Here is a 56027-nt window from a genome sequence, read left to right as displayed (position 1 = left end):
GGTTTCCGAGGGATTCCGGTGCCGTTCGCGCCGGTATCTCCGACGCATTCGGCGTAGATGATTCGGTCGGCTGTTCCGGGTTCCGGGCAAGGTCGCCGCGCAGTACTCTGACTCACCCCGCGGAGCACGCGGGCGGGTAGGGGGGAAGATGAGAGCCGGGAAGGTTTCGGTGGACGAACGCTATGCGCTGGCCCTGGGGTGCCGCGTGAGCGTCGAGGCCGGACTCAGCGCGACCAGGGTCAACTGGAGTGTCGGCCACATCTCGGGAGAGGAAAGGACCCGGCCGGAGCAGGGTGCAAAGGTCGTCCCGTTCACCTGTCACCGGTGCCGCCGCAATTTCTGTGTCACGGTCGAGAGCCGTGCCAAGGCGCGCTCGAAGCGGCTGGTCTATCAGGCGGTGGGGTGGGCGTTGTTGATTTCGCTGCTCGTCACCGTGCCCATGGTCGTCCACCTGGGTGGGCAGACCGTCGACGAGAACGATCCCGGGGCCACGGGCCAGTTGGGCATTCTCCTTCTGTTGGCGGCCGTGGGGTTCATCGGCGGGCTGACATTCGTCCAGGTCGGCCGGGCGCACGCCGGTGTCAGGAAGTTCCGCCTCGTCCGCGCGAGTGGCAAGCGGACCGTCTGGGTCGAGGGGCACCGGCTGTTCTGATCACCGAGCTCGGCCGGGCGCGGCCCGGTGCGGCCTGCCCGTGCGTGCTCAGCGCGCGTAGCGGGCCAGCAGGAGGTCGACACCGGACGTGATCTGGTGGGCGAGTTCGGCCTCGCCGAGGTCGGCGTCGGGGGTGAAGGTGGCCATCAGCTGGGGGACGCCGAGGGTGGCGGCCACGAGCTGTTGGACGGCGAGCTCGGGTTCGGGGGCGTCCAGTCTGCCGAGCTGGTCCAGTTCGGCGAAGGCCTCGGCGAGCGGGCCGTTGATCATGTCGTAGCTGAGCCGGTACCAGAGCTGGCCCAGCTGCGGGAACCGCTCCGTCTCGCCGATGACCAGCCGGCGCAGCGACATGATGTCGGGGCGCAGCAGGATGCGGGCCCAGGCGGTGGTGAGGTCGATCAGCGCGGCCCGCAGGTCGGGGGCCTCGACGATGGTGGAGGTGCAGGACTCGAGCCCGGCGTAGGTGCGGGGCAGGATGCCGCCGATGACGGCCAGGAACAGGCGTTCCTTGCTGCCGAAGTGCTTGTAGATGGTCGCCTTGGAGACGCCGGACCGGCTGGTGATCGCGTCCATGGAGGCGGCCGAGTATCCCGCGGCCAGGAATTCGGTGACCGCCGAGTCGATGATGGCCTGGCGCTTGCGCTGGGCGGCGTCGGTGGGATCCGGGATGATCGGGATGCCGTATTCGTCCGTCGCGTCAGCCGTGCCTGCCGTGTCGACGCCCATGGCGGTGTCCTCTTGCGTTCTCGTCCGGAGCGGGGGTTTCTCAGTATATGAACTGAACGGTTTGGTTCGCAAAGGCGGCGAAACGGACGCGCCGGCCGGCCGGGCTCACCAGGGGAGCCGCCCCATCAGGCCGAGGCCGAAGTCCTGCTGGGCCTGGCGCAGTTCGGCGGCGGTGTTCATCACGAAGGGGCCGCTGCGGGCGACCGGCTCGCCGATCGGCTCGCCGGCCAGGACCAGGACCTCGGCCGCCCCGCCCCGGGCCTCCACCGTGAACCGCTCGCCGTCCTGCGCGAGCACCGCGAGGTGGCCGTCCGGGAGCTCCGCATCGGGGGTGGCGGCCTCGCCGGACATCACGTACAGCATGGCGTTGTGCCCGGCGGGCGCCGTGAAGTCGGCCCGGGCGCCGGCCGCGAGGCGGGCGTGCACGACCAGGACCGGCGTGTGGGTCGCGAACGGGCCGGTGGCGCCGTGGGTGCTGCCGGCGATGACCGTCAGCTCGGCGCCGTCGTCCGTGGTGACCACGGGGAGGTCGCCGGCCTCGGCGTTCTGGCTGCGCGGCGGGACGGACTTGAGCCGGGCCGGCAGGTTCACCCAGATCTGCAGCATGTGCTGGAGGCCGCCCTCGGCGAGGAACTCCTCGGTGGGCAGGGCCTCGTGGACGATCCCGGAGCCGGCGGTGAGCCACTGCACGCCGCCGCCCCGGACGACGGCCCGGTGGCCGCGGGAGTCGGCGTTCGCGATGTCACCGGCGATGACGTACTGGATCGTCTCGAAGCCGCGGTGCGGGTGCGGGGGAGCGCCCTTGGCCTCGCCCGGCGCGAGCTCGACCGGGCCGACCTGGTCGACCATCAGGAACGGGTCGAGGAACGGCAGGTCGGCGGTGGGGAAGGGGCGGCGGACCGGGAAGCCCGCGCCCTCGTAGGTGTGGACGGGGCGGACGACGCGGACGGTGGACCGCGGGGTGGCGGTGGCGGGGGCGGTGGTCGCGGTGGGGGTGGCGGTGGCGCTCGATGGGGTCATGGCTCGAATGAACTATACGATTCAGTTCACTGTCAAGACTGAACTGTTTGGTTGACATAATGAACTGATCGGTTTAGTTTTCTCGGTGTCGAAGCCGCCCGGGTCACCGGACGGTCCGACAACTTCCTCCTGCCGTAGCCCTTCTGAAGGAGTCCCACCATGGCCACCGCCAAGATCTTCGCCATCTCCGGCTCGCTGCGCGCCGACTCGCACAACACCCAGCTGCTGCGCGCCGCCCAGAAGTTCAACCCCGGTGGCCAGGAGATCGAGATCTACGACGGCCTGCGCGACATCCCCGCGTACGACCAGGACCTCGACACCCCTGAGAAGCGGCCGGCCGTCGTCAACGACCTGCGCCGCCGCGTCCAGGCCGCCGACGGCCTGCTGATCGCCACGCCGGAGTTCAACTACTCCATCCCCGGCGTCCTCAAGAACGCCCTCGACTGGCTGAGCACCGACTGGACCAAGACCGAGGGGCTGCCGCTGCACCGCAAGCCCACCGCGATCCTCGGCGCCGCCCCGACCAACTTCGGCAGCGTCCGCGCCCAGCTGGCGCTGCGCCAGGTCTTCGTCTGGACCGACAGCGACGTCGTGGTCAAGCCCGAGGTCATCGCCTTCCGCTCGCACGAGCGCTTCGACAGCGAGGGCAACCTCACCGACGAGACCACCATCGGGCTGCTCCAGGACCTCCTGCGGGCGCTGCAGGCCAAGATCGACGCCGCCGCCGCGCGCTGACCCCCACCGTCGCGGTCGACGTCGGACCGTGGGGGTACGCCACCGGTCACCATCCACCGCGTGACCCGGTCACCACCAAGCGCATGACCGTTCCTAATCAGTGATCAGGAGTGAGTCTTGGACCCAGTCCTGTTCGCTGCGCGCATCCCGAACGGTTTTGGGTGCGCTGGTCGCCCGCGTTCTCGTTGTCCCCGTTCGGGCGCGCTGCTCTTGGCTACGGTCCGTTGCGGGGCGGCGGGTTTCCTCAGGCCCCCGTTCGCCTGGTCCGGCCTGGGCGGTCCGATGCCCGTGCACATCACTCTGGTGTGCACGGGGCGGTGCCGTCCGTCGCCGGATCGGGTGTCCGAGGGCGCGTCGTCCGATGGCCACCGCTGCCGCCTGGTGGCGGCTGGTGGCACGGGTCTTGGTGGTGAGGGGCTTCTTCCGGTGCTGGTCGCCCCACTGGCTGGTGTAGGCCGGATCCACGGCGATCACCGACAGGTCGTGTTCCGCGCACATGGCCAGGAGGCGGGCGCGGAGCCGGCCGGTGGGGATGCCGGAGATCAGCTGCCGGAACTTCTTCTTCGGGCCGTGCTTCTCCCGGGTCTTGGAGTCGGTGAAGTCGAGGTCTTCGACCGCGATCGCGCGCACGCCCGTGCTGACGGCCCAGTGCAACAACCGGGTGAGGGCGTGGCGGAGCTGCGCGTCCCGGTGGCTGGCGCTGCCGGACAGGTCGTAGTCGAAACGGCGGGGTTCGCCGACCGGGTTGCCGTGTGTGTCCAACTGCCAGGCTGCGAGGTGGTCGGCGTTGGTATCGACGCCGACAATGCCACCGGCCCGCAGAGAATCCAGGGGACCGACGGGCAGGTCTTTGCGGGTCCACGACGCGTCCAGGTACCAGCGGCCACGTTCCACATCGAGGTGGATGCGGTACGCGACGGCCCGGTTCACTTCGACGCGGTCCCGCCACTCGTCGCCCCGATGCGGGAAGGAAACGCGGGCGGCCAGCGCGTAGCGGCCGTGTCGGCCGTTGGCGAGGTCGGCGAGCGGGGCCGGGAGCTTGATCGACACTTCCCCGTCGGGGGTGACGCGGATCGTCTCGTTTCCGAACCTCTTGCCCGACTCCCCGTCAGCCGTCAGGAACCAGCGCGATACCTCCCAACGCTGCCGCCATTCGGTCTCGGTCAGGTTCGCGGCGGCGAGGTTGTGCCGCGTGTTGGCCGGCTTCCGGCCACCCCGCACCACATGCACCCGTCCGGCGTCCCGATCGGCCCGGACCAGCTCCAGCCGGTTCTCCAGCGCCGTGAGGCGGCGGGACTTGACGAACCACTCATGCCGGGAGCGGTAACCGCCCGGCGTGCGCTTGCTGCCCTTCTCGCCGATCGGCAGGGACAACCGGTGCCGGATGGTCTTGATCCCGGCGTCCAGGCCCCGCATGTGGGCGAACTGCGCCCGGCGGGACAGGCCCCACTGGGCGTGCGTCGCCCCGGTTGCCGAACCGGCCCAGCGCGACGACGACACGGCCGTCAGCTCCCGCTTACGAGCCGCCCACGTGTCGGTGGAATGCTCCAGCCCATCAGCACAACGGGTCTTGAGGTCAAGGGACGCGAGCGAGCCCATGTGCCCGCCGACCAGCCGCAGGACGTTCTCATCCTCGGGCGTGAGGCCCTTTGGTCGGTCCCGTATGCACACGCCGGATGCCGGGTCCGCGACAAACGGCCGGGCGATATCCCGCAGTACCTTCTTGGGCTCAGTCACTTCTTGGGCTCAGTCACCAGCCGCCGCCGCTTCAAGGGCCTTGCGGGCGCGGGTGTTCGCGGAACGACGACCGTACAGGCGGGCGCAGAACGAGGTCAGTATCTCGACCATGTCCCGCACCAGATCGTCCTCAACCTCGCCGTCGTCCAGAACGACCAACCGGCGGCCCGAAGCTGACAGGGCGGCCTCGACCAGCTCCACATTCATCCGGCCGAGCCGGTCCTTGTGCTCCACGACGACCGTGGTCACATCCGGATCGGCCAGCAGACGACGGGCCTTGGACCGGCCGCCGTTCATGCCCGAGCCGATCTCCGACTCGATCCGCACCACCCGGTGCCCGGCCTGAGCAGCCCACGTGGCGAGACGAGCGGACTGCCGCTCAAGATCAGCCTTCTGATCGTGCGACGAAACGCGGGCATACAGACCCACACCACCCCTCACCGACGGTGACGCATTCGCCTCGATATTCACCAGGATCGTGCGCAGGCCGACCCGTTCCGCCGGGACCGGCAGAGTTCCCTCACGGAACCGCTCAAGACATCTCATGGACACTCATGAACACTCAATCCCAGCAGTTCGACACCCCCGGGCGCCGGCGCCGTGCGACGGGCCGGGGTTCGGAAAACCGAACCTCCGATCCGGGGGCGAGCACGATCGATCGCCGCGACCGGCCCGGCCAGCATGGAGCCATGGCTGAGACGAGAATGACAGCGGTCGCGGAACCGGCCGCCCGCGCGGACGACCTGCACCGGGAGTACGGCCGGGGCGGCGCCGCCGTGCGGGCGCTGCGCGGGGTGTCGGTGGCGTTCGCCCCCGGGACCTTCACCGCCGTGATGGGGCCCTCCGGCTCCGGCAAGACCACTCTGCTCCACTGCCTCGCCGGCATGGACCGGCCCACCCGCGGCACCGTCCGGTGGGGCTCCACCGAGGTGTCCCGGCTGCCCGAACGCAAGCTGGCCGAACTGCGGCGCACCCGGATCGGGTTCGTCTTCCAGGCGTTCAACCTGATGCCCGCGATGACGGTCGCCCAGAACGTCGAACTCCCCGGCCGGCTGGCCGGCGCCCGCCCCGACCGCGCCGCCGTGCGGGACGCGCTCGCCCGGGTCGGCCTGGCCGGCCGCGAACGCCACCGGCCGGGCCTGCTCTCCGGCGGCCAGCAGCAGCGCGTCGCGATCGCCCGCGCCCTGGTCACCCGCCCCGACGTGCTCTTCGCCGACGAACCCACCGGGGCACTCGACCGCGCCACCGGTCACGAGATCCTCGCCCTGCTGCGCACCGGCGTGGACCGGGACGGGCAGACCTGCGTGATGGTCACCCACGACCCGGTGGCGGCCGGTTACGCCGACCGCGTCCTGCTGCTCGCCGACGGGCTGCTCGTGGACGAGCTGGCCCACCCGACGGCGGCGTCGGTCGCCGAGCGGCTGAGCCGGCTGGGCGGGTGAGCGCGATGACGCCCCCGCCCCCGGGCACCGCGCCTGACCTTGGCGCCGTCCCGCCCCCGGGCGCCGCCCCGGACCTTTGTACCGCTCCGGACCGGCAGGCCGCCCCGGACCGGCGGCCCACGCCGGGCAGGACGCCGCCGTCCCCCGCCTCCCGCGCCGGTCGCGCGGCCCCCCGCACCGGGCGCCCCGTACCGGCCCTCGTGCTCGGCCAGCTCCGCCGCCGACCCGCCGCCTTCGCCGGGCTGGCCGTGGCGCTCTTCCTCGCCGTCGCCACGGTGACGCTCTTCGGCTCGCTCTTCGCCGCCGAGGTCACCGCCCCGGCCGCCGCCCGCCGGGCTCCCGCCGGGCCGGGCCTGATGGTGATCGCGGGCGCGTTCGGCGAGATCGCGGTGCTGGTGGCCTTCTTCGTGGTGGTCAACGCGCTCGGCTTCGCGCTGCGCCAGCAGCACCGGGAGCTGGCGCTCCTGCGCACCGTCGCCGCCACACCCCGGCAGGTCCGCCGGCTGGTGCGCGGCCAGGTGGCCGCGACCACCCTGCTGGCGGCCGGGCCCGGCTGGGCGGCCGGGGCCTTCGCCGCCCGCAGGTTCCTCGCCGCCTTGCAGGAGCGCGGGATGGCCGCGCCCGCCGTCCGGGTACCGGGCACACCGCTGCCGATGCTGGTCGCGCTCGCCGCCGCCCTGCTCGTCGGCCTGGCGGCGGCTGCCGTCGCGGCCCGACGGATCACCCGGATCCCGCCGGCCGCCGCACTCACCGCCGGTTCGACCGAGCACGGCCGGACGGGCGCCCTGCGGCTGCTGGCCGGCGCCGGCACCCTGACCGGAGGAGCGCTGCTGCTCCGGCTGGCGGCGACCCGCCCCGCCGACCAGCTCGACAAGGCCGGGCAGGCGGCCCTGCTCGCCTCGCTGGTGCTGCTGGTCGCCGTCGCCCTGCTGGGACCGCTCGCGGCCCGCGTCCTGGCCGCCGTGCTGGGCGCGCCGGTGCGGTGGGCGGCGCCCCGTTCGGGCTGGCTGGCCGACGCCAACCTGCACGGCTACGCGCACCGGCTCTCGGCCGCGGTGGTGCCGGTCGCGCTCCTGGTCGGTCTCTCGGGCACCATGTCGATCATGACAAGCACCGCCGAGCACGCGGCGATCCTCGCCCTCCCCGGGGCCGCCGCCTCGGCCGCCTCCGTGACCTCCGCGAGCGACGTCTGGCTGCGCCAGGCGGAGCTGGCCATGCTGGTCTGCTTCGCGGCCGTCTCCACCGTCAACACCCTGGTCGCCCTGACCGCCGACCGCCGCCGCGAGTTCGCGCTGCTCCGGCTGCTCGGCGCCACCCGGCGCCAGCTGCTGCGGATGCTCGGCGTCGAGGCGGCGCTCACCACGGCGGTGGGCGTCCTGCTGGGTGCGGCGGTCGCCGGCGTCGCCTCGGCCGCCTTCAGCACGGCCGTCACCGGCTCCGCCGCGCCGACCGTCCCGGCGGCCGCCTGCGGTTGGATCGTGGCCGGCGCGGCCGCGCTGACCGTCCCCGGCATCCTGGGCACCGGCCTGCGTGCCGTCACCGGCCCGGCCGCGCAACTGGCCGGCGGCGAGCGTGGCTGACCGGCGCCCGTCCGGAGTGCGGCGGTACCTCACGGTCCGCGGCGGCGAACTGCTCTTCGCCGTCGCGGGCCTGCCGCCCGCCGTCCTCGGCGGCGCCTACGCCCTCGCCGTCCTCTACGCCGGGACGCTGCTCTCGCTCACCGTCCTCGGCCTGCCGTTCGTGGTCCTGGCGCTGGCCGGCGCGCGCGGCCTCGGCGGGCTCCACCGCCGGCCGGTCGGCCGGCTGTTGGGCGAGTACGTGGAACCACCGCCCCCGCTGCCGAGGCCGGCCGGCGCCTTCGCCCGCGGCCGCGCCGTCCTGACCGACCCGGTCGCCTGGCGGGCGCTGCTCTACCTGCTGCTGCGCCTGCCGCTCGGACTGCTCGGCTTCGCCGCCGCCGTCGCGCTGCCGCTCGCCTGCGGCTGGCTGCTCGGGTTCCCGCTCTGGGTACGGCTGTTGGAGCCGGGGGAGCGGCCCGCCGGCTGGCCGGACGCGGCCGCCGTCCTGCTCGGCCTGGCCGTCCTGGCGGCCCTCGCGCCCGCCAACCACGCGCTCGCCGCGGCCAATCGGAGCATCGCCCGGCTGCTGCTCGGCCCGGCCCGCGCCCAACAGCGGGTCCGCACCCTCGAATCCGCCCGCGCCACGCTCCTCGCCGCCAACACCGACCGGCTGCGCCGCCTGGAACGCGACCTGCACGACGGCACCCAGGCCCAGCTGGTCGCCCTCGCCATCACCCTCTCGCTGGCCGACGACGCGCTCGCCCCCGGCGCCGGCCCCGGGAGCCCCGACCTCGCCCGCCTGCGCACCCTCGTCGACCGCGCCCGCGGCCAGACCGACGACACCATCACCGGACTGCGCCGGCTCACCCGGGGCATCCACCCGGTCGCGCTGGACGGCGGCCTCGGCGAGGCCCTGCCCGGACTGGCCGCCACCTCGCCGGTCCCCGTCACCGTCCGCCTCGACCTTCGGGAACGGCCCGACCCGGCGATCGAGCAGGCCGTCTACTTCTGTGCGGCCGAACTGCTCACCAACCTCGCCAAGCACAGCGGCGCCCGGACGGCCGAGCTGTCGGCCACCGCCGCCGACGGCCGGGTCCGGCTGGTGGTGCGCGACGACGGCCGCGGCGGCGCCGTGCCCGGCGGCCCGGCCGGCGGGACCGGGCTGGCCGGTCTGGGCGAGCGGCTCGCCGCGGTGGACGGCGCGCTCCGGGTGGAGAGCCCGGCCGGCGGGCCCACCGTCGTCACCGCGGCTCTCCCGAGCCGCATGTGACGTCGCGTCAGCCACCCGTCTCGGAGAGGTAGGTGAGCACCGCCTTCACCCGGCGGTTGTCGGCATCCGTGGCCGGCAGGTCGAACTTGGTGAACACGGCGGCGACATGCTTCTCCACCGCCCGCTCCGACACCACCAGCCGCCCGGCGATCGAACGGTTGGAATGCCCCTGCGCCATCAGCTCCAGCACCTGCCGCTCGCGCGGGGTCAACGCGTCCACCCGGCCGCGCCGCTCGCCGTGCATCAGCCGGGTCACCACGTCCGGGTCCAGCGCCGTCCCGCCGTCCGCGACCCGGCGCAGCGCGTCCACGAACTCCGACGTCCGGGCGACCCGTTCCTTCAGCAGATACCCGACCCCGGCCGCGCCACCCGCCAGAAGGCGGGACGCCCAGGCGGTCTCGACGTGCTGCGAGAAGACCAGGATGCCGACCTCCGGCAGGGTCGCCCGCAGCTCGACAGCGGCGCGGATGCCCTCGTCGGTGTGGGTCGGCGGCATCCGGATGTCCACCACCGCGACGTCGGGCCGGTGCTCGGCCACGGCGGCGAGCAACTCCGGTGCCGTGCCGGCCGCAGCGACCACCTCGCACCCACGGGCGCCGAGCAACTCGACCATCCCCTCCCGCAGGATCACGGAGTCCTCGGCCAGTACCACGCGCAGCTGTCTGTCGATCACGACGCCATTATCGCGGCCGCCGGGGGAGTGCCGGCCCGCGCGGGCCGGAAGCACGACCGTGACGGCTCGACGGCCGGGCGACCCGGCGGTGCGGGAAACCGTTCGCGACCAGGCGTTCGGCTGTAACAGAATCACCCCCATGTCTCGCTCGACCGACGGACCCGCCTCCGCCCCGCACGTCGCCCCGCACCCCGCCGCCGAGCGCCTCCTCGCCGAGCTCGCCCCGCTGCCGCACCCCGCCCGGCTGCGGCACCTGGCCCGCGCCGCCCATGCGCTCGCGGGGCGAGGAGAGCTCGCCGCCGTCCTGGCCGTCCTGGCCGGCCGGGGGCGGTACGAGCGGCGGTTGGGGGCCCTTGCCGCGCTGACGGGCGGGCAGACGCCCTACCTGGCCGCGCGGCTGGCCGATCCCGATGACGTGGTGCGCCGCTACGCCCTGCGTGCCGTCCGGTGCCTGCCGGTGCCGGACGGGGCGGTCGAGGCCGCGTACGAGGGTGCCTCCGGGGTGGTGCGCCGCGAGCTGAGCAGGGCCGTGGTTGCCGCGGGGCGGCGGGAGTTGGCGGAGCGGCTGGTCGGGACGGTGCGGGAGCGGTGGGGTGACGGCGAGGCGGTGCGGCTGCTGCCGGCCTGTCCGCCGGAGTTCGCCGCCCGGGTGCTACCCGAGCTCGCGCATGCCGTCCGGCACTGGGGGCCGCTGGGGCGGTACCAGCCGCAGGCCGTGGTCGGCTACGCCGAGCGGGTGCTGGCCGGGCTGCCCCGGAACCTGCGCCGGGACTGGTGGACGCAGCACGCCCACGGCCTCGCCGCCGCCGCCCCGGCCGAGCCGCTTCGCGTGCTCGGGCTGCTGGAGCGGTACGGGCCCGCGCTGCTGCCCGGCGCGCTGCGGGACGGGCTCGCCACCCTCGCGGCGGCCGACGCCGAGCGCGTCGTGCGCCGGCTGACGTCCCCCGAGTGGCACCGGTCGCGGTACGGGCCGCGCCCGTCGCCGGCGCTGGTGCGTGCACTGGTGCAGGCGGATCCGCCGTCGCTGCCCGTGCTCGGGCGTGAGTGGCTGGCGCACCCGGAGCACTTGGCGGCGCTGCTGCGGGCGATGCCGCCGCACCGGCGGGAGGCGTTCTTCGACACCGTCACGGCGGGTGCGCCGCTGGAGTGGACGGCCGCCGCGGCGCCGCTGCTGGCCGCTCTGCCGCGGGACCGCCGCGCGGCCGTCGCACGGGAGCTGGTGGCCAGGGGGCGAGCCGAGGAGTGGTGGATCGGCGACGTCCTGGGAGCGCTCGCGCACCTGCCGGTGGCCGAGGCCCGGCCCGGACTGCTCACGGCCGTCCGGTCCTCCGACCCGGAGGACCGGGCGACGGCGTGGCCGTACCTGGTCGCCAACGCCGGCCACGCCCGGGACCACGCCGCCCTGTCCGAGGTGCTCGTCCTGATGGACGCCCGGCTGGGCAACGAGCGGGACCCGATCCGGGCGCAGGCCCTGAAGGCCCTGGCCGCCGTGCCGGGTGCGCCGTTCACCGCGGGCGACGTCGGGCTGCTGGACCGGATCGCCCTCGCGGCCGTCCAGGCCCGCGACTGCTCCTGGGCCACCCGCAACGCGCTGCGCGACCTTGCCCTGGGTGTCCTGCGCCACCACACCGCCGCCGGGGAGCCGGAGCTCCTCGACTGGGCGGCCCGCACCCTCGGCCGCCTCGCAGGCCGCACCGGCGGCGTCGACCTGGGCGGGCTCGTCCACACCCTGCGGCGCGGGCAGGAGGGGCTGGTCGTCGCCGCGCTGGAGCCGTGGCTCCGCGCCGGTGCCGACCACGGCGAGTACGGGCTGCTGTTCGCGCTCCACGGCGCGCTCGGCCGGCGTGCGTACCGCCTGCCCGAGCTCCAGGAGCTGCTGGGCGAGGCGCTGCGCAAGGGCGATGACGACGCCTTCCGCGCTGCGGCCCGGAGGTGGCTCGCCGATCCGGCGACCCGCGCTGAACGGGTGGCGGAGCTGCTGGCGTCGGAGCCCTCGGCCGCCGTCCTGCCGGCCGTCGGGGAGGCACTGGCCGCCCGCCGTACCGATCTCCTGGACGCCCTGCTCGCCGAGGAGCCGCCGTACGGCCGGTTCCTGCCGGGCCGGGCCCGCCGGCCGCTGCCCGACTTCCGGTACGCCGACCGCTGGCTGCCCCGGCAGCAGGAGGCGGCGGCCCGGCTCGCGCGCGACGCGGCCGGGGACGACAGCCGGCCGCTGGCGGAGCGGGCGGCCGCCGTCACCTCGGCGGCCGCCGTGCCCGAGCAGGGGCGCGCCCTCGCACTGGACTTCGCGGCCTCGGGCGAGGTGCTCCTCGCCGAGGCGGCCCTCGCCGCCCTCGCGCGGACGGACGAGCCCGCCGAGGACCTCGCCGTCCTGCTCGCGCACGCGGGCGGCGACCGGGCCCGGGTGGCCGTCTACGCGGCCGACCGCGTCGCCGCCCGCACCCCGGCGGCCGCGCTCTCCCGCCCGCTCGGCGCGCTGCTGACGGCCACCACCGGCGCGAAGGTGACCAGCCGCAAGGAGGCCGCCCGGCTCACCGCGCGCCACCTGCCGCCCGCGGAGGCGGTCGGCCTGCTCGCCACCGCGTACCGCACCCCGCGGCAGCACCCGGACGTACGGGCCGCGGTCGTCCGGTGCGTGCCCGGCCTGCTCGCCGCCGGCCCGCGGGCCGCTGCCGGCGTCTGGGAGCTGCTGGACGAGGCCGTGGGGAGCGACGCGCCGGCGGTGCGGCAGGCCCTGCAGGCGGCCCGTCCGCTGGACCTCCCGGCGGCCCACCGTCCGCGCTACGCAGGGCTGTTGGCCGGCCTGGCCGAGGACGCGGACCACGACGTGGCGGACAACGCGCTGTCCGCTCTGGAGGTCTGGGCCGCGTACGCGCCGCAGGCCGCCGACGCCGTCCGGCGGATCGCCACCGACCTGACCCGCAGCCGCTCCGGCTGGCACCGCGCCGCCGGGGTGATCGGCACACTGGCCGGCTCGGGCCTGCCGCACCCGGTCGGCGGCGGCGCTCCGGGCAGCCTGCTGCACCGCACTGTCACCGAGCTGCTGGGCGTCGTCCGGGGCGGGGAGCCGGAGGACGAGGCCGATCGGGATCTGCCGGCCTTCCGGCGGCTGCACCACCTCGTCACGATGGCGGTGAGCGGGCCGGAGGCCCTCGCGGCCGTGGCCGGCCTGCTCGCGGACGAGCCGGATCTCCTCCCGGCCCGGCTCTCGGCGATGACGCGGGCGCTGGACGTGCGGGCCGACCTGCCGGAGCTGGTGGCCGCCCTCCGCGCCCTGGCCGCCGCCCTGGACGGCCACCCCGCGCTGGCCGCCGCCACCGCCACCCACCTGTGCAACCTCCATGCGTACAACCGGAGTCGAGGGGTCGACGAGGCCACGATGCTGGAGGCGGTCCGGCGGCTGTCGGCCGGCGACGGCCTCGCGGAGGGCCTGCTGGCCACCGGGCTGGCCGAGGCCTTCGGTCCGGCGTTCCACTGGCCGCAGGGGTGGCGGTCCGCCCTGCGCACGCTGCGCGCGCACCCGGTGTCCGACGTCCGGCACGTCGCCCGGCGGGTGGCCATCGTCGCGGAGTGATGCCCCGGCCCGGTCCGCCCCCGGGGGAAGCGGGCCGGGCCGGGGAGCCGGCCCGCGCGGGGGACCGGGCGGACTTGTCCCGCGGCCGTCACGGTGTTGTTGTGTCTCCTTCATGTGAGGGATGCTCAGGTCCGGCATCGTCCGAAGACGACCGCCGTACGAGTTCTGACAAGGGGACAAGTCATCGTGACCGCACGCCGCGCCCTCGCCGGCACCATCGCCACCGGTCTGCTCGCCGCGGCCGCCACCGCCCTCCTGCCGGCCACGTCGGCCGACGCGAGCGGCCCCGCCGAGCTGCCCTTCGGCTCGGCCACCACCGTCGGGATCCACAACACCTACGACCCGGCCGCGTTCGGCTACCTCGCCCAGGGCCTGGACACCGGCACCGGCATGATCGAACTCGACGCGTGGACGGACACCGTCACCAAGGAGTGGAAGGTCAGCCACTCCAACCCGCTGGGAAACGCCAACAACTGCGCCGCCGCCGGCACGCCCGCGCAGCTCTACAGCGGCGGCACCAACAAGAACCTGGAGACCTGCCTCGACGACGTCCGGATCTGGCTCGGGGCCCACCCCGCCGCCGGCCCGCTGGTCGTCAAGCTGGAGCTGAAGGCGGGCTTCGCCGGCAACCGCGGCATGGGCCCCGCCCAGCTCGACTCGCTGATATCCGCCCACCTCGGCCCCGCCGTCTTCCGCCCCGCCGACCTGCTCGCCAAGCCCGGCGGCGGCAGCTACCCGAACGCCGACGAGGCCGCCCGCGCCGGCAACTGGCCGAGCCGTGCGGCGCTCGCCGGCCGGGTGCTGGTGTACGTCATCCCCGGGTCGTTCGAGGAGGGCAACCCCTTCGACACCCTGCCCACCGACGTCGAGTACGGGCGGCACCTGCGCGACCTCGCCGCGGCCGGCCGGATCGGTGACGCCCAGGTGTTCCCCGCCGTCCACGGCGCCGCAGCCGGCGACCCCCGCACCAAGTACGCGGAGACGGCGATCCGCCCGTGGTTCGTCGTCTTCGACGGCGACGCCGCCGCGTACACCGGCGGGACGGACACCTCCTGGTACGACAGCCGGCACTACCTGCTGACGATGACCGATGCCCAGAACGTCGCCCCCGCGATCAGCGCGACCGACCCGACGGCCGACCAGGCCCGCGCCCGCACCGAGCAGCTCGCCCGGGCCCACGCGAGCATCGTCTCCAGCGACTGGCGCAAGCTCCCCGCCGTCCAGTCCCTCGTACTCCCCCGGGGCTGACCCTCCCGAGGCTGACGGTCCCGGGGCTGACCGTCCCGGGGCCGATCACCCCCGCCCGGCGGCACGGCCGGAGGCCGTTGCCCGGCAGCCTCCAGGGGGATGACAACGCGACAGTTGGTGTGCGACGCTGCACCTCGCGCGTGATCATCCGCGCTGCGGAGGACTGGGGGGCCGCGTGAGCGACGAAGTGCCGTCGGGCGCGCCGGAGCGTGCCCGAAGATGGTCCGGCCGGTGGCCGGCGGGCGTGCTGGTGGTGGCCGGGCTCCTGGTGTCCGCGGCGGCGCTGCGGCCGGACGGAGGGCTGCTCGGGACGGCGGCCACCGGGCCGGCGGGGGCCGCGGGGCTGGTGGTGCTGCTCGGGGCCGGGTGGGCGGTGGTCGTCGGCCGGTTCGCGATGCGCTTCCGGGAGGAGGTCCGCCACCTGGACGGGCCGACGCCGTGGGCCGAGCGGCTGCGGCAGGGCGCCTCCGTGCTGCTGCCCGGGGCCGCGGTCGCGGTGCCGGTGCTGATGTACCTCTTCCGCCTCCGGGCCTCCGGGGCGGACGACCCACCGGCGGTGCCCCTGGAGCCGCTGCCGACGCTCTCGACCCGGCCGACCCCGCCACCGTCGATGGCCGTCGACGAGGGGTCCGGGAGCCTGTTCGGGTTGGTGTTCGCGGGACTGATCGCCGTGCTGGCCGTTGCGGCGGTGATCGCGCTCCTGGTGGTCCTCGTTTCGGGGTTGCGGCGCCTGCGCCTCCACCGGGAGGGGCCGGCGTCGTCGCTGCCCGCGGCCCCGCCGCGCCCCGAGGACGTTCTCGCGGCCGCCGTGGCCACCGGCCGCCGCGCGCTGAGCGGTGACGACGCGCGTGCCGCGGTGATCGCCTGCTACGCCGCGATGGAGGGCTCGTTGGCGGCCTCCGGGGTGTCCCGGCGTGTCTGCGACAGCCCGGCCGAGCTGCTGGAGCGGGCGGTGGCCGACGACCGCGTCGACCGCTTCCACGCGAAGGCGCTCACCGAGCTGTTCCGGGAGGCGCGCTACTCGACCCACCCGATGGACGACGCCCACGTGCGCCGGGCCCAGACGGCCCTGGACGCCATCTCGGCCCACCTGGAGAGCCGCGCGGAGGAGCCGCCCGCGCCCGTCGCGGCCGCGGGCAGGACAGGAGACCGCCGGTGACGACCGACCAGCAGCTGACCGGCTCGGTCCGGCACAGCCTGATCGAGCTGACCGTGGTGGGCGTCCTGGCGGAGATCGTGTTCGCCCTGGTCGGCGGCGCGCCCGCGGCCGGCGCCGGGGCGGTCGTGCTGACCGCCGTGGCCCTGGTCACCGGCCGGTACGTCGCCGGCGCCGGGTTCGGGGAGGAGGGCCTGCGCCAGCGCGCGCGGGTGATGGAGGCGCACGAGCCCGGGCTCGGTGACTGGCGCTGGACCATCCACCACGGGCTCGACCCGCAGGGCGACGGCCAACCGCTGCGCGGCCGGCTCCAACGGCTCTATGCCGCACGGCTGTCGGAGGCGCACGGGCTCTCGCTCCCCGCCGACCGCGACCGGGCCGCCGAACTGGTGGGCCCCCGACTCTGGCCCTGGATCGACCCCGAGGCCGCGGCCCCGGCGGCGACCGTTCCGGCGCCGGTCCTGCTCGCCCTCGTCGACCGGCTCGAATCCCTCTAGCCGAGGAGCCGGCCCCGCACCGCCACCCCACAGCACTGCACCCCTACCTCACGGCACCCCACCACCACCTCACGGCACCGCACCGCAGCCCCTTCAGGAGAGCCATGACCGCCGTTCCCCAGGCCCCCGCCGCCCCGGACGCCGCACCCACGCCGGAGGCCCCGGCCGCGCCGGCCGCCGTGCCGACCCCGCAGGAGGCCGGCAAGCGCGCCCGCGCGGTGGTCGAGGAGATCGAACGGGCCGTGGTGGGCAAGCCCGAGGCCCTCCGCCTGGTGATGCTGGGTGTGCTGGCCGGCGGTCACGTACTCATCGAGGACCTGCCCGGGCTCGGCAAGACCCTGCTGGCGCGCTCCTTCGCGACCACCCTCGGGCTGGACTTCCGCCGGATCCAGTTCACCCCCGACCTGCTGCCCTCGGACGTGACCGGCGCGCCCTTCTACGACCGGAGCAGCGGGGAGATGGTGTTCAAGCCCGGCCCGCTCTTCACGCAGCTCCTGCTGGCCGACGAGATCAACCGCACCCCGCCGAAGACCCAGGCGGCGCTGCTGGAGGCGATGGCCGAGGGCCAGGTCTCCGTGGACGGGGCCACCCGCCGGCTGCCGCAGCCGTTCGCGGTGATCGCCACCGCCAATCCGATCGAGTACGAGGGCACCTACTCGCTGCCGGAGGCGCAGCTCGACCGCTTCCTCCTGCGGGTCCGGATGGGGTACCTGTCCACCGGGCTGGAGGCGGCGATGCTCCGGGCCCGGCTGGACCGGTCGGCGCCCGAGCCGGTCCTGGAGACGGTCAGCAGCCCGGCCGAACTGCTCGCCATGCGTGCGGCGGTGGAGCAGGTCGAGGTGGACGACGACCTGGTCGAGTACGTGGTCGCGCTGGTCGACGCCACCCGCAACGACCAGCAGATCCAGGTCGGGGCCTCGCCCCGCGGCGGTCTCGCGCTGATCCAGCTGGCCCGGGCCCGCGCGATGATGGAGGGCCGCGACTACCTGACGCCGGAGGACGTCAAGGCGCTGGCCGTGCCCGCCCTGGCCCACCGCGTCACGCTCAAGCCGGAGTTGTGGGTCCGTCAGATCGAGGCGGACGACGTGGTGGCGGGGCTGGTCGCCACCGTCCCGGCGCCGCAGACCCTGCCGAGGGCGGCGGACGCGGAACGCTCCTCGGGCGGCGCCCGGTGAGTCCCGCGCCACCGGCCGAACCCACGGGACCCGCCGGGCGCACGGGCCCCGCCGAACCTGCCGGACCCGCCGGACCCGCCGGACCTGCCGGAGCCAACCGGCCTGCCGGAGACCCCGGCCCCGCCGGGCAGCCCGGAGACCGTGCCGGGGAGCGGGCCCGGCGACTCGCCGCGCAGACCGCCGGCCCCGGCCGCCGCCCCGTGCGGCGGCTGGCCTCGGCGCCCGCCAGCACCGACCGCAAGCCCTCCGCCCCCACCACGGCACGACCCCCCGCCCGAGCGCACGACCGGGTCACCGCCCGCCTGCTGGCCCGCAGCGCCCGGGCCACCGTGGCCGGCCTGCCGAGCACCCCGCCCTCGCCGCACTGGCGGGTCGGTGAGCAGAGCCTGCGCCTGCTCACCGTGGCCGCCGTCGCGTCCGTCGCCGCGCTGGCCACCGGGCACGCGTGGCTGCTCGCCCTGGCCGCCGGCCCCGCCGTCCTGCTGGCGCTCGCCGCCCCGGGCCGCAGCAGACCGTCCTGGCTGACCGCGGAGAGCACGGCCGAACCGCGCCGCTGCTTCGAGGGCGAGCAGATCGTCGTGCGGATCACCGTCCGGCACGACGGGCGCATCGGCCCGCTCGACCCGACCATCGCGCTCGGCCCCGGCGTGGCCCTGGAGGCGCTCACCGTCGGCGCGACCGGGGTGGACCTCGTCCTGCGCACCCGGAGCTGGGGCCGGTGGACCCTGGGCGCCGTCGACGTCGACGTCTACGACGCCGGGGGCCTGACCCGCCGCACGGTGCGCAGCGACCTCGGTGAGGTGGACGTCTTCCCGGTGCCCAGCGCCTCGCGGCTCACCCCGATCCCGGTCCGGCTGCCCGAACGGCTCGGCGAGCACACCACCGCCCAGGAGGGCACCGGCGTCGAGGTGGTCGGGGTGCGCCCGCACGTGCCGGGCGAACGCCAGCGGCGCATCCACTGGCCGTCGACCACTCGCCGCGACGCCGTCCAGATCAACCAGTTCGCAGCCGAGCGGGCCGCCGACGCGGTCGTCCTGCTGGACGCGCTGGCCGACTTCCGGGACGCGGCCACCGGACTGTCCAGCCTGGACGAGACGCTGCGCGCGGCCGGCGGGCTGACCCGCGCCTACCTGCGCCGGCACGACCGGGTCGGCCTGATCGCGGTCGGCGGGACGCTGCGCTGGCTGACCGCCGGCACCGGGGACCGCCAGTTCTACCGGATGGTGGAGAGCGTGCTGGAAGTCCGGCAGGACCGCCGCCACCGCGGCCCCGCCCTCCCGCGGCTTCCACTGCCCGCGCTGCCCGGCCACGCGCTGGTGTACGCGTTCACCTCGCTCGCCGACCAGCGGATCCTGGAGGTGCTCGGGCAGGTCCGCGAGCGCGGCAACCCGCTGGTGGTGGTGGAGATCCCGGCCGGCGAGCCGCCCGTGGCGCCCGGCGACGAGATCGACGCCCTCGCCCTGCGGCTCTGGCACGCCGAGCGCGAGGCGATGCGCTCGGCCCTGCGCACGAAGGGCATCCCGGTGGCCCGCTACGTCCCGGGGGAGACGCTCGACCTGGCGCTCGCGCCCCTGCTGCGCCGCCGGATCGGGGGAGGAGTCCGATGACCGCCGGTCCTGGCTTGCACGTGGGTCCGAAGAACGTGGATCCGAAGAACATGGATCCGAACAATGCGCGGCCGAAGAACGTGGATCCGCACCACGGCAGCCCGAGGAGTACAGCGAGCGTGCCGCCGAAGCGCTGGCCGGAGCGTGCCGCGCTGCGCGTCACGGGCGCCGCCCTGGCGCTCGCCGCCGCGGGGCCGGCGGGCAGCCCCGGCAGTGCCGTGGACCGGTTCGGGCCGGCCGCCGCCGTGGTCGCCGTCGTCCTCGCCGCCGCGGTCGCCGTGCCGCCGGTGGACGCGCCGCGCCGTCCGGTCGGCTGGCCCGCCCGGCTCCTGGCGGGCCGCGCCACCGTGCTGCCCGCCGGGGCCGTAGTGCTCGCCGCGCCGGGCGAGCCGCCGTTCTGGCAGGCCGCGGCGGTGGCCGTCCTGGTGACCGGCTACCTGCTGTTGGTCGACGCCTTCGGCCCGCACCGCCGCACGGCCCGGCCGGCGCACGCGGTGGCCGCGGTCGCCGCGTCCGTCCTGGTCCTGCCGGTCGCGTTCGCGCCGACCGGGGCGGGTGAGTGGTCGCGCCCGGTGGCGGTGCTCGGGCTGGTGGCGGCCGCCTGCGGCACCGGTCTGGCGGTCTGGCCCCACCGGCGTGGGCTGGGCCGGGAGTAGCCCGGCGGCCGAGGGGAAGGTACCCGCCGTCACACCACCCCAAGGGAGCCTCCCATGACGAACGGTCACCGAACCATCGGAGACGGTGCGCACAAGGTCCTCGTCCTGCACGACTGGTTCGGTACCAGCGCCGGTTGGGGCCAGTTCCTCGACCACCTGGATCCGGAGGCCTTCGCCTACGCCTTACCGGACTACCGCGGCTACGGCGAACGGCGAGACGTGGAGGGCGAGTTCACCCTCGCCGAGATCGCGTCGGACGCGCTCGCCCTGGCCGACCGGCTGGGCTGGGACGGCTTCTCCGTGGTCGGCCACTCGATGGGCGGAAAGGCGGCGCAGCGCGTCCTCGCCGAGGCGCCCGGCCGGGTGCGGAAGCTGGTCGGGGTGGCTCCGGTCCCGGCGAGCGCCTTCCCGCTGGAGGGCGATGCGTACGACCTCTTCCACGGTGCGGCCGAGCACCCGGCCAACCGGCGGGCCATCCTCGACCTGGTCACCGGGAACCGCGCCTGCGCGCGCTGGCTGGACGCGATGACGGCCCGCTCGGTGGCCGGCTCCCGCCCGGAGGCGGTGGCCGGCTACCTCCGGGACTGGACCACCCAGGACTTCGCGGCCAAGGTCGCCGGGAGCACCCTCCCGGTCAAGGTCTTCGTCGGCGAGCACGACCCGGCCCTGTCCGCCGAGGTGATGCGGCAGACCTGGCTGGCGCACTACCCGCAGGCGGAGCTGGAGGTCCTCGCCAACTCCGGCCACTACCCGATGCACGAGGTGCCGGTGGCCTTCGCCACCGCCCTGGAGGCCTTCCTGAAGGCCTGAGCGGCCCCCTCCGCGACAGCCGCCGACCCGCCTCCGACGTCCGACCGCCGGGTCCGCCGACCCACTGGGCCGGCCGCCCGGCGGCCGGCCCGCCCCCGTCCCTCCCGCCGGGCGGTTCGCAGGCGTACGGTGGCCACACACGGTGACGCGCAGCCCGGCGGCGCGCCCGACCGGCCCGGTACGGCGGCGTCACCGCCCCGCGTTGGCACGCCCTGCCGGAGACCGCGATGGCTGATTCCATGGCCGACCGCATGGCCTTCTTCACCACGCCCCGCCGGGCGCGCGAGCGCCGGCCCCCGCAGGAGCGGCTGGGGGACTGGCACGAGGTCTACCGGGAGGGGGCGCTGCTGCCGGTCATCGGCGCCCAGGCCGCCCGCTGCATGGACTGCGGCCTGCCGTTCTGCCACCACGCCTGCCCGCTGGGCAACGTCATCCCCGACTGGAACACCCTGGTCGCCCATGACGACTGGGGCGCGGCCGCCGCACGACTGCTGGCGACCAACAACTTCCCCGAGTTCACCGGCCGGCTCTGCCCCGCCCCCTGCGAGAGCGCCTGCGTGCTGGCGATCGACGCCGAGGCCGTGACGATCAAGAACGTGGAGCTGGCGATCGCCGACCGGGCCTGGGAGGACGGCTACGACCGGCCGCAGCCGCCGGAGCGGATGAGCGGCCTGCGGGTGGCGGTGGTCGGTTCGGGGCCGGCCGGCCTGGCCGCCGCCCAGCAGCTGACCCGGGCGGGGCACACCACGACCGTGTACGAGCGCGCCGACCGGATCGGCGGGCTGCTGCGGTACGGCATCCCGCCGTTCCGGCTGGAGAAGCACCGGCTGGACCGGCGGATCGACCAGATGGCGGCGGAGGGCACCCGGTTCCGCACCGGGGTGGCGGTCGGCCGGGACGTGTCCGCGGACGGCCTGCGCGCCCGGTGCGACGCGCTGGTGGTCGCGGTCGGGGCCACCGCCTGCCGGGACCTCCCGGTGCCCGGCCGCCGGCTGCCCGGGGTGCACCAGGCGATCACCTATCTGACCCTGGCCAACCGGGTCGACGAGGGCGACTGCCAGGCCTCCCCGCTGAGCGCCGAGGGGCGCAGCGTGGTGATCGTCGGCGGCGGCGACACCGCCGCCGACTGCCTGGGTACGGTGCTGCGCCAACGGGCTGCCGCCGTCACCCAGTTCGACATCAACCCGCGGCCGCCGGAGCGTCGCGCGCCGGGCCAGCCCTGGCCCGTCCACCCCAAGGTGTACCGGGTGACGACCTCGCACGAGGAGGCCGGGGGCTCGGCGGCCGAGCCGCGGGTGTTCGCGGCGGCCACGGTGGGGTTCGAGGCGGGCGCGGACGGTCGGCTGGCGGCGGTCCGCTTCGCCGAGGCGCGGCCCGGCGACCGCCGCCCCCGGCCGGGGACGGAGCGGACCCTCCCGGCCGAGCTGGCCCTGCTGGCCCTCGGCTTCAACGGCCCGGGGCGCAGGAGCGGCCTGGCCCGCCAACTCGGCCTGGCCGCCGACCGGCAGGGCCGGCTCTCCCGGGACGAGGGCTTCGCGGCCGGGACGGAGGGCGTGTTCGTCGCGGGCGACGCCGGGCGCGGGCAGTCGCTGATCGTCTGGGCGGTCGCCGAGGGCCGGGCGGTGGCCGCGGCCGTCGACCGCTACCTGCGTGGCAGCACCGACCTCCCGGCCCCGGTCGCCCCCTCGGACGGGCCGCTCACGGTCTGAGGGGGCGGAGCGGTCAGACCAGTTCGAGGACGAGCTTGCCGGTGTTCTCGCCGCGGAAGAGCATCTGCAGGGTCTGCGGGAAGTCGTCGACGGTGCCCTTGACCACGTGCTCCAGGGCCTTGATCTGCCCGGAGGCGATCCAGCCGCCGATCTCCCGGGCGGCCTCGGTGAAGCGCGGCGCGTAGTCGAAGACCACGAAGCCCTCCATCCGGGCCCGGCACACCAGCAGCGACAGGTAGTTCGACGGGCCCTGGACGCCCGTGGTGGTGTTGTACTGGCTGATGGCGCCGCAGACCACCACCCGGGCGCGCATCGCCAGATTGGCCAGGGCGGCGTCCAGGATCTCGCCGCCGACGTTGTCGAAGTAGACGTCGATGCCGTCCGGCGCATGGGTGCGCAGCGCCTTCTTGACGTTCTCGGTGCGGTAGTCGATGGCGGCGTCGAAGCCGAGTTCGTCGGTCAGCAGGGCGCACTTCCCGGCCCCGCCGGCGATGCCGACGACCCGGCAGCCCTTCGCCTTGGCGATCTGGCCGGCCATGGTGCCGACGGCGCCCGCCGCGCCCGAGACCACGACCGTCTCGCCCTCCTTGAGCGCCCCGACGTCCAGCAGCCCGAAGTAGGCCGTCATGCCGGGCATGCCCAGCGCGCCGAGGAAGGTCGACGGCGAGGCGGCGGACGCGTCGATCTTCAGTGTGCCCTTGCCGTCGGAGACCACGTGCGACTGGACGCCGAAGGTGCCGGCGACCAGGTCGCCGATCCGGAAGCCCGGGTGGTTGGACTCGGTCACCTCGACCACCGAGCCGGCCCGCATCACCTCGCCGAGGCCGACCGGCGGCAGGTAGGAGGGGCGGTCGTCCAGCCAGCCGCGCATCGCCGGGTCGAGCGAGACGAAGCGGGTCCGCCCGGCGAACTGCCCCTCGCCGGGCGCCGCGGCCGCCTCGGTGACGTGGTCCCAGTCCTCGGGCCCGACCTCGCCCACCGGGCGCCGGGCGAGGCGGATCTGACGGTTCTCTGCGGACAGCATGGCGGCTCCCGATGGCTGGACGTACGACGGAGCCGATTCTAAGCAAGCGCTTAGTCAGTGCGCCAGGGGCAATCGGTCAACCCCTACCGATCCACGACTGATTCCGGCCCGCCCACGCGCCCGGCCGACGTGATCTTCGCCCGGGGCGTTCCGGCCGGTTACCGGGGCGCGGACGCGCTGAAGCACTGAGCGCCGAGCCCCCTTTGCGCGAGCCTCCCCCGCAGTGCCCTTCCCGGGCACCGGGCCGACCGGGTCGGCCCGGTGGGCGGTACGGGCGAGGCGCCACGGCCGGGCGGAGGCGGACGGCTACGTTCGGGCGGGGGCCGACCGAGCGACGTCCACGGGAGAGCCATGACTTCGAACCGGCCTGAGGACGGTGTACGCGCCTGGCAGGTGCTGCGCAACCCCAAGGTCTGGATGGTGCCGACGATCATCATCGGCGCGGTGGCGTTCCTGTTGTCGCTGCTCTACATGGGCGGCATCGTCAACCCGCGCGCCGACCTGGACCGGCTGCCGATCGGCCTGGTCAACTCCGACGGGGGCGCCGTCGTGGGCGGGCAGCAGCAGAACCTCGGCGCGCAGATCACCGCCGGCATCGCCACCGCGCCGGACCCGAAGGGGCAGATCGACTGGCGGGTGCTCGACCGGGCCGGCGCCGACGAGCAGCTGTCCTCGGGCAAGCTCGCGGGGGCGCTGGAGGTCCCCGCCGGCTTCACCGCCGCCGTGGCGGCGATGGGTGCCCCGGCCGGGCCGCAGCCGCCGGCCCGCCCGACGATGACCGTACTGACCAACCCCGGGGTGGGCAGCCTGGCCTCCTCGCTGGCCTCCTCGATCTCGCAGGCGGCCGCGCAGCAGGCCTCGGCGCAGCTCGGCAAGACCCTCACGGCGCAGGCCCAGGCCCAGGCGCAGGCCAAGGCCCAGCCACCGGGCCAGCCGCCCGCCCAGGGCGGCGCGGCGACCAACGCGGCGGCGCTCCAACTGGCGGACCCGGTGACGGTCGAGGTCCGGGTCGGCCACCCCATCGGCCCGCACAGCGGCCTCGGCCTGACCGCGTTCTACTACACGCTGCTGCTCGTCCTCTGCGGCTTCCTGGGCGCGAACGTGATCAGCAACGGTGTCGACGTGGCCCTCGGCTACGCGGCCAGCGAGCTGGGCCCGCTGCGCACCCAGCGGCCGCTGGTGCGGATCAGCCGCACCCAGACGCTGGTCGTCACCAACGTGATGTCGGTCGGGCTGGCCGTGCTGACGTCCAGCCTGGTGATGCTGGCGACGGTGGTGGTCCTCGGGATGGACGCCTCGCACCTGCCGCTGCTCTGGGTCTTCTCGGTCTGCGCCAGCGCGGCGGTGGGGCTCGGCGCGCAGGCGCTGATCGCCGCGTTCGGCGGGATCGGGCAGCTGATCAGCATGTTCGTCTTCATCGCGCTGTCGCTGCCGTCCTCCGGGGCGACCATTCCGCTGCAGGCGCTCCCGGACTTCTACCAGGGGCTGGCGGTGTTCGAGCCGATGCGCCAGCTCAGCGACGGCGTCCGGTCGATCCTCTACTTCGACGCGCGCGCCGACGCGGGGCTTGCGCGGGCCTGGATCATGATCGCGATCGGGACGGTGGCGGCGCTGGTCTTCGGCTTCGCGATGACCAGGTACTACGACCGCAAGGGCCTGCACCGCTTCCACCCCGAGGTGAGCTGAGCGGCACCCGGGATGTCCCGCCGGGACTCATGTCCTCGCACGACATCCCGAGTGTACGGTGGGCGCCGTGAGCATCGAGACGGCCACGGCCACCGGGGAGGCCCCCGAGCGGCGGCGCGACCGCAAGGCCCGCCGGACCCGGGAGTCGCTGGCCGCCGCCGCCCTCCGGCTGGTGCTGGAACGGGGCCTGGCCGCCGTCTCCGTCGAGGACATCACCGACCTGGCCGACGTCTCCCCGCGCACCTTCAGCCGGTACTTCCCCTCCCGGGAGGACGCCGTGCTGGATTGCCTGCGGGCCGACTTCGCCCGCATCGACGCCGCCCTGGCCGCCCGCCCGGCCGCCTCGCGCGCCTGGGTCCGGCACCCCGCGGCCGGCGCCGCCGCCCCCGACCTTCCGGACCTCCTCGACCAGGCCTTCGATGTGCTCGCCGCCGAGCCGGTACCCGACGGCCGCGCCGCACCCCTCCCGGGCCCGGCCTCGGTGGGACCGCAGGAGGAGCGAGGCCGGTCAGGTGGTCCCGGAGACGGAGAAGGACTCCGTCCTGCGGACGGATGGCGGGCCGCGCGGGGCGCCGTATCGTCGCTGTCATGAGCCGACCGCTGCACTTGGCCGCCTACCTGCTGGCCTTCGACACCCGGGCCCAGGCCCTCCAGGACCGCACCCGGGCCGGCTTCCTGCTGCGCGCGGCCGCCCTGGCCGAACTCGCCCACCGGGGCGACCTCGCCGAGGACAGGAGCGGCCGGGTCCGGGTCGTGGCGACCGCCCCCGCGGAGGACCGCGTCCTCGACGCGGTGCTCGCCGAGCTGGACTCCCGCCCGCGCAGCTGGAAGTCGTGGATCAGACGGAGCCGGGACGAGACGCTGGAGGCCGTCGAGCAACAGCTCGCGGTGCTCGGCGTGCTGACGGTGCAGGACCGCAACCCCTACGGCGCGGTCGAGCCGCTGCGCCCGGTGGCCCTGGCGGATCCGCGCGAGGCACAGGACCTCCAGCTGAGGGCGGCGGAGGTCGTCCGCGGCGGCGGCCCGATCGGTGCGGTCCCGTTCGCCGACGCCGTGCTGGCGGCGCTGGCGGCACACGGGCACCTGCGGCTGGTCGTCTCCCGGCAGGACCGGCGGGACCACGCCGACCGGGTCGCCGCGCTCACCGGCCGGCTGGCCGAGGAGGCGCCGGGCCTGGCCCGGGCGGTGGCCGGCCTGGGGATGACGATGGTCGCCGCACAGGGCGGGATGGGGAGCGGCGGCTGACGGCCTCGCGCTGACGGTCCCGCACTGACGGCCTCGCGCTCACGGCCTCGCGCACCCGGGCCGGCCCGGCGATCAACCTCCGTCGGCGGACGGCACCGACGTCAGGCAGCGACATCAGGGACCGGCCTCACCTCGGCCGGCTCGGACCCGACGGACTTCGTCCAGGTGCCTCGCCTGCCGCCGCGCGAGCAGCTCGTCGACGGGCTCGAGCACGCGATCCCACGCCCGTTCAGCGTCCGCCGAGCCGACGGGCGTTCGCGCACACTCCCGGGCTGCGGTGATGGCCCGGTCGTAGAGGGCCTGGTCGTCCGGTGGCGCGGCCGACCGCTCGCGCCGGAACCACGTGATCAGCCACGGCATGTCCCGGGGCCAGTTCGGGTTCGCCAGTGAACGCACGCGCAGATACCCCAACTGGTCCCACCAGCGGCGGCTGTGCCACTTCCGCGAGTTCGCCGGCGGCAGGCCGTGAGGGAGGTCCTTCATGGACGCATCCTCTCCGGTGGCGGCGCCGTCGGGCTACGAGTTTTCCCGCTCGCCCCGGACGGCGGCCCTGGTGCCCGAGAGCGGGGGCCGGCGTGGCCGCGGGGCCTGTGGCCTGCGGCGTTGTCGGTACCGTCTGACAGGGTCTGCTCCGGCGGGACGACCGCCGATTCGCACACCACGAAGGGCTGGACGCATGGGCATGACTGCGGAAGCGACCGCCACCGACCTGCCGTCGATGACCTGGGCGCGGTTCTGGGAGCTGGTCGAGCTGCTCGGCGGCGAGGCCGGCACCGCGACCTGTGCAGGCATCGAGGCCGGCTGCGAGCGGCTGACCGAGGCGCTGGCCGCCGGAACGGTGGGTCAGATCATCGGCTTCGGCGAGCGCCTCGCGGAGGCGCTGTACGGGATCGACCAGGAGAGTTTCGGCATCCTGCCGGTCGCCGGGCCGGAGCTGTCCGGCGGCGAGCCCTTCCCGCAGTCGGACGACGGTTTCCTGTACGCGCGGGCCGCCGTGGTCGCCGCCGGCCGCCGTACGTACGAGAGCGTCTTCGGCGAGCCGGAGCGGTTCGCACCGTTCACCGGGCGGCACTGCGAGGAGCTGCTCTACGTGCACGAGGAGGCGTACGAGCGGGCGACGGGGGAGGAGTGGGACCGGCTCACCCGCTATGACTACGAGTCCTGCTCCAACCGCGACGGCTGGCCGGGGCGGGGCGACTGAGCGGTCCGGCCCCTGCACGGCCGGCCACCCGGAAACCCGCTCGTCGGCGCGGGTGCGGCCCCGTAGACTCCGGTGCTCGTGACCGAGACCAGCACCCACCCGACCGCCGGCGTCCACCCGGCCGCCACCACCCGCCCTTCGGCCCCCGCCGGGGACGCCGAACTGGTCGGTGCCGCCGTGGCCGCCGCAGGCCGGGGCATGATCGACCGTGAGACGGTGGCCGAGGTCGTGACGCTCTGCGCGGTCGCCGGTGAACACCTGCTGGTCGTCGGAGCGCCGGGCACCGCCAAGTCGGAGGCGGTGCGGCGGGTCGCCGGGCAGCTGGGCGGCCGTTACTTCGAGTACCTGCTCGGCCGGTTCACCGAGCCCAACGAGCTGTTCGGGCCGGTCGACCTGCGCCGACTCCGCGAGGGGCGGGTGGAGTTCGAGACCGCGGGGATGCTGCCCGAGGCCGACATCGCCTTCCTGGACGAGGTGTTCCTCGGCTCCACCGCCGTCCTCAACACGCTGCTCGGCCTGCTCAACGAGCGGGTATTCCGCCGTGGCGGCACCGTCCTCGCCAGCCCGCTGCGGGTCTGCGTCGGCGCCGCCAACCACCTGCCGGACGATCCCGCGCTCGCCGCCTTCGCCGACCGCTTCCTGGCCCGGGTCTTCGTCGAGCCGGTCGCCGACGCCCGGCTGGAGGAGCTGCTGGAGGCCGGCCGTCGCCCGGCTGCCGACCCGGCCCACCCCGGCGACCTGCTCGGCGCCGTGGACCGGCTCGCCGCCGCCGCCCGCACGTGCGACCTCGACGAGGTGACCCCGCTGCTCGCCGCCGCGCTGCGCCGGCTGCGCGGGGCCGGGGTGCCGCTCAGCGACCGGCGGGCGGTGCGCTCGCAGAAGCTGGTCGCCGCGGCCGCCGTGCTCGACGGCCGGAGCTCCGCCTCCGCACGCGACCTCTGGGTACTGCCGCTGATCGCCCCGACCGCCGACACCCAGGCGCTGGCCCGGGACACCCTCGCCGACCTGATCGAGAAGGCCGCCAACCGCAGCCTGGTGCACGCCGCCGAGGAGCTGTCCCGCAGCACGGCGGCCCGGGCGGAGCGGCTCGCCCGCGCCGGTACCGCGCTGCTCGCCGAGCACCGTGGCCTGCCCGGCGGTCGCGACTCGCGGTTGCGGATGGAGGCGGCGCTGCGGGAGATCGACGCCGGCTTCGACCCGGCCGACCTGCCGGCCGCGCTGGCCGGCATACGCGCCGACCTGTTTGCGGCGGTCGCGCCCTCGTGACCCAGGCCCCGCCCGCCTTCCCGCTGCGGTGGGAGCGCCGTGAGCCCCCGCTGCCCGCCGCCGCCGTGCTCGCCCTGGGCGACGCGGTGCCCGCACTGGCCGCCGCCACCCGGGACCGGCTCCGCGCCGGCGCCCGCCTCGGCGTCCTCGCCGACGGCCCGCCGCCTGCGGACGCCGTGCCGACCGCGGGCGGCCCAGTGGCCGCAGCTGGTGTGCTGTCCGACCCCGGTGCGGTCGCGCTGCTCGTGCTGGGCTCCGAGGCCGACCTGCCGTGGGCCGACGGCGCCCGCTACCTCGGCCGTGACGCCGGCCTGCTGGTCCCCACCACCGCCCGCCCCGGGCCGGCCGCCGCACTCTGGCGCCGCGCGCTCGGCGCCGGGGACGGCCAACTCTGCGTCCTCGTCCCGGGCCATGCCCTGGTCGCCGACCCTCCCCCGCCCGTGGCCTCCCCGGACGCGCTGGAGCCGTACACCCGGAGTGCGCACCGATGACGACCACCCGGCTGCCCGCCGCCCTCGCCCCCTGGGCCGCCACCCTCTCCGCGCTCAGCCCCGAACTCGCCGTCGCCCTCGGCCCGTTGGTGCGCCGCCTGGACGCCCTGGTCGGGGCGCGCGAGCCCGTCGCCGACGTGCTCGGCGACCCGGACGGCCTCGGCGGCCTCACCCGCGCGGGCCGGCCGGACCGGCTGCTGCCCTCCGAGTGGCTGCTCGCCGACGCCTACCCGGACGAGTTCCTGCGCCGCCTGGCGGACGGCGAACTCCTCCACCATGCAACGGAGTTCCGCACTCCGGTCGCCCGCGGCCGGATCGTCGCGCTGGTCGACACCGGCCCCACCCAGGCCGGGGCCGGCCGGCTGGTCCAGCTCGCCGCGCTGCTCGTCCTGCACCGCCGGGCGGCCGCGCGCGGCACCGAACTGGCGGTCGGCGTGCTCGGCGATCCGTTCGGCCGCCTGCTCGCCGGCGACCTCGCCGAGCTGCTGCCGGCCTGGCTGGCCGCCCGCCGGCCGGCCGACCCCACCACCGAGGACGTCCGGCGGGCCCAGGCCGGCCTCGACGCCGAGGACCACGCCTGGCTGCTCGCCTCGCCCCGGCTCGCCGGGCAACTCCCGGCCCGGGCCCGGGTGCTGGCGAGCGAACCGGCCCGCTGGTCCGCCGACGGAGCCACCCACGTCACCGTCCGCCTCGACGGCGCCGCCACCGAACTCCCCCTGCCCGCAGCGGAGATCGCCGTCCGGGCGCTGCGCGGCAGCGAGTTCCGGCGCGCCGTCGCGCCGGCCGCCGTCGCGTTGCCGGACGGGGCGACCGGGCCGGCCGGGGGCACCGGGGCAGCGCTGCCCGCCTTCACCACCGACGCCCGCACCCTGATCGCCCGGGGAAAGCGCGCCTCCACCCTGCTCGCAGTCAACCTGCCGAGCGGTGAGGACGGTCCCGTCACCGCGGTCCGGCCGCGGCGCCACGAACTGCACGGCCCGGTGGTCGCCGCCGGGCGCATCGGCCGGCGGCTGATCGCCCTGTACGTGCGCGGCGACCGGCTGATCCCCTACGTCAGCGGCCGGCCGCTCTCCGGTCGCGGCGGCCGGCCCGGCGGGTTCACCGCCGAGGCGGCCGCGTTCGGGCTCGACCGGGCCCGGCTGGCCGAGCAGCTCACCCGCCCCGTCCTGCCGCTGCTGCGCAACGGGGACGATCTGGTGCTGCCGTTGGCCGGCCGCTGGTGGCGGATCGCGCCCGACGGTGCCGTGGCCGACGACGGCGAGGTCGGCCGGGGCGTGGAGGGGCGGCAGTACTTCAACCGCTTCCGCGAGCCGCGGCTGTACGACCGGAGCCTGCCGCCCGAGGCCGCCCGGGCCCGTCACCTCGTGCACAGCGGCGCCACCGTCGGCTGGTCGGAGGACGGCAGGAACTGGCACGTGCGGACGTGGCGGGGCAGGAACTGGAACGGGCCGGCGCGGCAGGGGGAGGAGCTCCGGATCTCCTTCCGCGAGCCCGCCGAGGTGATCGGCCTGGTCCACCACGAGGCGGTGCCCGCGCTGGTCACCTGCACCCACAGCGGCCGTCTGGTGCGCACCGTCCGCGCGGACGGGGTCCGCACCCTGAGCCGCTTCTCCGGCGGCACCGCGCCGCCCACCGTCCACCCGACGCTGCCGCTGATCGCCGCCGAGACCCGGCCGGGCCGGATCGTGGTCGGCCACGCACACACCGGCCGGATCCACCACCTGATCGGGAGCGACGAGTGACCGCCACACCCGCCGCGGCGTTCCGCGCCACCGTCACCGCCGCCGGATACCTCCTCGACGTGCCGGTGATCGGCGCGGCCGAGGCCGCCGCCCGCGTCCTGACGCGCTGGCAGGACGGCGCCGTACTGCGTGAACTACCGGACGGACGCTGGCTGTTCACGCTGGCCGCAGCCGTGGAGGTCCGGGCCGACCGGGCCCCCGGACTTCCGGTCGAGCGTGCGGAGAGCGGTGCGCTGGTCGCCGTCGGCACGGACCGGCGGGAGATGCGGGCCGGGCGGCTCGCCTTCATCGCAGCCGGTCTGACGATCACCCACGACATCTCCGAACTGCCGGAGTTGGACCCGTCGGGCTGGCTCGACCCGACCGGCGTCGCCCTGCACCGCCCGCGACCGGTCGGTGGCGCCGCCGAGCCCGTGGCCGAACCGGTCGAGGAGGCCGTGCCGCAGCGACCGCAGCCCGACCTGCGGACCGCCGCCGGCATTCGTCCGTCGAGCGCACGGGCCCGCCGGCTCACCGGGGACGCCCCGGCCGGAGCCCGCCGGCGGTCCTTCGTCCGGCCGGGGCCGGGCACCCTCGCGGCCAAGGTCGGACCGGCCGCGTACTGGCTCGCCCTGGTCCTGACGCTGGGCGCCATGCTCATGGCCGCGGCCAGCTTCGTGGGGATCGTCGCCGACCGCAGCTTCCGCCCCGGCGGGTTCCTCATCGTGCTCGCCGTCGGGCTGGCTGCTGCCCGCCGCCGCGTGGGAGCCACCGAGACCACTGCGGCGGCCGGCGCCGCAAGCCCCGCCGCACCGGCCCCCGGCCGGCCCCGGAGCGCCCGCCGCCCGCGGCTGGGCGGCCTGCTGGCACGCCTGGCCATGCGCACCCCGGCGGCCCGACTGGTGCGCGGCCGCCACGCCCGCTACCTGCACGAACTCACCCGTGCCTTCGAACAGCGCCGCTGGGAGGACGCCCTGCGCGACGCCGTCCCGGTCGCCGGGGCCAAGCCGGCCGGCGGGAAGTCCTGGCTCTCCCTCGGCCTGCCCCGCCGCTACACGGGCGAGCTGCGGGCGACTCCGAAGGCCGCCGGCGCGGGCGGTGCGTCCCCGCTCTCCGGCCCCACCGTCCACGAGCACCTCGCCGGCCTCTACCGCCACGCCGCGGAAGCGCTGGAGCGCGAAGGCCGGGTCGACGAGGCGGCGTTCGTCCTCGCCGACCTGCTGAACGCGCCGGCCGAGGCGGTCGCCGTGCTGATCCGCAACGGCCGCACCGCACAGGCCGCCGAACTCGCCGAGGGCCGGGACCTGGCCGCCGACCTGGTGGTCCGGCTCTGGTGGCGGGCCGGCGAGCGCGAGCACGCCGTCCGGATCGCACACCGCCGGGGTGCATTCGCCACCGCCGTCGAACGCCTCACCGCCACCTACCCGCAGGCCGCCCGCGAACTGCGTGCCGCCTGGGCCGCGCACTGCCGGGAGGCCGGCGACCGCCTCGGCACCGTCGAGGCCGCCTGGCCGGACGAGGCGCTGCGGCCCACGATCGCGGCCGACCTGCGTGACGCGGTCGCCCTCGGCGGCCCGGCCCGCGGCCGGGCGCTGCCGTACCTGCTGGCACTCGGCGCGGGGGAGGCCACCCGGGCGCTGGCCCTGGCGGTCCTCGACGGCGACGGCGACCCGCGCGCCACCGGCCGCTCGGCGCTGGCCGCGGCCCTGGCGGACCTGCCCGCCGCCGACCCGGCCGCCGACCGTGAACTCGCCACCGCCGCCGCCCGGGCGGTCGTACGGGACGGCGGCTTCGGTGGCGTCCATGCCAGGAAGGCCGAAAGCGCCCTCGCCGAGCGGCTGTTGAAGCGGGCCGACCCACTGGCCGCCGCCGACCTGGCGCGGCCCCGGCAGCCCGCCCGTCCCGCCGGCGCCGCGCCCGCGTACACCGCCGCCGAGTGGCCCGGCACGCTGCCGGTGCTGGACGCGGCACTGCTCGGCTCCGGCGCCCTGCTGGTCGCCTGCGGCCAGGCGGGCGTGCGGCTGCTGACCGCCGACGGCCGCACCAAGGCCCGCTGGGACGTGCCCGCCGACCACCTGGTCCTCGCCGACCACGGCGGCAGCGCGCTCCTGGTGGCCGGCTACGGCCGGGTGCGGGAGATCGCCCGCCTCGACCTCGTCACCCGGGCCGTCCGGCCCTGGACCACTCTGCGGGTCCGGCAGATCGCCCCGTCCTTCGACGGCCGCCACCTGATCACCGAGGACGAGGACGGCATCGCCGTCCTGGACACCCTGGCGCCACGACCCACCGTGGTCTGGCGCGAACTCGGTGACGGGCAGCGGCTGGTGGGCCGGATCGCCCGTACGGCCGGCAGCTGCGCGGCCGTCGTGGTCTCCGCCCTGCCCGACGGTTCGCCGCTCACCGAACTGTGGCGCTGGGACCTGCCAGGCTGGGAGTTGCGCTCCCGGCTCCGCCTGGACGAGGCCACCACCGCCCCCGACGTCTCGGTGGCGCTCGCCTCCGAGGGCCTGCTCACCGCACACGTGCAGGAGCACCCGGACCGGACCACCCTCGTCCGGACGGACGAGTCCGCCGGCCCCGCCACCGAGATGACCGTCGCCGGTCTCGCCCCGTACGGCCCCACCGTGGACGGCGACCACTGGGCACTCACCGTCCCCCTGGCCGACGGCACCGGCGCCCTCGTCCACCTGGGCGCCGCCCCGGCGGCCGAGCCCACCGCCACGGCCGTCTTCCCGCACGCCGACCCGCCGTACGCCGGCCTGCGGGGACACGCCGGCGCGGTCACCCACTGGCACCGCTCCGGCCGCGTCCTCGCCACCTCCGCCGACGGCGCCACGCTCCTCGCCAACCTGCGCGTCACCGCCGAGTGAGGAGCGCCCCCGCCCCGGCCCCGGCTCCGCACGGGGCGCCGACGGGCGGGGGCGGCTCCGGCGAGCCGGCGGCAACCTCGCCTCGGGTGTACGCCACCGACCGCTTCGGCCCGGTGCGGGTGCTGACGGCCGGCTACCTCGTGCCGGCCGCCGGGCTCGCCGTACTGGCCCTGGCCCACCTGCTCGCCACGGCCCGCCGGGCGGGCTGAGGCGGGCACGCCAGGTGTTCGGATTTCTCCGCGCCGGTTGTCACATCTGCGGGATCGGCCCCGTCGGAAGAGATGACAGCACCACGGAGCAGAGAGAGAAGGACACCGCTGTGAGCGACGCCCGCATGGCCAACCCCGCCGTTGTCATCCCCGAGGCGCTGCCCGCGATCCTGGGCGTGATGAAGGCCGCGAAGAAGGGCGGCGTACCCGAGCCGACCCTCGAACTCGTCCACCTGCGCGCCAGCCAGATCAACGGCTGCAGCTACTGCGTCGTCAGCGGTGTGGCGAGCGCGAAGAGGAACGGCGAGACCGACGAGCGCCTGCACGCCGTCGCCGCGTGGCGGGAGGCGCCCTACTTCACCGACGCCGAGCGCGCGGCCCTGGAGCTGGCCGAGCACGTCACCCGCCTCGCCGACCGGGCCGTCGTACCGGACGACGTCTGGGGCGCGGCGGCCGCACACTTCGACGAGCGGCAGCTGGCCTCGCTGGTCCTCTGGATCAGCCTGAGCAACTTCTTCAACCGCCTCAACGCCACCACCCGCCAGCCCGCCGGCGCCACCTGGTGACACCGCCGCGTGGCCGACCGCCCCGGCACCGAACGGCGCCGGGGCACGGGCCGCCGGCTACCAGCCGACGCCCACCACCGGGACGCCGTCCGGACGGCCGGCGAGCAGGGCGGCGAGGTGGTCCGCGCACCGCAGGGCGGCGGTGGCCATCGCGCCCCGCGTCATCCCGGCGACGTGCGGGGTGAGCAGGGCGTTCGGCAGGCCGAAGAGCGGCGAGGCGAAGGCGGCGTGCTCATGGGCGAAGGTGTCGACGGCGGCCGCTGCGAGCGGGTGCGCCGGGTCGCGGAGCGCATCCGCCAGTGCCTGTTCGTCGACGATGCCGCCGCGGGCGGTGTTCAGCAGGACCGACCCCGGCCGCATGAGTGCCAGCTCCGCCCGGCCGATCAGCCCGCGGGTCTGCGGGGTGAGCGGCAGGTGCAGGGAGACGACGTCGCTGCCGGCCAGGAGCGCGGCGAGGGTGGGGGCCCTGCGCACCGGGGCCTCGGCCGGACCGCGTGAGAGCGCCTGGACGTCCATGCCGAGGGCGGTCACCCGTGCGGCCAGGGCGCGGCCGATCCGGCCCAGGCCGAGGATGCCGAGGGTCAGCTCCGACAGCTCCACCGCCGGTCCGGCCGGGGTGCGCCAACTGCCCCGGTGTGCTGCCTCGTTGTGGGCGGGCAGGTCGCGGGTCAGGGTGAGGAGCTGGGCCAGGGCGAACTCGGCGACCGCGTTCGCGTTGGAGCCCGGGGTGTGGGTGACGGTGACGCCGTGGCGGGCGGCGGCGGCCAGGTCGACGTGGTCGGTGCCGGCCCCGGCCCGGCCGACCGCCCGGAGCCGGTGGGCGAGCGCGGGGCTGGTCGCCGCGTCCAGGAAGGCGGCACGCAGCGGCACCCCGCCCCGGGACTTGACGGCGTCGTGGCCGAGGCCTCCCCGGACGGTCTCGGCGATCAGGGCGGACTCGTCGAAGGCGTCGAAGTCGGTGAACCCGACCCGGCCCGCCCACGTGGCGCGCACCGCCGTGTGGTCGGCCACCCGGCGGAGGTTGAGGGTGACGGCCAGTCCGTGGCCGACCAACCGCGCCAGCTCCCGGTCGAGCAGGTCGCCGGGGGCCGCGTCCAGCAGCAGGACCCGGGGCTGGCGCATGGGGTACTCCCTTCGGGGCATCCGGAGCCGAGCGCCCCACGGGGTAAGGCATGAATGATAGTGGTGGCTCTTACGAGATGCGCCCCGGGGTGCCCGACGTCGAGGCCTTCCGCGCCCTCCGTACCGCCTCCCGCATGAGCGATCGCCCGGGCCGCGGCGGTGGTCGCCGGCCCGCCGCACACCTGGTACGGCGTCACCGTGCGTACGGGCGTGCGCCGGGAGTGCCCCGGGAGCCGGCGGGTTCCGCCGGATCCGGATGCTCGGCGCCTCCGCCCGGCCGGCCTGGATCAACGGCCGGCCCGGCGCCGTGATGCACGACGCCGAAAGGCGCGTGGCCAGCGTGATCGAACTTGACATCGCCGACGGCGTGATCCAGGCGATCCACTCCGTGTCCAACCCCGACAAGCTCGGCCACCTCGGACCGGTGTCCGATGTCGCGCGGCCGGCGAGGTGACCCACCCTCACCTCGCCGCCGGGGCTGCCGGCTGTCCTTGTCCTTGTCCTTGCCGTTGCCGCGACGCGGTGGCCGGGGCCCCGGCATCGCCCGACCGGGTACGGGGCGGGTGCCGTGGGCGTGGGCGCCCGTGCGCCGTCCCCGAACTTTTGGTTATCCCGGCGGCCCTCACGGATCTCCTGTCTGTCACCGCCATCCATGCGCTCCTCGCGGCGCGCTGTCACGGGAAAGACCTGCTGATGCCCGCTCCTCATCGTTCGTTCTCCCGCGGCTGGGCGCTGGCGTCCTGTGTGCCGGTTCTGCTGTTCGTCGGCCTCGTCGCATGCGGTTCGTCGTCGCACTCCGGGCATCAGGGCATGCCGGCCACGGGCCACGGTGCGATGACCATGACGCCCGGCGCGGCGGCCCCGGCCATGCCGGCCATGCCGGCCATGCAGGGGATGCAGGGGATGCCGGACATGCCCGCGACCTCCCGGGGCCTCGCCGCCGAACGGGACGGCTACCGCCTGGACCCCGAGGCCGCCGGCCTGCCCGCAGACCGGACCGTGGGCTACCGGTTCACCATCACCGGCCCGGACGGGCGGCCGGTCACCGACTTCGCCGTGCACCAGACGAAGAAGCTGCACTTCTACGCGATCCGCTCCGATCTCACCGGATTCCAGCACCTGCACCCGGTGATGGCCGCGGACGGCACGTGGACCGCGGACCTCGCGGCCCTCGCCCCGGGAAACTGGCGGCTGTACACGTCGTTCATCCCGGACAGCGGCCCCCGCAAGGGCAGCGAGCTCGTCCTCAGCCGCACCGTGACCGTGCCCGGCGCGGCCGCCGCGGTACCGCTCCCCGCCCCGGTCGGCAGCACCACGGTCGACGGCTACACCGTCACCCTCCGGAGCGAGCCGAAGGCCGGTGCCCACCAGCTCACCGCCACCGTCGGCAAGGACGGCGAGCCCGTCACCGACCTCCAGCCGTACCTGGACAGCTACGCCCACCTCACCGCCTTCCACGAGGGCGACCAGGCGCTGGCCCATCTCCACCCGGCGAACGAGGTCGACGGCGACCACGGCGGTCCGACGCTGACCTTCCAGGCCATGTTCGACGAGGCCGGGAGCTGGCGCGTATTCCTGCAGTTCCAGACCGCCGGACAGCTGCACACCGCGGAGCTCACGCTGAACGTCACCTGACGCGACGCCGGCCGGGGAGGGAAAGGCCGGAGACGCAGGTGCCGGATGGCCCGACCGGCCCGACCGGCCCGGGCCGACCTGGGCCGACCTGGGCCGACCTGGGCCGGGCGGGGCTACACGGCCCCGCGGGCCGTCAGGGCCCGGGCGAGCACCTTGGCCCGGAACGGGTTCCGCGGCTCCAGCGCCTCCGCCACCGCGACCGCCTCGTCCAGCAATGCCCGCCGAGCCTGCGGCAGTTCGCGTAGCGCGGGCGAGCCGGCCGCCTCGACCAGCACGTAGGCCAGCTTGGACCCGTACACCTCGGGCGCGACCGTCGTCAGCAGCCGGTACACCGACAGCGCGTTCGGCCCGCGCAGCACCCGCCGGTCGGTGCTGAGCAGCATCATCCGCGCCCGCAGCACCGCGTCCTGGTTCACACCGTTCATGCCCTGTTTCCCCCTCGATTCGCCGACTCCTCCCGGCGGCCGGGCAGCACGCCGCGCGCGACGGCGCCCGCGGACGGGTGCCGGCACGGGGCCGGGGGAGTGGATGCGGACGAGTCTGCGGCCGGCACCGCACCCGGGGCAAGGAGAATCGGACGTGTCCCGAGTCCTACCGAAACGGCCGCTGACCGGGCATGATTGAGCCTGACACGCTGCTGCGGACCTGACGGCGGTGGCCGGAAACCCTGTTGTGGCGGGTGGGCGGCCGGGGACAGGGTGAAGACGTCGAGGGCGAGTCGGGCACCGGTGAGCCCAAGGGCCCGTAAAGCCCCCGCTTCGGCTGTGACGGTTCGAATCCGTTCCTCGCCCACCTCGTGCGTGCCCCGGTGTCCGCCACCCGGGCACGCGGCCAGGGCAGTTCAGCCCTCGGTCTCCACGATCACCAGAGTGCCCCGGCTCCCCGCCGCGACCGCGTGCGGGACGCCCGCCGGGACGACGTACATCCCGCCGGGCCCCACCGGCACGGAGGTGCCGTCCACGAGCAGCTCCATCCGGCCGTCGAGGACGAGCAGCACCTCGGTCACGTCGTGCCGCTCCTCCGCTACCGGCAGCTCGTCCATCCGCAGCACCTTGACCGCCGCCGGGCCCACCCGGCCCAGGACGCGGGAGCTCCATGCCCGCGGCAGCGCCGCGGCGGCTCCGGGGACGTCGATCCAGCTCATGGCACACCTCTTCCTGCGCGGGCTGCCCGCGCCCGGTGGTTGTCGGGGATGCCGTGAACGCTAGCCCCGCGGCGGGCCCGGTTGGTCGACCGTTCGGTAAAAATCCCGCAGTGCCAGGGTGACTGACGGTGCCTCGGAACGGGCGGTTAGCCTGGGGCACATGTTCGTTCTGGATCTGACCTACACCGCGCCCCTGGACCGTATCGACGCCGTGCTCTCCGAGCACCTGGAGTGGCTGAAGGCGCACTACGCGGCCGGGGCCTTCCTCGCCTCCGGCCGCAAGGTGCCCCGCGAGGGGGGTGTCATCCTCGCCGCGGGCGCCGACCGGGCGGCGATCGAGGAGATCACCGGCAGCGACCCCTTCGTCCTGGCGGGCCTGGCCGCGTACACGGTCACGGAGTTCGTGGCCACCAACACCGCCCCGGCCCTGGACTCGTTCCGCGAAACCCTGCCCGCCTGAGCCCTGCCGTTCGAGCCCTGCCCGTTCGAGCCCCGAGCCTGCCCGCCTGAGCCTGCCCGCCGTGAGCCCGGAGCCTGAGCTCAGAGCCCTGAGCCCTGAGCCCTGAGCTCAGAACCCTGAGTTTCGAGCCCTGAGTTTCGATCGCCGGCCCCCTGGCCACCCCTGTGAGCCGTACCCGGCGCCCGCCCGGTACGGCCACCGGTCGTGTTCTGGTTACGATCGGTGAGCACAGGGCATGGAAGCGCCGGGCCGGCGGGGCCGGCGTACGGACAGGGACTGGTGGGAGACACGTATGGCACACGCACGGGCCGGTCAGCTTGCGCAGCCGGACGACCTGGTGGACGTGGCGCGGCTGGTGACGGCGTACTACGCGCTGCACCCGGACCCGGAGGAGCCGGGCCAGCGCGTGGCCTTCGGGACCTCGGGCCACCGCGGCTCCTCGCTCGACGCGGCCTTCAACGACGACCACATCGCCGCCACCACCCAGGCGATCTGCGAGTACCGAACCGGTCAGGGCATCACCGGCCCGCTGTTCCTGGGCGCGGACACCCATGCGCTCTCCGAGCCGGCCAAGGTCACCGCCGTCGAGGTGCTGGCGGCCAACGGCGTCACCGTCCTGCTGGACAGCGCCGACGGCTACACGCCCACCCCGGCCGTCTCGCACGCGATCCTGGCGCACAACCGCCGCCACCCGCAGGCGCTCGCCGACGGCATCGTGGTCACGCCCTCGCACAACCCGCCGCGCGACGGCGGCTTCAAGTACAACCCGCCGAGCGGCGGCCCGGCCGGTTCCGATGCCACCGGCTGGATCCAGGACCGGGCCAACGCGCTGATCCGGGACGGCCTGCGCGGCGTCAAGCGGGTCCCGTACGCCCGCGCGCTGACCGCCGCGACCACGGGCCGGCACGACTTCCTCACCGCCTACACCGAGGACCTGGTGTCCGTCCTGGACCTGGACGCGATCCGGGCGTCCGGCCTGCGGATCGGCGCGGACCCGCTGGGCGGGGCGTCCGTCGCCTACTGGGGGCGGATCGCCGAGGTGCACCGTCTCGACCTGACCGTCGTGAACCCGGTCACCGACCCGACCTGGCGCTTCATGACGCTGGACTGGGACGGCAAGATCCGGATGGACTGCTCCTCGCCCGCCGCCATGGCCTCGCTGATCGGCCGCCGGGGCGAGTACGCGATCGCCACCGGCAACGACGCCGACGCCGACCGGCACGGCATCGTCACCCCGGACGGCCTGATGAACCCCAACCACTACCTGGCGGTGGCGGTCGACTACCTCTACCGGCACCGCGCCGACTGGCCGGCCGACGCGGCGGTGGGCAAGACGCTGGTCTCCTCCTCGATGCTGGACCGGGTCGCGGCCGACCTCAAGCGCGAGCTGATCGAGGTGCCGGTCGGCTTCAAGTGGTTCGTCGACGGGCTGCTGGAGGGCTCGATCGCGTTCGGCGGCGAGGAGTCGGCCGGGGCGTCCTTCCTGCGCCGCGACGGCGGGGTCTGGACGACGGACAAGGACGGCATCCTGCTCGCCCTGCTGGCCTCCGAGATCACCGCGGTGACCGGCCGCACGCCCAGCGAGTACTACCGCGACCTCACCGACCGCCACGGCGCTCCCTCCTACGCCCGCGTGGACGCGCCGGCCGACCGGGAGCAGAAGGCGCTGCTGGGCCGCCTCTCGCCGGAGCAGGTCAAGGCCGGCGAGCTGGCCGGGGAGCCGATCACGGCCGTCCTCACCGAGGCGCCCGGCAACGGTGCGGCCATCGGCGGCATCAAGGTCTGCACCGAGAACGCCTGGTTCGCCGCCCGGCCGTCGGGCACCGAGGACGTCTACAAGATCTACGCCGAGTCCTTCCGGGGCGACGAGCACCTGGCCCGCGTCCAGGCCGAGGCCCGCGAGCTGGTCGGCGAGGTCCTGGCCGGCTGAGCCGGCGGGGCCGCAGGGGCCGACCGGCCCGGTCCCTGCGGCCCCGCCCGGGGCCGATCACGCCCGGGCGCGCCCACCGCCGGCCGTCGGTGGGTTCGCCGCGGTCACCGCGGCCGTGGCCGGTGGGCGTGCCGATCGGCGGGGGCCGATCGACGGGTGTGATTCCGGCCCGGTGACTGATTGTCATGCGCAGTTTAGAGAACAAGTTACTTTTCGGTAATCTCAGGTCGTCTCACGGGTGAACCACCCGTCACTTCCTGAAGGAACCACACGTGCACCTCCCTTGGTCCCGCCGGTCCGGCCGCCTCGTGCGGTCGGCCCTGGCCGCCGCCGCAGCCACCACCGTGCTCGCCGTCGCCTCGCCCCTGCCCGCCCACGCGGAGTCCGCGGCCGGCACCACCACCGCCGGCGAGGGCGGCACCACCCACCTCGACGCGGTCGAGCGCGCCCTGCGCGAGGTGGCGCCCGGCCTGGCGGGCACCGTCTGGCAGCGCACCGAGGGCAACAGCCTGAACGCCTCCGCCGACGACCCGGCCGGCTGGCTGCTCCAGACGCCGGGCTGCTGGGGCGACGCCGCCTGCGCCGACCGCCCGGGCACCCGCGCGCTGCTCGCCCGGATGAAGGCGGACGTCGCCGCCGCCACCCGGACGGTCGACGTCTCCACCCTCGCGCCGTTCCCCAACGGCGGCTTCCAGGACGCCCTGGTCGAGGGCCTCAAGGCCTCGGTGGCGGCCGGCCACCGCCTCCAGGTGCGCATCATGGTCGGCGCCGCGCCGGTCTACAACGCCAACGTGCTGCCCTCCCGCTACCGGGACGAGCTGATCGCCAAGCTGGGCCCGGCCGCCGGCTCGGTCACCCTCAACGTGGCGTCGATGACCACCTCCCGCACCGCGTTCTCCTGGAACCACTCGAAGCTGCTGGTGGTCGACGGCCGCAGTGTCGTCGCCGGTGGCATCAACGGCTGGAAGGACGACTACCTCGACACCGCCCACCCCGTCTCCGACGTCGACCTCGCGCTGACCGGGCCCGCCGCCGGCTCGGCCGCGAGCTACCTCGACACGCTCTGGGAGTGGACCTGCGGCCGGACCGGCGTGTTCGACAACGCCTGGTTCGCCTCCTCCAACGGCGGCGCCTGCAGCCCCTCGATGGAGCGGGACCTCAACCCCGCCCCGGCCGCCACCGGTACCGTCCCGGTGATCGCCGTCGGCGGCCTCGGCGTCGGCATCAAGGCCAACGACCCGGCCTCCGCCTACCGGCCCGGCCCCGTCCCCGCCGTCTCCGACACCAAGTGCGGCCCGCTCGTCCTGCACGACAACACCAACGCCGACCGGGACTACGAGACGGTCAACCCCGAGGAGAACGCGCTGCGCGCGCTCGTCTCCAGCGCCACCAGCCACATCGAGATCTCCCAGCAGGACATGAACGGCACCTGCCCGCCCCTGCCCCGCTACGACTCCCGGCTGTACGAGGCGCTGGCCGCCAAGCTCGCCGCCGGCGTCAAGGTGCGGATCGTCGTCAGCGACCCGGCCAACCGCGGCGCCGTCGGCAGCGGCGGCTACTCGCAGATCAAGTCCCTCGCCGAGATCAGCGACGTCCTCAAGGCCCGGCTGACCGCCCTCACCGGCGACCAGGCCAAGGCCGGCGCCGCGCTCTGCAGCAACCTCCAGCTCGCCACCTTCCGCGCGGCCCCCGCCGCCACCTGGGCGGACGGCCACCCGTACGCGCTGCACCACAAGCTGGTCGCGGTCGACGGCTCGGCCTTCTACATCGGGTCGAAGAACCTCTACCCCGCCTGGCTGCAGGACTTCGGCTACGTGGTCGAGGACAAGACGGCCGCCGCCCAGCTCGACCGCGACCTGCTGGCGCCGGAGTGGAAGTACTCGCAGGCCACCGCAACCGTCGACTGGAGCACCGGCACCTGCAAGGCCTGACACCCGACCGCCCCGAACGGTCCCGGGCCGCCGCACGCCTCGGCGTGCGGCGGCCCGGCGCCGTTGGGCTCAGCCCTTCACGTCGCGGCCCGCGCTGCCCCTGACGGCCACGTTCCAGCTGATGACGCGTTCGGGGTGCACCCGCAGGATCTCGTGGTCGAAGAAGGACGGGTCCACCGGCGGGACGTCGACGGTCAGGGGCTCGGCCCGGCCACGGATCTCCACACCGCGGCCCCAGCCCGGCGCCGGCGCGTCGGGGTCGTCGGCCGGTGTGAGGTCGTCGACGAGGAAGGAGACCCGTGGATCACGCACCGCGTTGCGGTACTTCTGGCTGGCCGTCATCCCCGGCCCGCCGATGTCGATCGTCCCGTCCTCGTTGAGCCGGAAGCCCACCGGCCGGGTCTGCGGCGCGCCCTGCGGGCCGGAGGTGGCCAGCCGGCCGATCCGCTGGGTGGTGAGGTAGGCGCGCTCCTCGGGGGTGAACACCATGACTGCTGCGCTCCGTTCGGGCATCGGGTGGTAGCCGGACGAGGACGACCGTAGAAGGTGAAGCGGACTTCACGTCAAGCCCCGCAGGAGCCGCTCGGGCGCGTGCCGCCGACCGGAGCCGGACGGCGCCCCGGAGTCGTGGGCCGATCGGCAACGCCCTTTCGCCGTCGGGGTCCTGGGCGACGGCGGCGAGGGCGCCACCGGGCTTTCCCACGCCGCTCCGGCCGGTCGCTCAGCCGGCCCCGAGCACGGCCGCCTCCTGCCGGATCAGCTCGCGCAGGGCGGCGAGCCGGGGCCGCTCGTCGTCCAGCCGCCACTGCATCTCCAGCGGCAGGGTGGCCCGGTCGGCGAGCCGGACGGTGACCACGTCCTCGGTCAGATGGCCCGTCATCGAGGCGGGGACGAGCGAGAACGCGCGGTTGTGCGCGAGCAGGTAGAGCCGCGAGCCGACGATCCGCGGCGGGCTGACCAGCACCGGCGGTTCGACGCCGCGCGCCGAGCAGAGGCCGAGCACATGGTCGTAGTACCGCGGGTGCTGTTCCCGGGACCAGAGCAGCAGCGGCAGGTCGCGCAGCTCGCGCAGGTGGACGGCGCCCCGCCGGGCGAGCGGGTGGCGGCGGCTGAGCGCCACCTGCACCGGCTCGTCGGCGAGCTTCTCCCGCCGGTAGCCGGGCACCTCCTCCAGGAAGCGGCCGAGGCCGATGTCGGCGAGCTCGGAGGCGAGCGTCGCCGAGACGTGACCGGTGTCCACGGCCAGCTCCGCCGGCTCCAGCGCCGGCAGCTCCTGCTCGGCGCGGCTGACCACGGCGGGCAGCAGCCGGTTCATGACGCTGGGGGAGGCGACGATCCGGGCCGTCCCCCTCCGTGACTCCTCGTGCAGCCGCACCCGGGCGAGCAGCGAGCCGGCCTGTTCGAGCAGCCGGGCCGACTCCGTGGCCATCACCTCGCCGGCCGGGGTCAGCCGCACCGCCCGCCGGCTGCGGTCGAACAGCTCCACGCCCACCGTCCGCTCCAGCCGGGCCACCTCCTGGCTGACCGTCGGCTGGGAGATGTGCAGGCGCTCGGCGGCACGGCCGAAGTGCAGCGTGCCGGCCACCGCGAGGAAGACTTCGAGCTGACGCAAGGTGAAACCCATAGGCTGAAGCCTATGGGAAGGCCCAGGACTCATTCTGGATGCCGATGCGTACGCTCTCTAGGCTGAGCCCGAGTTGCCACACCGTGGTGGCATCGCAGAGAGAGCTCGTGCCATGACCGGACTGCCCATCCGTATCTCCGACGACGTCGCCCGGGCCGTTGCCGCCGGTGCCCCCGTCGTCGCGCTGGAATCGACCATCTTCACGCACGGACTGCCCCGGCCGCGCAACCTGGAGGTCGCGCTGGAGGCGGAGGAACAGCTGCGGGCCGCCGGGGTCGTCCCGGCCACGATCGGCGTCTACGCAGGGGTGCCCACGGTCGGGCTCGGAGTGGACCAGATCAAGGAGCTGTCCGAGGCGGACGACCTCGACAAGGCGAGCCTGCGCGACCTGCCGGTGGTCGCGGCGCTCGGCCGGCACGGCGGGACGACCGTCGCCGCCACCGCCTTCCTCGCCCACCGCGCAGGCATCGCGGTCTTCTCCACCGGCGGCCTCGGCGGTGTCCACTTCGGGGCGTCCGAGAGCTTCGACGAGTCGGCCGACATGACGACGCTGGCCGTCACGCCCGTCACCGTGATCAGCGCGGGCGTGAAGTCGATCCTCGACATCTGGGCGACCCTGGAGCGGTTCGAGACCCTCAACATCCCCGTCGTCGGCTACCGGACCCGCCAGTACCCCGGCTTCTACGTCACCGACTCGGGCCACCGGATCAACTACCGCGTCGACTCGCCCGAGGAGGCGGCCCGGGTGATCGCCGCCCGGGACGGCCTCGAACTGACCCAGGCCGTACTGATCGCCAACCCCGTCGACCCCGCCAAGCAGCTGCCGCCGCAGGAGCTCGACGCCCTGCTGGCCCGCGCCTGGGCGGAGGCCGAGCGCCAGGGCGTCACCGGCAACGCCTCGACGCCGTTCCTGCTCGACTTCATCCAGCGCGACACCCAGGGCCGCAGCCTGGACGTCAACGTCGAGGTCTACCGGGGCAACGTGCGGCTCGGCGGGCAGATCGCCACCGCGCTCGCCGCCCTGCGGAACGAGGCGTAGGCGCATGCTCGGAGTACTCGGCGACCTCGTCGAAGACATCGTCGTCTGGGTCGACGGCCCGCTCCGGCACGGCACCGACACCAGCGCCAAGGTCTTCCGGCGGCGCGGCGGCAGCGCGGCCAACGTCGCGAGCTTCGCCGCCGGCCAGTGCCCCGTGCGCTTCCTCGGCTGCGTCGGCGACGACCCGGCCGGGGACGGCCTCGTCGCCGAACTCACCGGCCACGGCGTCGATGTGAGGGTCACACGGAAGGGCCGGACCGGCTCCATCGTCGTCCTGATCGACCAGGCCGGCGAGCGGACCATGCTCCCCGACCGGGGCGCGGCCACGCTGCTCGACACCGTCCCGGACACCTGGCTGGACGGCCTGACCCACCTGCACGTGCCCGCCTACTCCTTCGACGGGGAACCGGTCGGCACCGCCGCCGTCGACGCCCTCCGGCGGGCCCGCCGTGCGGGCTGCACCACCTCGCTCGACGCTTCCTCGACCGGCATGCTCGGCCAGTTCGGCCGCGAGCGGTTCCTTGCCCTCGCCACCGAGCTGGCACCCACCCTGCTGTTCGCCAACCGGGAGGAGTCCGCCTTCCTCGGCCTGCTGGCCGATGGCTGCCCCGGCCCCGAGCGCGCGCGGCTGGCGGCCACCACCGTCGTCACCAAGTCCGGTGCGGAGGCGACCGTGGTGGACGCCCCCGGGCAGGCGCCGTTCACCGTGCCCGTCCCGCCGGTCGGAGAGGTCCGCGACCTCACCGGCGCCGGCGACGCGTTCGCCGCCGGCTTCCTGGCCGGCTACCTCGCCGACGGCGACCTGCGGGCGGCCGCCGGCCGCGGGCACGCGTGCGCGGCGAAGGTCCTGGCCTCGCCGGGGGCGACCTGCGGCGAGGGATGACCCCACGGCCCCGGGTCTACTCCCCGTCCCACGGGGTGGCGGCCAGGACGGTGCCGCCGGCCCGGCGGGCGTAGCGGCAGGTGACGGGAAGCCCGAAGTCGACGCGGGCGGGGCCGGTGACCGCCCGCAGGTCGGCGAGCAGGGCGTCCCCGGGCAGGCCGGCGGCGGCCTCCCGGAGGACGGGGTCGGCGGCGGCCCGGGCCTCGGGCACGGTGACGGTGCCCACCGTCGGGGGGCGGTCGTCCAGGGCCAGCCAGTGCTCGGCGAGGCGGTTGCCGAAGGCCCGGGTGGCGGCGGGGGTGGCGACGCCGTCCGGCCCGGTCTCGATGCCGCCCCCGGCTTCGGCTCCTGCTGTGGCTCCGGCTCGTGCTTCGGCTCCCGCCGCGGTCTCGGCTCCGGCCTCGGCGAGGGCCCGGAACGCGCAGTCGGCGACCTGGTGGAGCCAGGCCGGCAGGGACGGTGCGACGCGGGCGGTGTCGGTGGCGTCCCAGAACCGGAAGAGCGGCCCCCACGCCCCCGTGTCACCGTCCACGTCGACGTAGACGTGGCCGTCACCGTGGTCGGTGTGGACGAACCAGTGGCTCCCGGCGCCGCCTGCGTGGTCCACGTACCAGCTCATGTCGGAACCGTGGTAGCGCCCCTCGTTGTACGGGTGTGCGAAGTCGATGTGCTCGTGGGAGGTGTGGCCGTTCACCGCGGAGCGCGTGACGGTGAACCGCACGCCCCCGACCGACCGGAGCAGCACCCGGATCTCCTCGGGCACCGGGACGGGCCAGGCGTCCATCTGCGCGTCGCTGATCCCCGGGTCGAGGGAGACCAGTCCGGAGGAGGCCTCCGCCAGCCGGTGCAGCAGCAGTGCCGTCCCCGCGGTGTCGAAATCGGTCATGGCTGCCCCCGGGGTGCTCGTGTCGTGGTTTGCGGGCCGACCCTATCGCCGAGGTCGGACAAACCCGGTGACAGGGGCTGACGCGGACGGTGGTCGCGCCGTTATGGTGAGTGACGGTCGAATCGGCTGGCGGGAGGTCGGAGCTGTGGCGGTCACCGAGGTCAAGGTCCACCAGGACAACGTGCGGCTCCATGCGACGAAGCGCTGTGGAGGAGCGTTCGAGCCGGTCGCCTCGGTGGAGCTGCCGGAGCAGGTCGAGGTCTACCGGATCAAGGACAACTGGGGCGAGGCGGTGGCCTGTTCCGAGGCCGAGCGCGAGCGGTGGAGCGAGGCGGCGAGCATCTTCCTGGCCGCCGTGTCCCGTGCGCTGGAGGAGCTCTACCGCGCCCACGGGGGCCGTGGCGGGGCGTTCGACCTGGAGCAGGGCACCGGGGCCTGGCGCATCGTCCCCGCCCCGCGTCACTGGCCCGGCTGGAAGCAGCGGGCCGTCGAACGGTCGGAGGCCGCCCAGCGTGCGTTCCTGACGGAGGTGCAGCGCGCGAGGGAGGCCTACCGGCCGGTCCGGGAGGAGATCGACCGGCGCCTCGCGGAGCAGCGCGCGGCTCGGGAGGAGGCCGAGCGGGCCCGGGCACGGGAGGCGCAGCAGCGCCGCGCCGTCCTGGTGGAGGTGGCCGCCCGGCGGGTGTGGTTGTACGAGGTGGGCGAGGAGGCGGGCGAGGGCGACGTCGCAGTCCGGGTCCGGGTCTTCCGGACCGACCTCCCGCCGATCGCCGCGGACCGGGTCGATCCACCCCAGGAGCCGCTGACGGCCAGGGAGTTGGAGAAGGACCTGTACGCGTTGGCGCGTGCCCAGGAGGCCGGCGGGATCGCCCTGCGGTGGGACGAAGCCGCCCGGGCCGCCGTCGAGGAGGAGTGCCTGGCGCGGGGCGTCTCCGTCGTCTTCGCCCAGTGGTGGCGCGAGATGGCCCTGCACAGCTGGTCGGTGACGGAGGACGGCCCGCAGCCGGTGCGGCCGAGTCCGCCGGGCTCCGGCCCCCGTCCCAGCTTCGGCGGCACCGGCATGGGCGGCACCGGCGGCTTCACGGGCGGGCACAGCTACGGCGGCTTCGGCGGCTACTGACCGCGCCTGGGCGACGGCCGGCCCGCCGCTTGCCCGACCCACCGTCGGCCTGCCGCCCGTGCCGCCGCCCGGCCCGGCGGACTGTCGGTCCGGGAGCCTACGATGCGGACCATGTCAGTCAACATCGATCTTCACCTGAGCATCGGCAACCTCGGCAGCCGTGAGGAGGCCGAGCGGGTTCTGCACGCCCTGGTCGGCCTGTTGCGGGAGGAGGGCATCGAGGACGAGGTGCCCATCGGCTGGGTGGAGGACAGGGGTGAGTTCTTCCTGACGGGCGAGAGCAGCTATCCACTGATCATCACCCGGTTCTACCGCTGGCGGCCGATGTTCGAGGAGGCCGTGGCCCGCGTCGTCGGCGATGCCGCTGCGGCCGCGAAGGCCACCGTGACCTGGGGTTACCCCGACGAGGAGGTCTGAACGGCACCGCCGGACCGCTGACACGCCCACGGACGGCGGAGCGTCCGCCGCCGTGAACCGCCCTTCCGGTAGGGATGGCTCGTCCATCGCCTACCCGGAGGGTCCGTCGTGTCCCCGAACACCCCGAAGCCGCTGAAGTCCGCCGCCCGCGCGGCCTGTTCCGTCCTGCTGCTCGCCGCCCCGCTCCTGCTCGCCCAGCCGGCCGTAGCCGACAACGGGCCGAAGACGCCCGAGGAGTCCGCCGCCTGCCAGGGCGTCCTGAACACGCTGCTCGGCGGCTCGCTGTTCGGCGCGGGGGGCGTCAGCGCGGTCTGCGCCGTCCAGCCGGCCGACGAGGCGGGCCAGTCCGCCTCCCCCGGCCCGTCCACCCGCGGCGCCGTCACCTACGACCTTCCGAAGATGCGGCAGGAGGTCGCCGACCTGCGGAGCAAGGCCGCCGCCCTGGACCGGCTCGGCGAGCACGAGGCCGCCCGCAAGGCCCGCGCCGAGGCCGACGCCCTCCAACGCCGGATCGACGAGATCGTCCGGGCCGAGGAGAACGACTGACCCTCGCGGTGCCGCCCGCCCCGGACGTGTCCTGGCGGGCGGCTCACCCGGTCGCCGGCTCCCCGACGGGGCTCAACGGCTGCTCCAAGGCCGCGAGTTCGGCCGGGTCGAGGACGAGATCGGCGGCCGCGGCGGAGTCGCGGATGGTGGCGGGGCGGCGGGCTCCCGGGATCGGGACGACGGCGGGGGAGCGGGCCAGCAGCCAGGCCAGGCCGACCTGCTGGGGCGAGACACCGCGGACGGCGGCGATCCGGTGGAAGGCGCTGCGCTCGACGGCGGTGTCGTCGGGGTCGTCCAGCACGCTGCGCGACAGGCCGCCGAGCGGGCTCCACGGCAGGAAGGCCAGGCCGAGGCGTTCGCTGAGCCGCAGCTCCCGCTCGGCGGCGCGGACGGCCGGGGAGAACCGGTTCTGCACCGCGACCAGGCCCGGGCCGAGGATCTCCCGGGCCGTCAGGATCTGCTGTTCGTCCACGTTGGAGAGGCCGGCCGCGCGGATCTTCCCGGCGTCCAGCAGCTCGCGCAGGGCGCCCACCGACTCGGCCCACGGCACCCGCGGGTCGGGCTTGTGCAACTGGTAGAGGCCGATCGCCTCCACCCCGAGCCGCCGCAGCGAGCCCTCGCAGGCCCGCCGGAGGTGCTCCGGCCGTCCGTCGACCGTCCAGGAGCCGTCACCTGGGCGGCCGCGGCCGCCCTTGGTGGCGACCAGCACGGCCGCCCGCTCGGCGGCCGGCCGGGCGGCCAGCGCACGTGCCACCAGCCGCTCGTTGTGGCCGAGTTCGCCTGCGTGCCAGTGGTAGGAGTCGGCGGTGTCGAGCACGGTGACGCCGGCGTCGAGGGCGGCGTGCAGGGTGGCGAGGGCCGCGTCCTCGTCCGGGCGTCCCTCGACCGAGAGCGGCATCGCACCGAGGCCGATCGCGCCGACGGTGACGCCGCCGATGGTCCGCTGTCGCATGTCAGGCCGCCTTTCCGGGGAGAGCCGCCTCGGCGGCCTCGGCGACGGCGCCGGGCAGCCACCGGGCCGTCGGTGAGAAGCGCAGGCCGAGCTCGGCTGCCCGCCGGCCCGCCATCGGGTACCAGCGGTCGAAGGAGAACGGTGAGGCGTCCGCGCCGTCCGTGAACCGGTAGCGGGCAGTGGTGCCCAGCCGTTCGGCGACCAGCTCGCTGAGGGCGACCACGTCGAGCGCTCCCTCGGAACCGGCGTTGACCGGGCCGTCCGCCGCCCCGGCGGCCACCTGCACGAGGGCGGCGGCGATCTCCTCGTGGTGGACGAACGAGGTCGGCTGCGGCTGCGTGTGCACGGCGACCGGCCGGCCGGCCGCGATCAGCTCGGTGTAGTGGGCCAGCCGGCCGGTGAAGTCCCGCGCGCCGCCGCCCAGGACGTGTGCGCTGCGTACGCTCGCCCAGGAGAACGGAGGGTCCCCGGCGAGCACCGCCTCCGCCTGCCGCTTGCCCTCCGCGTAGCCGGTCGCCTCGTCGAAGTGCCGGGCGAGCGCCGCCGGATCGTGCCATGGCAGCGCGAGGTCCACCGGCCAGTTCGCGGGGTCGACGGCCTCCTCGGGCACCGGCACGCCCGGCACGGTGCGCACCAGCGGCGAGGTCGCCGGGTCGTACACCTCCATGGTGGAGGTCATCACGTACCGGCCGGTGCGGCCGGCGAAGACCCGGCGGGCCACCGCCGCCTGGGCCGGGGTGTACAGCACCTGGTCGATCACGCCGTCGAAGGTCCGGTCGCCGAGTGCGGCGGCCAGTGCGGCCTCGTCGGACCGGTCGGCGACCACGTGGTCGACGCCGGGCGGCGGCGGGGTGCCACCGCGGTTGACGACGGTGACGCGGGTTCCGGCTTCCCGCAGCAGGGTGACCAGGTGGAGACCGAAGTACCGGCTGCCGCCGATGACGCAGACGCTGTGCAGTCGGGTTCGCGTGATGTTTTGCATGGCCCCCACTCTGCTGCCGTATCGTCCCCAGCAGAACTGCCGACCTGCTGAAAGCGTCATCAGCAGAACTGTTGACTGGGGAGCACGATGATCGATGTCCGACGGCTGAGCATGCTCCAGGCGGTAGCCGAGCACGGCAGCTTCAACCGGGCGGCAGGCGCGCTGCTGCTCACCCCGTCCGCCGTCTCCCAGCAGATCGCCGCCCTCGAACGGGGCCTGGGCACGGCGGTGGTGGAGCGTTCGACCCGCGGGGTGCGGCTCACCGAGGCCGGGCGGCTGCTGGTGGAGGCGGCCGGCGCGATCGACGCCGAACTGCGCAACGCCCGCGAACAGATCGGCCGGCTCGGCGCCGACCGGCCCCGGCTCACCCTCGCCACCTTCACCAGCGGCGGCCGGCACCTGCTGCCCGCCGTCCTGGCCCGGTTCGCGGCCGACCACCCGGAGGCCGAACTGCGCATCCTGGAACGGGAACCCGAGGACAGCCTGCCGATGGTCCGCGAGGGCACCGCCGACCTCGCCCTCGCCTACCACTTCGACGGCCCGCTGCCCGTCCTCCCCGGTGACCGCTCCGGCCTCGACTGGACGCCGCTGATGGACGACCCGCTCTCGGTGGTGCTGCCGGACGGGCACCCGCTGGCCGACCGGGACGCCGTCGACCTGGCCGAACTCGCCGGGGAGCGCTGGGTGCTGGGCTGCCTCAAGACCGAGGACTTCCTGCGCCGGCACGCCGCACTGGCCGGCTTCGAACTCCGGGTGGCCGGCTCCACCACCGACTACTTCTTCGCCCGCTCGCTGGTCGCCGCCGGCGTCGGGGTCTCGCTCGTCCCGTACGTCGCCCTCGAACCGGCACAGCCCGGCACCCGGGTGGTCCCGGTGAAGCCCCCGCGCCCCGCCCGTCACTTCGGCGTCGCGCTCGCCCGGCGCCGCCGCCCCAACCCGTACGCCGAGGCACTGGCCGGGCTGCTCCGCGAGCACGTGGCCGGTCCGCCGTCCAGGTCCCGTCCGGCCGATCCGCGCTGATCCGCCACGGTCGACCGGCCAGGACCTAGGGTGAACGGATGACCTCCCCCTACCCTCACGTCCCGGTGCGGACGGCCACCTCCGCGGACATCGACGCCGTCGTCACCACGCTGACCAGCGCGTTCTTCCACGACCCGCTCTGGGGCCCGGCCTTCCCCGACGTCGAGCGGCGCGCCGAGCAGGCGGCCGCGATGTGGCGGCTCTACGTGACCTCGGCGCTGCGCTACCCCTGGCTGCTGGTGACGCCGGGCGTCGAGGCCGCCGCCGTCTGGATCCCGCCGGGCGGGCGCGAGCTCACCGAGGAGGAGGAGAGCGGCCTCGAAGGCCTGCTGACCAGGACCACCGGCACGGAGACGGCCGGGGCGATCCTGGCGATCTACGACCAGCTCTACGCGGTCGCCCCCGAGGAGCCCTGCTTCTACCTCACCCTGCTCGGCACCCATCACGACCACCGCGGCAAGGGGCTCGGCATGGGGCTGCTCGCCGAGAGCCTGGCCCGGATCGACGCGCTCGGCGCCCCCGCCTACCTGGAGTCGTCCAACCCCGCCAACCTGGACCGCTACCGGAGCCTCGGCTTCAGCCCCCGCGACGAGCTCACCACCGCCACCGGCCACGTCGTCACCACCATGTGGCGACCGGCCCGCTGAGGACTTCCCGGTGTCGCATCAGGCGGCGTTCGCCCTGACGGCCCGCCACCCGGACGGCTCACCGTGGGTACCCGGCTACTGGCCGGCCTCCGTCGCCTTGCGACTCCGGTAGGAGCGCATGGCGACCTGGGCTCCGCAGCGGTTCGGGCTGCAGTAGGCGGCGGAGGAGTTGCGCGTACGGTCGTAGAACCCGAGGTGGCACGGTGGGTTCCGGCAGGCCTTGAGGCGCATCCAGGAGCCGCGGAGAGCGACGTCGGACGCTGCCGCGAGCATCCCGGCGAGCGCACCCGGCACCCCGCTCCGGACGGGCGTGAGCCGGACGCCGGAGGCGGTGATCACAGGCGCCAGGGGGTACAGCTCCGCACCCCGGCGCAGGTACTCCTCGGCTTCGGCCCGGCCCGGCTCGTCCTGCTCGCCCGCGTGCGCGAGCAGCACCAGGACCAGAGCGTCCCTCAGTTCACGGGCGGCGGCGGCATCGGCGTCCGTGACCAGCGCGGCGGAGTCGATCAGACCCTCCTGTCGCAGCCACCGGGAGAAGGCGGCACCGTCGCGGAGCTCCTCCCGACTGCCGTCGATCGCACGGGTGTTGACGAAGGTGAGGACGGTCTCAGCCGCCGCCGAAGGGGTGAGCATCGACCCGCTCGCATCCATGGCCATGAGGCCCACACTACCCGATGGGGGAGAGGCGTCACCTCTGACACTCATAGACATCAGCGCGAACCCGGGCTTGTAAGTTAGTAGCTAACTGCCTATGGTCATAACCATGACGAACAGCGGCAACACCACGGACACGCCCCGCACCTGGTTCATCACCGGCTCCTCCCAGGGCCTCGGCCGCGCACTCGCGCTGGCCGCACTCGACCGCGGCGAGCACGTCGCGGCCACCGCCCGCCGCAAGGAATCGGTCGCCGACCTCGTCGACCGCTACCCCGGCCGGGCCGTCGCGCTCGAACTCGACGTCCGCGACGAGGGCGCGGCCCACCGCGCCGTCGAGCAGACCCTCGCCGCCTTCGGCCGCATCGACGTGGTCGCCAACATCGCCGGCTACGGACTCTTCGGGGCTGTCGAGGAGGCGACGGACGCGCAGGCCAGAGCCGTCTTCGACACCAACCTCTTCGGCCCGCTGAACGTGCTCCGCGCGGCGCTGCCCGTGCTGCGCGGGCAGCGTTCGGGCCATGTCATCCAGGGATCCTCGCTCTACGGGCAGTCCGCACACCCCGGCGTCGGCCTGCTCTCGGCGAGCAAGTACGCGCTCGAAGGGCTCTCCGACGCCCTGGCCGCCGAGCTCGCCCCGCTGGACATCAAGCTCACCCTGATCGAGCCGGGCTACCTGAAGACCGGCTTCCTCTCCCACCTCGTCTTCGCCGAACCCACCGCCGACTACGACCCGACCGTACGCACCGTCCAGAGTTCGCTCGGCGGGCTTCCCCCCGAGGCCTTCATCGATCCCGCCCGAGTCGCCGCGGCCGTCCTGGCCGCCGTCGACGCCGCACGGCCGCCGCTGCGCCTGGCCTTGGGACGCGCGGCGGAGGAGGGCCTCCGGGAGGCGCTGACCGCACGTCTCCAGGAGCTGGACGACTGGGTCGCCGTCACACGCGGCGTGGACAGCGCTCCCCAGCCGGTCTGACCCGCCGGGGAGGCCCGTTCACCAGCCGGCGACCGCAGCCGGCCGGCCGGCCCACCAGCCGGCCGGCCTGGCGTCAGGCAGTCGTCATCGCCCGGCGGGACATGAGCTTGCCCACCTCCCACAGGAGCAGGAGTGCGATGGGGGCCAGCAGGGCCCAGCCGAACTGGGCGAGGGTGATCTCGGTGGTGCCGAGGATGCGGCGGAAGGCGTCCATCTGGGTCACCAGGACCGCAAGGACGAACTCGGACAGCGCTGCCAGGTTCATCGGCCCGCTGTCGAAGGTGCTGGTGGTCAGCACGGTGGCGCGTTCGCTGCGGCATTCGTAGGCCGCCACGATCAGGCAGAGCGCGAAGGCGGTGAAGGCGATCGAGCTGCCGGTCTTCAGGCTGCCGTAGTGGTGCTCGCCCAGCTCGATCAGCAGGAGCAGGGCCACGGTGACGGCCAGGCCGCTGAGCCCGACAGTGAGCATGACGGACCTGGTCAGCAGCGAGTCGCCGCGCGGGCGCGGGGTGCGCCGCATCAGGCCGGGGCTCGCCAGGTCGAAGCCGAGGGCGAAGCCGAACGGCGCGTTGACCACGAAGTGGATCCACAGCACCTGTGGCGGGGTGAACGGCTCGCCGGCGGCGATGTTGAAGACGGTCGCGCCGAGGAAGGTCAGGACGAAGGTGACCAGCAGCATCAGGACGAACCGGACGTACTTGGTGAGGTTGTCGTAGAGCTTCCGCCCCTCCTCGACGGCGTACACGATGGTGGCGAAGTTGTCGTCGGAGAGGATCATCCGGCCGGCGTTCTTGGCCACGTCGGTGCCGCTGCCCATGGCGATGCCGATGTCGGCGGCCTTGATGGCGGGTGCGTCGTTGACGCCGTCGCCGGTCATCGCCACGACGTCGCCCTTCTTCTTGAGCGTGTCGGCGAGCAGGACCTTGTGCTCGGGCGCGACCCGGCCGACCACCCCGATGCCGTCGATCCGGGCCAGCCGTTCGTGCTCCGGCATCGCCGCGAAGTCGGCTCCGAGGATCGCCTCGCCCGGGATCCCGAGCTGGCGGGCGATGGCCTCGCCGGTGGTGACGTCGTCACCTGTGACCATGCGGACCCGGATGTGGGCGGCCTGGGCGCCGGCCACGGCGTCCCTGGACTCCGCGCGGGGCGGGTCGACCATGCCGACCAGGCTGGTCATCCGAAGGTCGGTGACGAGCGCGAGCAGGTCGCTGTCCGGGTCGAACTCCGACGGGTCCAGGTCGCGTTCGGCCGCCGCCATCACCCGCCGGCCCTCGCCGCCCATCCGTTCGGACTGGATCGCGGCACGGCCCCGCAGGTCGGCGTCCCAGGGGATGGTCCGGCCGGCGGCGAGTGCGGTGGTGGCGCGGGCGGCGACGGCGGGCGCCGCGCCTTTGACGAAGCAGCGCACCACCGGTCGGCCCGTCGCGTCCACGGCCGAGTTGAAGGTGGCCATCAGCTTGTACTCGGGGTCGAACGGCAGGGTGGCGAGCCGGGGGTAGCGCTCCCGGGTGGCGTCGATGTCCAGGCCGGCCTTGTG

54 protein-coding genes and 1 tRNA gene (1 of these 55 cut by a window edge) are annotated in these 56027 nt (G+C 75.1%); 38 read left to right on the top strand and 17 right to left on the bottom strand.

Annotation, left to right across the window (positions count from 1 at the left end; all coding sequences use genetic code 11):
- Positions 1-169: 169 nt before the first annotated feature.
- Positions 170-652 carry a hypothetical protein gene (locus tag OG286_RS03885; RefSeq protein WP_396322330.1) on the top strand — a complete coding sequence of 161 codons (483 nt, stop codon included), beginning with the start codon at positions 170-172 and terminating at the stop codon, positions 650-652.
- 48 nt (positions 653-700) lie between these two features.
- Here the strand turns inward: OG286_RS03885 and OG286_RS03880 are convergent, their stop codons facing one another.
- Both OG286_RS03880 and OG286_RS03875 read right to left on the bottom strand, forming a co-directional pair.
- The gene (locus tag OG286_RS03880) at positions 701-1378 is read right to left on the bottom strand and encodes a TetR/AcrR family transcriptional regulator (RefSeq protein ID WP_405363126.1); all 678 of its coding nucleotides are present in this window, start codon (positions 1376-1378) and stop codon (positions 701-703) included.
- Positions 1379-1483: 105 nt separating this feature from the next.
- Complete coding sequence (locus OG286_RS03875) at positions 1484-2398, bottom strand: pirin family protein (protein WP_405363128.1); 915 nt, start codon at positions 2396-2398, stop codon at positions 1484-1486.
- A 159-nt stretch (positions 2399-2557) separates the two neighbouring features.
- On the opposite strand from OG286_RS03875, the gene OG286_RS03870 reads away from it, so the two are divergent.
- A complete protein-coding gene (locus OG286_RS03870) occupies positions 2558-3133 on the top strand; it encodes an NADPH-dependent FMN reductase (protein ID WP_396322333.1) in 576 nt (191 codons plus the stop codon).
- Positions 3134-3226: 93 nt separating this feature from the next.
- On the opposite strand, the gene OG286_RS03865 is transcribed toward OG286_RS03870, so the two are convergent.
- The gene (locus OG286_RS03865; RefSeq protein WP_396322334.1) at positions 3227-4870 is read right to left on the bottom strand and encodes an IS200/IS605 family accessory protein TnpB-related protein; all 1644 of its coding nucleotides are present in this window, start codon (positions 4868-4870) and stop codon (positions 3227-3229) included.
- Positions 4871-4879: 9 nt separating this feature from the next.
- Entirely contained in the window at positions 4880-5416 is a 537-nt protein-coding gene (locus tag OG286_RS03860; RefSeq protein WP_396322335.1) for an IS607 family transposase, read from the bottom strand.
- Positions 5417-5559: 143 nt separating this feature from the next.
- On the opposite strand from OG286_RS03860, the gene OG286_RS03855 reads away from it, so the two are divergent.
- The 3 genes from OG286_RS03855 to OG286_RS03845 all read left to right on the top strand — a co-directional run bounded on the left by OG286_RS03855 (position 5560) and on the right by OG286_RS03845 (position 9141).
- Entirely contained in the window at positions 5560-6312 is a 753-nt protein-coding gene (locus tag OG286_RS03855) for an ABC transporter ATP-binding protein (protein WP_396322336.1), read from the top strand.
- Positions 6313-6512: 200 nt separating this feature from the next.
- On the top strand, positions 6513-7892 hold the full coding sequence (locus OG286_RS03850; RefSeq protein WP_396322337.1) for an FtsX-like permease family protein: 1380 nt from the start codon (positions 6513-6515) through the stop codon (positions 7890-7892).
- Entirely contained in the window at positions 7885-9141 is a 1257-nt protein-coding gene (locus OG286_RS03845) for a sensor histidine kinase (RefSeq protein ID WP_396322338.1), read from the top strand. The genes OG286_RS03850 and OG286_RS03845 overlap by 8 nt, the downstream gene beginning before the upstream one ends.
- Positions 9142-9148: 7 nt before the next feature.
- On the opposite strand, the gene OG286_RS03840 is transcribed toward OG286_RS03845, so the two are convergent.
- Positions 9149-9814 carry a response regulator gene (locus OG286_RS03840; protein ID WP_396322339.1) on the bottom strand — a complete coding sequence of 222 codons (666 nt, stop codon included), beginning with the start codon at positions 9812-9814 and terminating at the stop codon, positions 9149-9151.
- Between the two features lie 139 nt (positions 9815-9953).
- Between OG286_RS03840 and OG286_RS03835 the strand changes: the two genes are divergently transcribed.
- The 9 genes from OG286_RS03835 to OG286_RS03795 all read left to right on the top strand — a co-directional run bounded on the left by OG286_RS03835 (position 9954) and on the right by OG286_RS03795 (position 22246).
- On the top strand, positions 9954-13388 hold the full coding sequence (locus tag OG286_RS03835; RefSeq protein WP_405363132.1) for a hypothetical protein: 3435 nt from the start codon (positions 9954-9956) through the stop codon (positions 13386-13388).
- A 186-nt stretch (positions 13389-13574) separates the two neighbouring features.
- Complete coding sequence (locus tag OG286_RS03830; RefSeq protein WP_405363134.1) at positions 13575-14636, top strand: phosphatidylinositol-specific phospholipase C domain-containing protein; 1062 nt, start codon at positions 13575-13577, stop codon at positions 14634-14636.
- A gap of 175 nt (positions 14637-14811) precedes the next feature.
- Positions 14812-15795 (top strand): DUF4129 domain-containing protein, encoded by a 984-nt coding sequence (locus OG286_RS03825; RefSeq protein ID WP_396322342.1) that lies wholly within the window; start codon positions 14812-14814, stop codon positions 15793-15795.
- Positions 15792-16289, top strand: coding sequence for a hypothetical protein (locus OG286_RS03820; RefSeq protein ID WP_396322343.1), 498 nt, complete (start codon positions 15792-15794; stop codon positions 16287-16289). Before OG286_RS03825 ends, OG286_RS03820 begins: the two co-directional genes overlap by 4 nt.
- Positions 16290-16393: 104 nt before the next feature.
- Positions 16394-17464, top strand: coding sequence for an AAA family ATPase (locus tag OG286_RS03815; RefSeq protein WP_396322344.1), 1071 nt, complete (start codon positions 16394-16396; stop codon positions 17462-17464).
- Between the two features lie 200 nt (positions 17465-17664).
- Positions 17665-19071 (top strand): DUF58 domain-containing protein, encoded by a 1407-nt coding sequence (locus OG286_RS03810; protein WP_396322345.1) that lies wholly within the window; start codon positions 17665-17667, stop codon positions 19069-19071.
- Positions 19072-19121: 50 nt separating this feature from the next.
- Positions 19122-19727 carry a hypothetical protein gene (locus tag OG286_RS03805; RefSeq protein ID WP_396322346.1) on the top strand — a complete coding sequence of 202 codons (606 nt, stop codon included), beginning with the start codon at positions 19122-19124 and terminating at the stop codon, positions 19725-19727.
- Between the two features lie 54 nt (positions 19728-19781).
- Positions 19782-20537 (top strand): alpha/beta fold hydrolase, encoded by a 756-nt coding sequence (locus OG286_RS03800; protein ID WP_396322347.1) that lies wholly within the window; start codon positions 19782-19784, stop codon positions 20535-20537.
- 239 nt (positions 20538-20776) lie between these two features.
- On the top strand, positions 20777-22246 hold the full coding sequence (locus OG286_RS03795) for a glutamate synthase subunit beta (protein WP_396322396.1): 1470 nt from the start codon (positions 20777-20779) through the stop codon (positions 22244-22246).
- A gap of 13 nt (positions 22247-22259) precedes the next feature.
- On the opposite strand, the gene OG286_RS03790 is transcribed toward OG286_RS03795, so the two are convergent.
- Positions 22260-23270: an NADP-dependent oxidoreductase gene (locus OG286_RS03790; RefSeq protein WP_396322348.1), complete on the bottom strand. Its 1011-nt coding sequence runs from the start codon at positions 23268-23270 to the stop codon at positions 22260-22262.
- A 351-nt stretch (positions 23271-23621) separates the two neighbouring features.
- Here OG286_RS03790 and OG286_RS03785 point away from each other — a divergent pair, with 351 nt between their 5' ends.
- From OG286_RS03785 to OG286_RS03775, 3 genes are all read left to right on the top strand, one after another.
- Entirely contained in the window at positions 23622-24956 is a 1335-nt protein-coding gene (locus OG286_RS03785; protein WP_405364731.1) for a YhgE/Pip domain-containing protein, read from the top strand.
- A gap of 67 nt (positions 24957-25023) precedes the next feature.
- Positions 25024-25548, top strand: a complete 525-nt coding sequence (locus OG286_RS03780) for a TetR/AcrR family transcriptional regulator (RefSeq protein WP_396322350.1) — start codon at positions 25024-25026, stop codon at positions 25546-25548.
- Positions 25545-26201 carry a GPP34 family phosphoprotein gene (locus OG286_RS03775; protein WP_396322351.1) on the top strand — a complete coding sequence of 219 codons (657 nt, stop codon included), beginning with the start codon at positions 25545-25547 and terminating at the stop codon, positions 26199-26201. Before OG286_RS03780 ends, OG286_RS03775 begins: the two co-directional genes overlap by 4 nt.
- Before the next feature lie 114 nt (positions 26202-26315).
- Here the strand turns inward: OG286_RS03775 and OG286_RS03770 are convergent, their stop codons facing one another.
- Entirely contained in the window at positions 26316-26684 is a 369-nt protein-coding gene (locus OG286_RS03770; protein WP_396322352.1) for a hypothetical protein, read from the bottom strand.
- A 199-nt stretch (positions 26685-26883) separates the two neighbouring features.
- Here OG286_RS03770 and OG286_RS03765 point away from each other — a divergent pair, with 199 nt between their 5' ends.
- The 7 genes from OG286_RS03765 (at position 26884) to OG286_RS03735 (ending at position 34525) form a co-directional block, all read left to right on the top strand.
- Complete coding sequence (locus tag OG286_RS03765) at positions 26884-27402, top strand: DUF4240 domain-containing protein (protein WP_405363143.1); 519 nt, start codon at positions 26884-26886, stop codon at positions 27400-27402.
- A gap of 78 nt (positions 27403-27480) precedes the next feature.
- Positions 27481-28668 carry an AAA family ATPase gene (locus OG286_RS03760; RefSeq protein ID WP_405363145.1) on the top strand — a complete coding sequence of 396 codons (1188 nt, stop codon included), beginning with the start codon at positions 27481-27483 and terminating at the stop codon, positions 28666-28668.
- A complete protein-coding gene (locus OG286_RS03755) occupies positions 28665-29159 on the top strand; it encodes a hypothetical protein (protein ID WP_396322355.1) in 495 nt (164 codons plus the stop codon). Before OG286_RS03760 ends, OG286_RS03755 begins: the two co-directional genes overlap by 4 nt.
- Positions 29156-30901, top strand: a complete 1746-nt coding sequence (locus OG286_RS03750; protein ID WP_396322356.1) for a hypothetical protein — start codon at positions 29156-29158, stop codon at positions 30899-30901. The genes OG286_RS03755 and OG286_RS03750 overlap by 4 nt, the downstream gene beginning before the upstream one ends.
- The gene (locus OG286_RS03745) at positions 30898-33750 is read left to right on the top strand and encodes a bpX6 domain-containing protein (protein WP_405364729.1); all 2853 of its coding nucleotides are present in this window, start codon (positions 30898-30900) and stop codon (positions 33748-33750) included. Before OG286_RS03750 ends, OG286_RS03745 begins: the two co-directional genes overlap by 4 nt.
- 86 nt (positions 33751-33836) lie before the next feature.
- Entirely contained in the window at positions 33837-33959 is a 123-nt protein-coding gene (locus OG286_RS03740; protein ID WP_396322358.1) for a hypothetical protein, read from the top strand.
- Between the two features lie 125 nt (positions 33960-34084).
- Positions 34085-34525 carry a carboxymuconolactone decarboxylase family protein gene (locus OG286_RS03735; protein ID WP_396322397.1) on the top strand — a complete coding sequence of 147 codons (441 nt, stop codon included), beginning with the start codon at positions 34085-34087 and terminating at the stop codon, positions 34523-34525.
- 57 nt (positions 34526-34582) lie between these two features.
- On the opposite strand, the gene OG286_RS03730 is transcribed toward OG286_RS03735, so the two are convergent.
- Positions 34583-35647, bottom strand: coding sequence for an NAD(P)-dependent oxidoreductase (locus OG286_RS03730; RefSeq protein WP_396322359.1), 1065 nt, complete (start codon positions 35645-35647; stop codon positions 34583-34585).
- A gap of 256 nt (positions 35648-35903) precedes the next feature.
- Here OG286_RS03730 and OG286_RS03725 point away from each other — a divergent pair, with 256 nt between their 5' ends.
- Positions 35904-36101 carry a hypothetical protein gene (locus OG286_RS03725; RefSeq protein ID WP_405363152.1) on the top strand — a complete coding sequence of 66 codons (198 nt, stop codon included), beginning with the start codon at positions 35904-35906 and terminating at the stop codon, positions 36099-36101.
- 458 nt (positions 36102-36559) lie between these two features.
- The gene (locus OG286_RS03720; protein ID WP_396322360.1) at positions 36560-37282 is read left to right on the top strand and encodes a hypothetical protein; all 723 of its coding nucleotides are present in this window, start codon (positions 36560-36562) and stop codon (positions 37280-37282) included.
- 113 nt (positions 37283-37395) lie between these two features.
- Here the strand turns inward: OG286_RS03720 and OG286_RS03715 are convergent, their stop codons facing one another.
- The gene (locus OG286_RS03715) at positions 37396-37707 is read right to left on the bottom strand and encodes a hypothetical protein (RefSeq protein ID WP_396322361.1); all 312 of its coding nucleotides are present in this window, start codon (positions 37705-37707) and stop codon (positions 37396-37398) included.
- A gap of 286 nt (positions 37708-37993) precedes the next feature.
- Here OG286_RS03715 and OG286_RS03710 point away from each other — a divergent pair.
- Positions 37994-38074: transfer RNA gene (locus tag OG286_RS03710), tRNA-Tyr, on the top strand.
- A gap of 49 nt (positions 38075-38123) precedes the next feature.
- On the opposite strand, the gene OG286_RS03705 is transcribed toward OG286_RS03710, so the two are convergent.
- The gene (locus OG286_RS03705) at positions 38124-38426 is read right to left on the bottom strand and encodes a cupin domain-containing protein (RefSeq protein WP_405363154.1); all 303 of its coding nucleotides are present in this window, start codon (positions 38424-38426) and stop codon (positions 38124-38126) included.
- Between the two features lie 160 nt (positions 38427-38586).
- On the opposite strand from OG286_RS03705, the gene OG286_RS03700 reads away from it, so the two are divergent.
- The 3 genes from OG286_RS03700 to OG286_RS03690 all read left to right on the top strand — a co-directional run bounded on the left by OG286_RS03700 (position 38587) and on the right by OG286_RS03690 (position 42747).
- Positions 38587-38886, top strand: coding sequence for a YciI family protein (locus tag OG286_RS03700; RefSeq protein ID WP_396322363.1), 300 nt, complete (start codon positions 38587-38589; stop codon positions 38884-38886).
- Positions 38887-39178: 292 nt separating this feature from the next.
- A complete protein-coding gene (pgm, locus tag OG286_RS03695; protein WP_396322364.1) occupies positions 39179-40816 on the top strand; it encodes a phosphoglucomutase (alpha-D-glucose-1,6-bisphosphate-dependent) in 1638 nt (545 codons plus the stop codon).
- Positions 40817-41088: 272 nt separating this feature from the next.
- Complete coding sequence (locus OG286_RS03690) at positions 41089-42747, top strand: phospholipase D-like domain-containing protein (RefSeq protein WP_405363157.1); 1659 nt, start codon at positions 41089-41091, stop codon at positions 42745-42747.
- Between the two features lie 69 nt (positions 42748-42816).
- Here the strand turns inward: OG286_RS03690 and OG286_RS03685 are convergent, their stop codons facing one another.
- A complete protein-coding gene (locus tag OG286_RS03685) occupies positions 42817-43236 on the bottom strand; it encodes a PPOX class F420-dependent oxidoreductase (RefSeq protein ID WP_396322366.1) in 420 nt (139 codons plus the stop codon).
- A 232-nt stretch (positions 43237-43468) separates the two neighbouring features.
- Complete coding sequence (locus tag OG286_RS03680; RefSeq protein WP_396322367.1) at positions 43469-44371, bottom strand: LysR substrate-binding domain-containing protein; 903 nt, start codon at positions 44369-44371, stop codon at positions 43469-43471.
- A gap of 112 nt (positions 44372-44483) precedes the next feature.
- On the opposite strand from OG286_RS03680, the gene OG286_RS03675 reads away from it, so the two are divergent.
- Together OG286_RS03675 and OG286_RS03670 are read left to right on the top strand one after the other, a co-directional pair.
- The gene (locus OG286_RS03675; RefSeq protein ID WP_405364727.1) at positions 44484-45410 is read left to right on the top strand and encodes a pseudouridine-5'-phosphate glycosidase; all 927 of its coding nucleotides are present in this window, start codon (positions 44484-44486) and stop codon (positions 45408-45410) included.
- Between the two features lie 4 nt (positions 45411-45414).
- Complete coding sequence (locus OG286_RS03670; RefSeq protein ID WP_405363160.1) at positions 45415-46293, top strand: carbohydrate kinase family protein; 879 nt, start codon at positions 45415-45417, stop codon at positions 46291-46293.
- 16 nt (positions 46294-46309) lie between these two features.
- Here the strand turns inward: OG286_RS03670 and OG286_RS03665 are convergent, their stop codons facing one another.
- Entirely contained in the window at positions 46310-47179 is an 870-nt protein-coding gene (locus OG286_RS03665) for a hypothetical protein (protein WP_405363162.1), read from the bottom strand.
- A 145-nt stretch (positions 47180-47324) separates the two neighbouring features.
- Here OG286_RS03665 and OG286_RS03660 point away from each other — a divergent pair, with 145 nt between their 5' ends.
- The 3 genes from OG286_RS03660 to OG286_RS03650 all read left to right on the top strand — a co-directional run bounded on the left by OG286_RS03660 (position 47325) and on the right by OG286_RS03650 (position 49262).
- Positions 47325-48299, top strand: a complete 975-nt coding sequence (locus OG286_RS03660; protein ID WP_405363164.1) for a hypothetical protein — start codon at positions 47325-47327, stop codon at positions 48297-48299.
- A 111-nt stretch (positions 48300-48410) separates the two neighbouring features.
- Positions 48411-48716, top strand: a complete 306-nt coding sequence (locus OG286_RS03655; protein WP_405363166.1) for a hypothetical protein — start codon at positions 48411-48413, stop codon at positions 48714-48716.
- Positions 48717-48824: 108 nt separating this feature from the next.
- Positions 48825-49262: a hypothetical protein gene (locus tag OG286_RS03650; RefSeq protein ID WP_405363168.1), complete on the top strand. Its 438-nt coding sequence runs from the start codon at positions 48825-48827 to the stop codon at positions 49260-49262.
- A 43-nt stretch (positions 49263-49305) separates the two neighbouring features.
- Here the strand turns inward: OG286_RS03650 and OG286_RS03645 are convergent, their stop codons facing one another.
- Both OG286_RS03645 and OG286_RS03640 read right to left on the bottom strand, forming a co-directional pair.
- The gene (locus OG286_RS03645; protein WP_405363170.1) at positions 49306-50214 is read right to left on the bottom strand and encodes an aldo/keto reductase; all 909 of its coding nucleotides are present in this window, start codon (positions 50212-50214) and stop codon (positions 49306-49308) included.
- A 1-nt stretch (position 50215) separates the two neighbouring features.
- Positions 50216-51196, bottom strand: a complete 981-nt coding sequence (locus tag OG286_RS03640; RefSeq protein WP_405363172.1) for an NAD-dependent epimerase/dehydratase family protein — start codon at positions 51194-51196, stop codon at positions 50216-50218.
- Positions 51197-51283: 87 nt separating this feature from the next.
- Between OG286_RS03640 and OG286_RS03635 the strand changes: the two genes are divergently transcribed.
- Both OG286_RS03635 and OG286_RS03630 read left to right on the top strand, forming a co-directional pair.
- On the top strand, positions 51284-52216 hold the full coding sequence (locus OG286_RS03635; RefSeq protein WP_405363174.1) for a LysR family transcriptional regulator: 933 nt from the start codon (positions 51284-51286) through the stop codon (positions 52214-52216).
- Positions 52217-52254: 38 nt separating this feature from the next.
- Positions 52255-52863, top strand: coding sequence for a GNAT family N-acetyltransferase (locus OG286_RS03630; protein ID WP_396322373.1), 609 nt, complete (start codon positions 52255-52257; stop codon positions 52861-52863).
- A gap of 75 nt (positions 52864-52938) precedes the next feature.
- On the opposite strand, the gene OG286_RS03625 is transcribed toward OG286_RS03630, so the two are convergent.
- Complete coding sequence (locus OG286_RS03625) at positions 52939-53520, bottom strand: CGNR zinc finger domain-containing protein (protein WP_396322374.1); 582 nt, start codon at positions 53518-53520, stop codon at positions 52939-52941.
- 106 nt (positions 53521-53626) lie between these two features.
- Between OG286_RS03625 and OG286_RS03620 the strand changes: the two genes are divergently transcribed.
- Positions 53627-54490 carry an SDR family NAD(P)-dependent oxidoreductase gene (locus OG286_RS03620; RefSeq protein WP_396322375.1) on the top strand — a complete coding sequence of 288 codons (864 nt, stop codon included), beginning with the start codon at positions 53627-53629 and terminating at the stop codon, positions 54488-54490.
- A gap of 73 nt (positions 54491-54563) precedes the next feature.
- Here OG286_RS03620 and OG286_RS03615 read toward each other — a convergent pair whose 3' ends face one another.
- Positions 54564-56027 carry the 3' portion of a cation-translocating P-type ATPase gene (locus OG286_RS03615; RefSeq protein ID WP_396322376.1) on the bottom strand. 1254 nt of this gene lie beyond the right edge of the window, so only the last 1464 of its 2718 coding nucleotides appear in the window; its start codon lies beyond the right edge, outside the window — the gene reads right to left on this strand; its stop codon occupies positions 54564-54566.

The sequence above is a fragment of the Kitasatospora sp. NBC_00039 genome, from assembly GCF_045160625.1.
Classification (GTDB): domain Bacteria; phylum Actinomycetota; class Actinomycetes; order Streptomycetales; family Streptomycetaceae; genus Kitasatospora.
The sequence above is the reverse complement of the archived record's forward strand: the minus strand, read 5'-3'. Positions and strand labels throughout refer to the sequence as shown.

Excerpts from the sequence above, each read along its gene's own strand:
- OG286_RS03880 (WP_405363126.1), bottom strand. The coding sequence starts at position 1,378 with ATGGGCGTCGACACGGCAGGCACGGCTGACGCGACGGACGAATACGGC.
- OG286_RS03875 (WP_405363128.1), bottom strand. The coding sequence starts at position 2,398 with ATGACCCCATCGAGCGCCACCGCCACCCCCACCGCGACCACCGCCCCC.
- OG286_RS03870 (WP_396322333.1), top strand. The coding sequence starts at position 2,558 with ATGGCCACCGCCAAGATCTTCGCCATCTCCGGCTCGCTGCGCGCCGAC.
- OG286_RS03860 (WP_396322335.1), bottom strand. The coding sequence starts at position 5,416 with ATGAGATGTCTTGAGCGGTTCCGTGAGGGAACTCTGCCGGTCCCGGCG.
- OG286_RS03855 (WP_396322336.1), top strand. The coding sequence starts at position 5,560 with ATGGCTGAGACGAGAATGACAGCGGTCGCGGAACCGGCCGCCCGCGCG.
- OG286_RS03835 (WP_405363132.1), top strand. The coding sequence starts at position 9,954 with ATGTCTCGCTCGACCGACGGACCCGCCTCCGCCCCGCACGTCGCCCCG.
- OG286_RS03815 (WP_396322344.1), top strand. The coding sequence starts at position 16,394 with ATGACCGCCGTTCCCCAGGCCCCCGCCGCCCCGGACGCCGCACCCACG.
- OG286_RS03805 (WP_396322346.1), top strand. The coding sequence starts at position 19,122 with ATGGATCCGAACAATGCGCGGCCGAAGAACGTGGATCCGCACCACGGC.
- OG286_RS03800 (WP_396322347.1), top strand. The coding sequence starts at position 19,782 with ATGACGAACGGTCACCGAACCATCGGAGACGGTGCGCACAAGGTCCTC.
- OG286_RS03795 (WP_396322396.1), top strand. The coding sequence starts at position 20,777 with ATGGCCGACCGCATGGCCTTCTTCACCACGCCCCGCCGGGCGCGCGAG.
- OG286_RS03790 (WP_396322348.1), bottom strand. The coding sequence starts at position 23,270 with ATGCTGTCCGCAGAGAACCGTCAGATCCGCCTCGCCCGGCGCCCGGTG.
- OG286_RS03785 (WP_405364731.1), top strand. The coding sequence starts at position 23,622 with ATGACTTCGAACCGGCCTGAGGACGGTGTACGCGCCTGGCAGGTGCTG.
- OG286_RS03775 (WP_396322351.1), top strand. The coding sequence starts at position 25,545 with ATGAGCCGACCGCTGCACTTGGCCGCCTACCTGCTGGCCTTCGACACC.
- OG286_RS03770 (WP_396322352.1), bottom strand. The coding sequence starts at position 26,684 with ATGAAGGACCTCCCTCACGGCCTGCCGCCGGCGAACTCGCGGAAGTGG.
- OG286_RS03765 (WP_405363143.1), top strand. The coding sequence starts at position 26,884 with ATGACTGCGGAAGCGACCGCCACCGACCTGCCGTCGATGACCTGGGCG.
- OG286_RS03750 (WP_396322356.1), top strand. The coding sequence starts at position 29,156 with ATGACGACCACCCGGCTGCCCGCCGCCCTCGCCCCCTGGGCCGCCACC.
- OG286_RS03735 (WP_396322397.1), top strand. The coding sequence starts at position 34,085 with ATGGCCAACCCCGCCGTTGTCATCCCCGAGGCGCTGCCCGCGATCCTG.
- OG286_RS03730 (WP_396322359.1), bottom strand. The coding sequence starts at position 35,647 with ATGCGCCAGCCCCGGGTCCTGCTGCTGGACGCGGCCCCCGGCGACCTG.
- OG286_RS03725 (WP_405363152.1), top strand. The coding sequence starts at position 35,904 with ATGCTCGGCGCCTCCGCCCGGCCGGCCTGGATCAACGGCCGGCCCGGC.
- OG286_RS03720 (WP_396322360.1), top strand. The coding sequence starts at position 36,560 with ATGCCCGCGACCTCCCGGGGCCTCGCCGCCGAACGGGACGGCTACCGC.
- OG286_RS03715 (WP_396322361.1), bottom strand. The coding sequence starts at position 37,707 with ATGAACGGTGTGAACCAGGACGCGGTGCTGCGGGCGCGGATGATGCTG.
- OG286_RS03705 (WP_405363154.1), bottom strand. The coding sequence starts at position 38,426 with ATGAGCTGGATCGACGTCCCCGGAGCCGCCGCGGCGCTGCCGCGGGCA.
- OG286_RS03700 (WP_396322363.1), top strand. The coding sequence starts at position 38,587 with ATGTTCGTTCTGGATCTGACCTACACCGCGCCCCTGGACCGTATCGAC.
- pgm (WP_396322364.1), top strand. The coding sequence starts at position 39,179 with ATGGCACACGCACGGGCCGGTCAGCTTGCGCAGCCGGACGACCTGGTG.
- OG286_RS03685 (WP_396322366.1), bottom strand. The coding sequence starts at position 43,236 with ATGGTGTTCACCCCCGAGGAGCGCGCCTACCTCACCACCCAGCGGATC.
- OG286_RS03680 (WP_396322367.1), bottom strand. The coding sequence starts at position 44,371 with ATGGGTTTCACCTTGCGTCAGCTCGAAGTCTTCCTCGCGGTGGCCGGC.
- OG286_RS03675 (WP_405364727.1), top strand. The coding sequence starts at position 44,484 with ATGACCGGACTGCCCATCCGTATCTCCGACGACGTCGCCCGGGCCGTT.
- OG286_RS03670 (WP_405363160.1), top strand. The coding sequence starts at position 45,415 with ATGCTCGGAGTACTCGGCGACCTCGTCGAAGACATCGTCGTCTGGGTC.
- OG286_RS03665 (WP_405363162.1), bottom strand. The coding sequence starts at position 47,179 with ATGACCGATTTCGACACCGCGGGGACGGCACTGCTGCTGCACCGGCTG.
- OG286_RS03655 (WP_405363166.1), top strand. The coding sequence starts at position 48,411 with ATGTCAGTCAACATCGATCTTCACCTGAGCATCGGCAACCTCGGCAGC.
- OG286_RS03645 (WP_405363170.1), bottom strand. The coding sequence starts at position 50,214 with ATGCGACAGCGGACCATCGGCGGCGTCACCGTCGGCGCGATCGGCCTC.
- OG286_RS03640 (WP_405363172.1), bottom strand. The coding sequence starts at position 51,196 with ATGCAAAACATCACGCGAACCCGACTGCACAGCGTCTGCGTCATCGGC.
- OG286_RS03635 (WP_405363174.1), top strand. The coding sequence starts at position 51,284 with ATGATCGATGTCCGACGGCTGAGCATGCTCCAGGCGGTAGCCGAGCAC.
- OG286_RS03630 (WP_396322373.1), top strand. The coding sequence starts at position 52,255 with ATGACCTCCCCCTACCCTCACGTCCCGGTGCGGACGGCCACCTCCGCG.
- OG286_RS03625 (WP_396322374.1), bottom strand. The coding sequence starts at position 53,520 with ATGGCCATGGATGCGAGCGGGTCGATGCTCACCCCTTCGGCGGCGGCT.
- OG286_RS03620 (WP_396322375.1), top strand. The coding sequence starts at position 53,627 with ATGACGAACAGCGGCAACACCACGGACACGCCCCGCACCTGGTTCATC.